Source organism: Streptomyces sp. PA03-5A (assembly GCF_033792725.1).
Lineage (GTDB): Bacteria > Actinomycetota > Actinomycetes > Streptomycetales > Streptomycetaceae > Actinacidiphila.
In genome coordinates this window covers 57,672-115,342 of the sequence record NZ_JARAVL010000029.1, presented here as the reverse complement: position 1 = coordinate 115,342, position 57,671 = coordinate 57,672, and the positions used below count along the sequence as shown (strand labels likewise).

Here is a 57,671-nt window from a genome sequence, read left to right as displayed (position 1 = left end):
GCGCCGCGAGGAGCGGCCGGAACTGCCCGATCTCAGGCCCAGCGACGGACTGGACGCGGTCGACCTCGCCTACGGCGTGGCCGCCGACCTCGACGGCGCCCTCGCCTACGGCGTGCCCGGCTCCTCCGTCGTCGCGGACCTCGTCAGCCACTCCCTGCCGCAGGCCCGGGACACCGGGGAAGCCGCCGCCGAGGACTCCGCCGACCGGTCCGTGCCCGACCTCACCAAGCGCGCGGCGCCCGAGCAGGGCCCGCCGCTGCCGCCGCGCGCCGAGCAGCTCCAGTTGTCCGGCGACGTCACCTACGGCCTGCCGTCCCTGGACCTGTTGGAGCGCGGCGGTCCAGGACGCACCCGCAGCGCCGCCAACGACGCCGTGGTCGAGTCGCTGACGAGCGTCTTCTCGCAGTTCAAGGTGGACGCACGGGTCACCGGCTTCACGCGAGGTCCGACGGTGACCCGTTACGAGGTGGAACTCGGCCAGGCCGTCAAGGTCGAGCGGATCACCGCCCTCGCCAAGAACATCGCGTACGCCGTGGCCAGTCCGGACGTGCGGATCATCAGCCCGATCCCCGGCAAGTCGGCGGTGGGCATCGAGATCCCCAACAGCGACCGGGAGATGGTCAACCTCGGCGACGTGCTGCGCTCGGCGGAGGCCGCCGGCGAGGAGCACCCGATGACGGTGGGCCTCGGCAAGGACGTCGAGGGCGGCTACGTCATGGCCAACCTCGCGCGCATGCCGCACATCCTCGTCGCGGGTGCCACCGGATCCGGCAAGTCCTCCTGCATCAACTGCCTGATCACCTCGATCCTGGCGCGCGCCACGCCCGACGAGGTGCGGATGGTGCTGGTCGACCCCAAGCGCGTCGAGCTGACCGCGTACGAGGGCGTCCCGCACCTCATCACCCCGATCATCACCAACCCCAAGCGGGCCGCCGAGGCGCTGCAGTGGGTCGTGCGCGAGATGGACCTGCGCTACGACGACCTCGCCGCCTACGGCTTCCGGCACATCGACGACTTCAACGCGGCTGTGCGCTCGGGCAAGGTGAAGCCGCCGGAGGGCAGCGAGCGGGAGCTCGCGCCCTACCCCTACCTGCTGGTGATCGTGGACGAGCTGGCCGACCTGATGATGGTCGCGCCGCGGGACGTCGAGGACGCGATCGTCCGCATCACCCAGCTCGCCCGGGCCGCCGGCATCCACCTCGTGCTGGCCACCCAGCGGCCCAGCGTCGACGTCGTCACGGGTCTCATCAAGGCCAACGTGCCCTCCAGGCTGGCCTTCGCGACCTCGTCGCTCGCCGACAGCCGGGTCATCCTCGACCAGGCCGGCGCCGAGAAGCTGATCGGAAAGGGTGACGGGCTGTTCCTGCCGATGGGCGCGAACAAGCCGGTCCGCATGCAGGGCGCCTTCGTCACCGAGGACGAGATCCACGCCGTCGTCGCCCACTGCAAGGCGCAGTTGACCCCCGCCTACCGTGACGACGTGGTCGTCGGCTCGGGCCCGAAGAAGGAGATCGACGAGGAGATCGGCGACGACCTGGACCTGTTGTGCCAGGCCGCGGAACTGGTCGTCTCCACGCAGTTCGGCTCGACTTCGATGCTCCAGCGGAAACTGCGTGTCGGCTTCGCGAAAGCGGGCAGGCTCATGGACCTGATGGAATCGCGCGGGATCGTCGGACCCAGCGAGGGGTCGAAGGCCCGTGACGTACTGGTCAAGCCGGACGAGATGGACGGAGTGCTCGCCCTGCTCCGGGGCGAGGCCGGTTCGTAGCCATTCCGTGGCTCACTCGTAAGTGGGTTGGACGCAACCGTTGCTCCCGCCCGTACGTCAAGTTAGTGCAGGGGGAAGGCGTATGGCCGACTGTCATCGGCGCCGGGAAAGACGGCAATCCTGATGGCGGACAAACAACGCCCGCCCGCTTGCCCGTCCTTTTGCACACCCCCCTAGACTGAGTCTCCAGCAGGTGGCTGCACGCTCGAAAGGCGCCCCCGTGTCCATCGGCAACCCGCCCCCCGACGACCGGCTCTCGGTCGGTCGCGCCCTCGCCCAGGCCCGCATCGCCGCGGGTCTGACCGTCGACGAGGTCAGTACCACAACGCGTGTGCGCCCGCCCATCGTGCACGCGATCGAGCAGGACGATTTCTCCCGCTGTGGCGGCGACGTGTACGCCCGCGGCCACATCCGGGCGCTCGCGCGCGCCGTGGGCCTCGATCCCGAGGCCCTGATCCAGCAGTTCTCGGCGGAGCACGGCAGTGCGCCCGCCCCCACCCCGGTGGCGCCGCTGTACGAGGCGGAGCGGATGAGGTCCGAGCCGCGCCGCCCCAATTGGACCGCCGCCATGGTCGCGGCGATCGTCGCCGTCATCGGTTTCGTCGGGTTCACCCTGTTCAGCGGTGGCGAGGACGGCGGCAAGGAACCGGTGGCGGGCAAGCCCAGTGCGGCGAGCCCGGCGGCCGAGCCGTCCGGCAACCCCACGAGCTCCGCGCCGAGGCCCGAGGAGTCCGACAGCGCGATCGCCGCGGCGCCGGCCGACAAGGTCACGGTCAAGCTCACCGCCCAGAACGACAAGAGCTGGATCCAGGCGGTGGACAGCAACGGAAAGCAGCTCTACCAGGGCAGTCTGGAGCCGGGCGACTCCAAGACCTTCACCGACAAGAGCAAGATCAACCTCATCATCGGCAACGCGGGCGCGGTCCACCTCTTCGTCAACGGCAAGGACCTCGGGCCCGCGGGCGACCCCGGTCAGGTCCAGCGCCTCACCTTCACCCCCGGCGACCCGGAAGCAGGGTGACGCCCGGTTCCACGGGCGCGCACGGACACCGCGGCGCCCGGCGCGGGACACCCGTCCCGGCGCCGGGCGCCGCTGCGCGTCGGAGCCCCGTCGGGGACAAAGTAGGCTGAGCCTATGTCCGAACCCCGTACCGTCGCTCTTGTCACGCTCGGCTGCGCCCGTAACGAGGTGGATTCCGAGGAGCTCGCCGGCCGGCTGGCGGCGGACGGGTGGCAGCTCGTCGAGGACGCCGCCGCCGCCGACGTGGCCGTCGTGAACACCTGTGGCTTCGTCGAGGCCGCCAAGAAGGACTCCGTCGACGCCCTGCTGGAGGCCAACGACCTCAAGGGCCACGGCCGCACCCAGGCCGTCGTCGCGGTCGGCTGCATGGCCGAGCGCTACGGGAAGGAGCTGGCCGAGGCCCTGCCCGAGGCGGACGGCGTGCTCGGCTTCGACGATTACGCGAACATCTCCGACCGCCTGCAGACGATCCTCTCCGGCGGTGTCCACGCCTCCCACACCCCGCGCGACCGCCGCAAGCTGCTCCCGGTCAGCCCGGCCGCCCGGCAGGCCGTGAGCGAGGTCGCGCTGCCCGGCCACGCGCAGAGCGCCACGGAGCCGGTCCCCGCCCCCGCGGACCTGCCCGAGGGCGTCGCGCCCGCCTCCGGGCCGCGCGCACCGCTCCGCCGCCGCCTGGACAGCAGCCCGGTGGCCTCCGTGAAGCTGGCCTCCGGCTGCGACCGCCGCTGCTCCTTCTGCGCCATCCCGTCCTTCCGGGGCTCCTTCATCTCCCGCCGCCCCTCGGACGTGCTCGGCGAGACGCGCTGGCTGGCCGAGCAGGGCGTCAAGGAGGTCATGCTGGTCAGCGAGAACAACACCTCGTACGGCAAGGACCTCGGCGACATCCGGCTGCTGGAGACGCTGCTGCCGGAACTGGCCGCCGTCGACGGCATCGAGCGGATCCGGGTCAGCTACCTGCAGCCCGCCGAGATGCGCCCGGGCCTGATCGACGTGCTGACCTCGACGCCCAAGGTCGCGCCGTACTTCGACCTGTCCTTCCAGCACTCCGCCCCCGGGGTGCTGCGCGCGATGCGCCGCTTCGGCGACACCGAGCGCTTCCTGGAGCTGCTCGACACCATCCGCTCCAAGGCGCCGGAGGCCGGGGTCCGCTCCAACTTCATCGTCGGCTTCCCGGGCGAGTCGGCGGCGGACCTGGAGGAGCTGGAGCGCTTCCTGGGCGCCGCCCGGCTCGACGCCATCGGCGTCTTCGGCTACTCCGACGAGGAGGGCACCGAGGCGGCCGGCTACGACGGCAAGCTCGACGAGGACGTCGTCGCCGAGCGGCTGGCCCGGGTCTCGCGGCTGGCCGAGGAGCTGACCGCGCAGCGTGCCGAGGAGCGGCTGGGCTCGACGGTGCAGGTGCTGGTCGACTCCGTCGACGAGGAGGAGGGGGCGGTCGGCCGCGGTGCCCACCAGGCGCCGGAGACCGACGGCCAGGTCGTCCTGACCTCCCGCGCGGGCCTGGTGCCCGGATCGTTCGTCGCGGCGAAGGTGGTGGACACCGAAGGCGTCGACCTCGTCGCGGAGCCGCTTGGCACGACGCAGGAGGCGCGCAGATGACGGGAGTCCCGGCGTCCGCCGCCGGCAACCACCGGTCCGCACCCGCCGCCCCGGCGGCCGCGGTCCGGCGGCCTTCGTTGTGGAACATCGCCAACGTCCTGACGATGGTGCGGTTGCTGCTGGTGCCGGGCTTCGTCGTGCTGCTCGTGCACGACGACGGGCACGACCCGGCGTGGCGCTCCTTCGCGTGGGCGGCGTTCGCCATCGCGATGATCACCGATCTCTTCGACGGCGAGCTGGCCCGGCGCTACGGGCTGGTCACCGACTTCGGCAAGATCGCCGACCCGATCGCCGACAAGGCGATCATGGGCGCGGCGCTGATCGGGCTCTCGGCCCTCGGGGACCTGCCCTGGTGGGTCACCGCGGTGATCCTCTTCCGCGAGCTGGGCATCACGCTGATGCGGTTCTGGGTGATCCGCTGGGGGGTGATCCCGGCCAGCCGGGGCGGCAAGCTGAAGACGCTCACCCAGGGCGTCGCCGTCGGCATGTACATCCTGATCCTCACCGGGCCGCTGGCGACGCTGCGGGCGGTGCTGATGGGCGCCGCGGTGGTGCTGACCGTGGTGACGGGCCTGGACTACGTGCGCCAGGCCGTCGTCATGCGCCGGGCCGGACTGGCCGCGCAGCGCGCGGCCGCCGTGCGCCGGGCGCACGAGGGCGCGGACGAGGAGGAGGGGGCGCTCGCGGAGGACGTCCCGCTGGAGTTCCCGGAGGAGCAGGGACAGGGCGCGTGAACGTCGCCGCCGAGGTGCTGGGGCTGCTGGAGGGGCGGCAGCAGTGGCTCGCCGTCGCCGAGTCGCTGACCGGTGGCCTGGTCGCCGCCGAGCTGACCTCGGTGCCCGGCGCCTCCAGGTCCTTCCGCGGTTCGGTCACCGCGTACGCCACCGAACTGAAGCGGGACGTGCTGGGCGTGGACGGCGCGCTGCTGGCCGAACGCGGGGCCGTCGACCCCGACGTCGCGCGGGGGATGGCGGAGGGCGTGCGGCGCGTGCTGCGCGCCGACTGGGGGCTGTCCACCACCGGAGTCGCCGGCCCGGACCCGCAGGACGGACAGCAGGTCGGGACGGTCTTCGTGGCGGTCGCCGGGCCGACCGGCTCGTGGTGCGAGAGACTGCAGTTGAACGGCGACCGTGCCGAAATCCGTACCACCACCGTGAACGCCGTTCTGACCCTCTTGCAGCAGACGCTCCTGACGGGCGGGGGAACACCCGACGAATCCCCGACGGCGAAGGGTAGGGAAGACAGCGGGGGGAAGGGATGTTTGCAGCCCTGAGTGAACACGTCATCGCTCCCCGCACGGCCGGTGTCGGAGGCGGTACGGTGGGGCAAGAAGGTTGCGAATTCGCGGTCCGAGGAGGGAGCCACCGATGATTCTGCTCCGTCGCCTGCTCGGTGACGTGCTGCGTCGGCAGCGCCAGCGTCAGGGCCGCACCCTGCGTGAGGTCTCCTCATCCGCCCGGGTCTCCCTGGGCTATCTGTCGGAGGTCGAACGAGGGCAGAAGGAGGCTTCCTCCGAACTGCTCTCCGCGATCTGTGACGCCTTGGACGTCCCGATGTCCGAGGTGATGCGGGAGGTCAGCGACGATCTGGCGCTTGCCGAACTCGCCGAGTCGGCTGCTGTCGGGTCGGCAGCCGCGCCTATGCGGCCGCTGCTGGGCGCGGTTCCGTCCGTACCGTCCGGTCCGGACGAGCGGGTCACCATCAAGGCGCCGAAGGCGCCCACCGAGGCCGTGGACGTCGTCGCGGCCTGAGCGACACCAAGCAGTTCCGAACCGTGGCCCCGGCCGGTGGGCAACCGGCCGGGGCCACGGCGTGTCCGCGTGTGGTCCGCGGATCCGGGGAAGGCGCTCATGAGGCGGGGCCGCCGTGGAGGTGGTCCTACGACGCCAGGCAATTCCCGAGGAGGAGCAGCATGACCGTCGTGAAGAGCACGCTGCCCGAGGCCGACCGCAAGACCGTCGGTGAGGCCCTGCAGCACACCCTCAGCGATCTCATCGACCTGTCGCTCGTCGCCAAGCAGGTGCACTGGAACGTGGTCGGGGCGCGGTTCCGGTCGGTCCACCTCCAGCTCGACGACGTGGTGACCACCGCGCGGACCTACGCCGACACGGTCGCGGAGCGGGCGGCCGCGATCGGGGTGACGCCGGACGGGCGCGCGGGGACGGTCTCCAAGAGCAGCAGGATCGACGAGGTGCCGGACGGCTGGATCAAGGACGAGAAGGTGGTCTCGGTCATGATCGTGGCGCTGGACGCCGTGATCAGGCGGGTGCGCCAGGGGATCGAGGCGACGGAGAAGCCCGATCCGGTGAGCCAGGACATCCTGATCGGGCTCGCCGCCGAGCTCGAGAAGCACCACTGGATGTTCCAGGCCGAGAACGTCTAGGCCGGCGGGGCGTCGTCGGCGGGAGCATCGGGGCCGGTCGCCCTGGGTTGCGCTCGGGCGGCGGAATGTCGCAGGTAGTAGCCGTACGTGTCCTCCTTCCGGGTGAACGTCGTGCGGGGTGGGGCGGCAGAGGTCTAGAGATCTTGCCGGAAGGGGATCGCACCTGTGTACGGGGAAAGCCCGGGATTGGGTCCCTGGTGATACCCGCCGCAACCTCGGGGCTCCGAAGGAGGCGGCCATGCACGTTCTCCGCCTGTTTCACGAGCTGTGGGCCCGGCGGCCGGTCCGCTGGGCGATCGCTTTCGTCGCGGGAGTGGTGTGGTGGTGGGCCCTGCTGAGGCTCATCGCCCAGCCCGCGCAGGCAGGCTCCTTCGAGGGCCTGGTCGTCGCCGGTGGCTGGGGGCTCAGCATCGTCCCCCTGCACACGGCGAGGTGGTCACGGGGATCATCAGCCGCCGCTCCGGCGGCCGTCCGTGAGGTTGAGGGCCCGGCGCCGGGAGGGCTGCCGGGAAGACTTCCGGGTCCGCGAAGTCAGTCACTACCAGGGCATGACGACGCCCCCGTTGGGGCGCAGGATCTGGCCGGTCGTGAAGGCTGAGGCGTCGGAGGCCAGGAAGAGCACGGTGTGCGCCACGTCCTGCGGGTCGCCCACACGGCCCAGGGGCGCGGCGCGCACCAGCGCCTCCTCGGCGCGCGCCTGGGCCCGCTCGTCGAAGAGGCCGTCCGGGCCGGTGCCGTGGTGGCTCGTCATCGGCGTGCGGATGAAGCCGGGCGCCACGGCATTGGCCCGCACGCCGCGGGGTCCCAGCTCCGTGGCGAGGGTCCGGGTCAGCTGGACGACGGCGGCCTTCGAGACGCTGTAGCAGAGCAGCCCGCGGGCGCCGGTGTCGATGGCTCCGGAGGCCATGGTGACGATGCTGCCGGCACCGCGCTCGGCCATCGGGCGGGCGGCCTCGCGGGCGCAGTGCAGCACCCCCTTGAAGTTCACCGACAGCACCCGGTCCAGGTCGGCCTCGTCGGTGTCCAGGACGGAACTGGAGTGCATGACGCCCGCGATGGCGGCCAGGACGTCCAGCCGTCCGTGGGTGGCCACGATCGCCGCGACCGCCTCGGCCACCTGGGCGCGGTCGGTGACGTCCACGGCACGCGCCTCCGCCGCGCCGCCGGCCTTCACGGCGAGCCCGGCGGTGTGCCGGGCGCCCGGCTCGTCCACGTCCGCGCACGTCACGGTGGCCCCGGCCTGGGCGAGCAGCAGCGCCGAGGCCCGGCCGATGCCGCTGGCGGCGCCGGTGACCAGAGCGGTGCGCCCGGTGAGGTCGTACGCCGGTACGGTCATGCGGCGACGGTACGACCGGATCTGACGGTCCGTCAATTGGTGTGCCGCGGCGCCGGTGCGGACGCGGGCGCGGGGCCGCGCTGGCATTGCGGGCACCAGTACGTCGCACGGGTCTGGCCGGGCGGGCCCAGCTCGGCGACGCGGATCGCCGTCCCGCAGCGCAGGCAGCCGTGCCGGTCCCGGCGGTACACCCAGTGCGTCCGGCCGCGCCGGGTGTCGCCGGTGGTGATGTGGCCGTGCCGGGTCTTGTTGGCCTGCAGCAGCTTCCTGGCGAGCTCGACGACCCGTTCGGGCTCGGGGACCTCCCCGACCGGCATCCAGGGCGTGACGCCGCGCAGGAAGCACACCTCGCACTTGTAGACGTTGCCGATGCCCGCCAGATTGCGCTGGTCCAGCAGCGCCTCCCCGACCGGCCGGGCCGGGTCGGCGGTCAGCCGGCGCAGCGCCTCGGCCGGATCCCAGTCCGGGCCCAGCAGATCGGGACCGAGGTGGCCGACGGCCCGGTCCTCCTCGGCGGTGCGCAGCAGCTCCAGCACGGGCAGCCGGTAGCCGACCGCGACCCGCTCGGCGTTGGCGAGGACCGCCCGGACCTGGTGGTCGGGACCGCCCCGCCAGCGCTCACCGGGTGCGTACAACTGCCAGGAACCGTCCATGCGCAGATGCGAGTGGAGGGTCAGCCCGCCCTCGACCCGGATCAGCAGGTGCTTGCCGCGGGCCACGACCTCCTCCACGCGGCGTCCCGACAGGTCGGTCGTCGCCAGCCGCGGCACACGCAGGTCCGCACGGAGCAGTACGTGCCCCGCCAGCGCCCAGTGCAGCCGGTGCGCGGCCAGCCAGATCGTGTCGCCCTCGGGCACGGATCCCCCTGTCCCGTTCAGGCCCGCAGCCGCAGGCCGCGGGGTGTCGCATGGAAGCCGGCCGCCTCCAGGGCCCGGCCGAGCACCGAGGTGAGGGCGGACTCGCCGTTCGTGCGTTCCACCGTGAGCCGGCCGAGCGCACCGTCACGCACGGCCAGGGCGAGCGCGTCGGCGGCCGCCTGCAACCGCTCCTCGTCCGCGCCGGCGCCTCCCCGGCCGTCGCCCTCCGCCGCGGAGGTGCCGGGCCAGGCCAGCAGGGTCTTGCCGCCGCGCTCCACGTACAGCGTGAGCTCGCCGTCGACCAGGACGACCAGGGCCCCCGCCTTGCGTCCCGGCCGGTGGGTCACCCCGGCGGGCTGCTCGGGCCAGGGCAGGGCGGCGCCGTAGGCGTTGGCCGGGTCGGCCGCGGCCAGCACCACGGTGCGGGCCTTGTCGTGCCGGGCGTCCTCGCGGTCCCGGGCGTTGCTGATGGCCCGCAGGCGGTCCACCGCGCCGTCCATGGCGAACTGGGCCGCGCCCAGCCCCTCCACGACGTAGCCTCGGCGCGCCTGGCCGGTCTCCTCGAAGGCCGACAGGACGCGGTACGCGGCGGAGAAGCCGCCCTCCACACCCTCGGCGGCCACCGCCCCCCGGGTGACCACGCCGTGCCGGTCCAGCAGCGCGTGGGTGAGGGCGTGCGCCCGGTGCGTCGCGTCGGGCTCCGCCTCCGGTACCAGGGACCAGCGGCCCGCGGTCGTCGGCGGCCCGCCCCGTGACGCCGTCACGCGGGGCGCGGGCCGGCCGGTGCGGGCCGTGAAGGCGCCGTAGCGGCCACGGGGCACCGCGCGCGGCGCCCGGTGCGCGGTGGAGCCCGCCGTACGGCCGGAGCCGAGCAGGGCGCGCAGCGGCGCGAGCGTGTCGTTGGTCAGCCGGCCCGACCAGGCCAGCTCCCAGACCACCTCGGCCAGTTCCGGATCGGACAGCTCGTGCCCGGCGGCGCGGACCTGTTCGGAGATCTGCCGGAAGAACAGTCCGTAGCCGCCCGAGAGCCCGTCCAGGACCGCGTGGTGCACCGGGGAGAGCTCCAGCGGCTGGGGCTGCGGCAGCAACAGGGGCGCGGTGTCCGCGAGATACAGCGACAGCCAGCCGTCCTTGCCCTGCAGGGCGCCGGCCCCCGCCCACACGATCTCGCCCGCCGACGTCAGCTCGTCCAGCATTGCCGGGGTGTAGTCCGCCACACGGGCGGGCAGGACCAGCTTCTCCAGGGCCGAGGCGGGGACGGCGGCGCCCTGCAACTGCTCGACGGCCCGCACCAGACCGTCGAGGCCGCGCAGGCCGTGCGTGCCCACGTGCTGCCACTGCGGCAGGAAGGTGGCCAGCGTGGCCGGCGGCACGGGTTCCAGTTCGTGCCGCAGCGCCGCCAGCGAGCGCCGCCGCAGCCGCCGCAGCACACCGGCGTCGCACCACTCGTGGCCCGCGCCGCCGGGCCTGAACTCGCCCTGCACGACCCGGCCGGACGCGGCGAGCCGGTGCAGGGTGCCGTCGGCGACGGCGGTGCCCAGGCCGAAGCGCTGGGCGGCCTCGGCCGAGGTGAACGGCCCGTGCGTACGGGCGTAGCGGGCCAGCAGATCCGCCAGCGGGTCCTTGACGGGCTCGGTGAAGGCCTCCGGCACACCGACCGGCAGGGCGGTGCCCAGGGCGTCCCGCAGCCGCCCGGCGTCCTCCACGGCGGCCCAGCGGTCCACGCCCGCGACGCGGACCCGGATCGCCCGGCGCGCGCCCTCCAGCCCGGCCGCCCAGCCCGGTTCCGCTCCGCGCGCGGCCAGCTCGGCGTCGTCCAGCGGGCCCAGCAGGCGCAGTACGTCGGCGACCCCCTCGGGACCCTTGATCCGCCGGTCCTCGGTAAGCCACTGCAGCTCTTGCTCCAGTTCCACCATCTCGTCGGCGTCGAGCAGCTCGCGCAGCTCGGCCTGGCCCAGCAGCTCCGCCAGCAGCCGGGAGTCCAGCGAGAGCGCCGCGGCGCGCCGCTCGGCCAGCGGCGAGTCGCCCTCGTAGAGGAACTGCGCCACGTAGCCGAAGAGCAGCGACTTGGCGAACGGCGACGGTTCGGGCGTCGTCACCTCGACCAGCCGCACCTTGCGGGACTCGATGTCGCCCATCAGCTCGACCAGCCCGGGGACGTCGAAGACGTCCTGCAGGCACTCGCGGACCGCCTCCAGCACGATCGGGAACGAACCGAACTCCGAGGCCACCTGGAGCAATTGGGCGGCCCGCTGGCGCTGCTGCCACAGCGGCGTGCGCTTGCCGGGGTCCCGGCGGGGCAGCAGCAGCGCACGGGCCGCGCACTCCCGGAACCGGGACGCGAACAGCGCGGAACCGCCGATCTGGTCGGTGACGAGCTGCTCGACCTCGCCCTTGTCGAAGGCGACGTCTGCGGCGCCGACCGGGGACTGGTCGGCGTCGTACTCGGTGCCCTGCCGCGCCGGGTCCACGTCCAGCAGGTCCAGGCCCATCAGATCCGCGTCCGGCAGACGCAGCACGATGCCGTCGTCGGCGTGCATCACCTGCGCGTCGAAGCCGTACCGCTCACCGAGCCGGGCACCCAGCGCGAGCGCCCATGGGGCGTGGACCTGGGCGCCGAAGGGGGAGTGGACGACCACCCGCCAGTCGCCCAGCTCGTCCCGGAAGCGCTCCACCACGATGGTGCGGTCGTCGGGCACATGGCCGCAGGCCTTGCGCTGCTCCTCCAGGTAGGCCAGCACATTGTCGACCGCCCACGGGTCCAGCCCCGCCGCGGCCAGCCGGGCCCGGCCCTTGCGCGGGTCCAGGGCGGCGACCTCGCGCAGGAACGCGCCGAGGGCGCGGCCCAGCTCGAGCGGGCGGCCGAGCTGGTCGCCCTTCCAGAACGGCAGCCGCCCGGGCACGCCCGGGGCGGGGGAGACCAGCACCCGGTCGCGGGTGATGTCCTCGATCCGCCACGAGGTCGTGCCCAGGGTGAAGACGTCTCCCACCCGGGACTCGTAGACCATCTCCTCGTCGAGCTCGCCGACCCGGCCGCCGCCCTTCTTCGGGTCGGCGCCGGCCAGGAACACCCCGAACAGCCCGCGGTCGGGGATCGTGCCGCCCGAGGTCACCGCCAGGCGCTGCGCGCCGGGCCGGGCCGCCACCGTGTTCGCCACCCGGTCCCACACCACGCGCGGCCGGAGCTCCGCGAAGGCGTCCGACGGATAGCGCCCGGCCAGCATGTCCAGCACCGCGGTGAACGCCGAGTGCGGCAGCGCGGCGAAGGGCGCGGCCCGGCGTACCATCGCCAGCAGTTCGTCGACGTCCCAGGTGTCCAGCGCCGTCATCGCGACCAGTTGCTGCGCCAGGACGTCCAGCGGGTTGGCCGGGATGCGCAACGCCTCGATCGCGCCCTCCCGCATCCGCTCGGTGACCACCGCCGACTGCACGAGGTCGCCGCGGTACTTGGGGAAGACCACCCCGGTCGAGACCGCCCCCACCTGGTGTCCTGCCCGGCCCACGCGCTGCAGCCCGGACGCCACCGAGGGCGGCGACTCCACCTGGACGACCAGGTCCACCGCGCCCATGTCGATGCCCAGCTCCAGGCTGGACGTGGCGACGACGGCCGGCAGCCGCCCGGCCTTGAGGTCCTCCTCCACCAGGGCGCGCTGCTCCTTGGAGACCGAGCCGTGGTGCGCCCTGGCCAGCAGCGGCGGCGCCCCGCGCGCCGCGCCGGACTGCGCCATGATCTCCGCGGGCGGCGCGCCCTCGGGCAGGGGCTCGCCCATGGCCCGTTCGTAGGCGATCTCGTTGAGCCGGTTGCACAGCCGCTCGGCCAGGCGGCGCGAGTTGGCGAAGACGATCGTGGAGCGGTGGTCCTGCACCAGGTCGGCGATGCGCTCCTCGACGTGCGGCCAGATCGAAGGCCGCGGGTCGTCGCCCTCGGTGGCGGGGGAGCCGCCGAGCTCGCCCAGGTCCTCGACGGGGACGACCACCGACAGGTCGAACTCCTTCTGCGACGGGGGCTGGACGACCGTCACCTTGCGCTGCGGCGACAGGAAGCGCGCCACCTCGTCCACCGGGCGGACCGTCGCCGACAGGCCGATGCGCCGTGCGGGGCGCTCCAGCAGCTCGTCCAGCCGCTCCAGCGACAGCGCCAGGTGCGCACCGCGCTTCGTCCCGGCGACGGCGTGCACCTCGTCGAGGATCACCGTCTCGACGCCGCGCAGCGACTCCCGGGTCGAGGAGGTCAGCATCAGGAACAGCGACTCGGGGGTCGTGATCAGGATGTCCGGCGGCCGGGTGGCGAGCGCGCGCCGCTCGGCCGCCGGGGTGTCGCCCGAGCGGATGCCCACCCGCACCTCAGGCTCCGGCAGCCCCAGCCGCACGGACTCGTGCCGCAGGCCGGTCAGCGGACTGCGCAGGTTGCGCTCCACGTCGACGGCGAGCGCCTTCAGGGGGGACACGTACAGCACGCGGCATCGGCGCTTGGCCTCGGCCGGCGGCGGCGTCGACGCCAGCCGGTCCAGGGCGGCAAGGAACGCCGCCAGCGTCTTCCCGGAGCCCGTGGGGGCCACCACGAGCACGTCGGACCCCCCGGCGATCGCGCGCCAGGCCCCCGCCTGCGCGGCGGTGGGCGCGCTGAAGGCCCCCGTGAACCACGCGCGCGTGGCGGGGGCGAACGCGTCGAGGGCCCCCGCCGGATCCCGCTCCTCCGGGGTGGCCCCAGTGCTCCGTCGCGACATGCCATCCATCCTGCCTCGCCCCACTGACAAACCGCCCCCCTCCGTGCGCGCACGCGGTCCTTCCCGGGCAGGACGGGCGGGCGGAGGGCGGGTACGGCGCAGAATGGGGGGATGGGGTCGGACGAGCGGGCGCGGTTCTGGAGGCATCCGGGCCTGCCGGACGTCGATCTCCTGCGGGCACGGTACGTGCGCAAGACGTTCGTCCGGCACACGCACGAGTCGTTCGTGATCGCCGGCATCACCCACGGAGTCGAGGCCTTCCACCACCACGGCACGATCGAGCGGGCGGGGCCGGGGGCGGTGGCGCTGATCAACCCCGACACCGCGCACACCGGGCACGCGGGCGTGCCCGAGGGGTGGACGTACAGCGTGCTCTACCCCGGGACGGACGTCGTGGCCTCCGTCGCGGCGGAGACGACGGCGATCCGCGGGACGGCGGGCTTCACCGTCGCCGTCGCAGAGGACCCGTACGCCGTGCACCTGGTCACCCAGGTGCTGCGGGCGGCCGACCAGGGCAACGCGCTCGCCGCCGACACCATGATGCGGCTCGCCGTCGCCCGGCTGCTGCGCGCCCACGGGGGCACGCTGCCCGAGCGCGCCCTTCTCACCGCGGGCGCCCGCAAGGCCGAGCGGGCCCGGCAGATCCTGGAGGCGCGCCTCACCGATCCGCCGCCGCTGGCGGAGCTCGCGGCCGGGCTGGGCACGAGTCCCTTCGCGCTGCTGCGCGGCTTCCGCGACCTGTACGGCATGCCCCCGCACGCCTGGCTCACCGACGCCCGGGTCCGGCGCGCGAGGCGGCTGCTGGACGACGGGACGGCACCGGCCGATGCCGCGGTCGCCGTGGGCTTCACCGACCAGCCCCATCTGAACCGCCACTTCACGCGGATCGTGGGGGTGCCGCCGGGCGCGTACCAGCGGGAGCGCAAGAACGTACAAGACGGCCCCAAGGGCGCGGCCTAGCGTCGGGCAGGTGACCGCAGCACCCATGGAAGCCGGCCGGCACCGGCCGCACCCACCGCCGTCCCTCAAGCCGCGTTCCGCGGTGGTCCGCGACGCCCTGGGAGTGGGTGTCGCCGTCGGCCTGTCCGGCTTCGCCTTCGGAGTGACCTCGGCCGGGGCCGGCCTGAGCCTGCTGCAGACCTGCGCGCTCAGCCTGCTGGTGTTCACCGGCGCCTCGCAGTTCGCGCTCGTCGGCGCCCTGGGCCCGGGCGGCGCTCCCCTGGCGGCCGCCGCCGGGGCGCTCTTCCTCGGGGTGCGCAACGCCTTCTACGGGCTGCGGCTGTCCGAACTGCTGCGCGTCCCGCGCGCACTGCGCCCCTTCGCGGCGCAGTGGGTGATCGACGAGACGTCCGCCGTCGCCCTGGCGCAGCCCGACCGGGCGAGCGCCCGGCTGGGTTTCACGGTCACCGGCGCCACCCTCTACGCGCTGTGGAACCTGACCACGTTCCTCGGCGCGTTCGGCGCCGCCGCGCTCGGCGACCCGGCCGACTGGGGCCTGGACGCCGCCGGTCCGGCGGTCTTCCTCGCGCTGCTCGCACCCATGCTGCGGGGCCGCCGCGAGCGGGCCACGGCGGCGGTCGCCGTACCGCTCGCCCTGGTGTGCCTGCCGCTGCTCCCCGCCGGGGTGCCCGTCCTGGTCGCGGCGCTGGCCGCACCGCTCGTCCTGGCCGCGACCCGCCGCAAGGAGGCCGACCGATGAGCACGTGGATCGCCGTGGGCGTCACCGCCTTCGGCTGCTACGCCGTGAAACTGCTGGGCCTGTCCGTTCCCGCGGGCTTCCTGGAACGCCCCGTCGTGCGGCGGCTGGCCGCGCTGCTGCCCATCGCCCTGCTGGCGGCCCTCACCGCACTGCAGACCTTCGGGGACGGGCGCGGCCTGGTGATCGACGCGCGCGCCGCGGGTCTGGCGGCGGCCGGCGTCGCCCTCCTGCTGCGCGCTCCCTTCCTTGTGGTCGTCGCCGTCGCGGTGGTGGTGACCGGAGCGCTGCGGGCCGTCACCGGGTGACGGGTTAATGTGACCCGTCACAACGGATGCGCAAGTGAGGGTGGGACGATGGCGGTCGACTCCCTGCCGGTCCTCTCCGACGCGGCCCGCGCCCTCGCGGCGCGCTGCGAGCACAGGGTGAACGAGATCGCCCGCTCCATGACGACGCGCGCCTTCGCCGACCTCCCCGGCTATGCCGAGCTGCCCGCGGACGTCAAGGACGGGGAGCTCGCCGCCACCGCGCGCCACGGCCTGCGGCTCTTCCTGCGCCGGGTCGTCCACGGCACTCCCGCCGAGCGGCCGGAGCGGGGCGACTTCGACCGCTTCAGGGAACGCGCCGCCCAGCGGGCCGAGGAGGGGCTGCCCCTGCACCTGGTGCTGCGCGGCCATCTGCGCGGCACCGCCGTGCTGTGGCGGGCGCTGCGGGAGGCGGCGCGGCCGGGCGAGGAGGCCGCGCTCGCCGAACTCGCCGACGTCCTCATCGGCATCCAGGAGGGCATCGTCGGCGCCGTCTCCGAGACGTACCTGGACGAGCAGAGCACGCTCGCCGCCGAACGCCGTGAGGAGCGCCGCGCCCTGGTGCGGGCGCTGCTGGACGGCTCCCTGGCGCCGGAACGGTTCCCCGCCGGGCGGCTGGGCCTGGCGGGCGGCGCCCTCGTGCTCGCCCTCCACCTCCCGCCCGAGGACGCCGCCGGCCGCCCCCCGGCGGCCGCGCACCGCAGGTCGCGCCGGGCCCAGGCCGCGCTGGACCGCGCTTTCGGCACCGAGGTGCCGGCCCTGCTCGACGACACCGGCGGCCACGCCGTCGTCCCCGGCCGCCCGGTGCTGCCGGGCGGCGACGACGCGCTGCTCGCACCGCTGCGCCGCGCCTGCTCCGCGGACGTGCGGCTGGCCGCCGTCACGGCCGCAGGCCCCGCGGACATCCCCGGTGCCGCCCGCACGGCGACGGAGGTGCTGAGGGTGGCGCGCGCCGGAGGGCTGCCGCCGGGGCTGCACCGGCTCGACGACGTGCTGCTGGAGTACCACCTGTCGCGGCGCGACGAGAGCAGCGACCGCATAGCGGCCCTGCTCGACCCGATCGCGGGCCGCCAGGACCTGGTCGAGACGCTGCGGACCTACCTCGGCAGCCGGCAGGAACGCCGCAGCACCGCGCGGCAGTTGGGGCTGCACCCCAATACCGTCGACAACCGGCTGGCCCGGATCTGCGAACTCACCGGGCTCGACCTCGCCGCGCCGCACGGCACGGCCCTGGCACTGGCCGCGCTGCTGCTGCGCGACGCCGCCGGGTGAGCCGTCCTCAGGCGAGGCGTCCGTACGCCCGCAGGGTGAGCAGCGCGTCGAGGGTGACCAGCGGCCGCCACTCCAGCAGGGTCCCGGGGGCCCACGCGGCCCGGCGCGCGGGCCAGCCGCCGTCGTCCTGCTGGCCGGCCGCCAGGAAGTCCAGCGCGCGGTCCATCTCCGCGTCCGTGAACCACTCCCGCGCCGGGGAGTCCGGCGTGCGCGCGTAGTCGAACGCGAAACGGTGCTCGCCGTCCGGGGATCCGGACGGCGGCGCGGCCTCCGGGTGCCGCCTGGGGTCCAGTACGACGAGCCGCTGCTCGCGCACGATCCGTCCCAGCCGCGCCGCCGCCGCCCGGGCCCGCGCCCGGTCGGGCGCGTGGTCCAGGAACGCCATCGCGGCCACGACCTCGGCGGGGTGGGTCTTGTCGAGGGTCTCGATCGCCTCCCAGCAGAAGTCCGTGGCCCGGAACAGCCAGGCGTGCCAGACCTCGTTGCGGTGGAGCGTGCCCACCACCGGCCCGGTGGCCAGCAGGCCGCCCGGCGGGCTGTCGACCAGGGGCAGCCAGGGAGCGACGGGGAAGCCGCGCAGCGAGGGGTGGAGCGCGGGCAGCGCGCCCTCCGGGGTCGACACGGCCGTCACGTAGCGGCAGATCCGCTCGGCGCGCTGGCCGGCGCACCTGCCGATCTCGTCGAGCACGCGCAGCGCGTGGGCCACGTGCAGCGGCTGGCTGACCGTGCCGCGCAGATCGGGCTCGAGGGCGTGGCCGTAGCCGTCGTCGCCGTTGCGGTAGGCGGTCAGCGCGGTCTCCACCGCGTCCGCCGGGCCGTTCCGGAAGTGGTACGCGAACCTGCGCTGCTCGAGCACGCGTGCGGTCAGCCACACGAAATGCTCGGCGCGTTCTAGCGGGGTTGCTGGCATGTGCGCACAGTAGGCCTCCGTAAGCGCTCTGCACACAGAAGTGCGCAGGGAGCACCCTGGCGTGCGACCACGCGCCCCCCAGTACGGGTCATCCGCCGCCGGGAGTTGACGGCCCTGGCACACCCTGGACTTAATGTGCCGTAAAACTCGGGGGAGGGGGCGCGGTGGACGATCCACTGCTGTGGCGGGCCGGTTCCGGGGAACTGGCCGACTGGCTCGACGGTGTGCGGCGCAAGCTGCTCGGGGACACGGTCGCCGGGTACGACGTGTGGAGCGGTCCGGTCTTCCCCGACTACGGGAGCGTGATCCACCGGGCCGGTGACACCGGCGCCCTCGCCCGGTTCCTCACCGCCGCGGGCGCCGACGCGCTGCGCGCCATCACGCACCGCGGTGCCCGGCAGGGGGAGACCTCGGTCGAGCTCCGCGTCGAGGGCCGCACCGGCGCGGACGCCCTGCGCGTCGTGCCGTCGGGCGAGCGCGCGGGCACGGTACGCCTCACGGCCCCGGTCGCCGATCCGGCCGCGCTCGCCGCATGGCTGCACCAGCTGTCGCCGCTGCTCCCCGTACCGGTCCCGCGCCGGGAGGCGCCGGCCCACCCGCTGCCCGAGGCGCTCGCCGTCACCCTGTACCACCGCTCCGGCGACGTCCTGATCGGCCTGGAGGCACGCGACGGGCGTCCGGCCGGTTCCGGGCCGCGCCCCGCGGACGGCCGGGTGCTCGTCCGTACGCGACCGGACACCCTCGCACACCAGTCCGGGCTCCTCCTGCACCCGGCCGTCCTCGAACGCAGGCCGGTCACCACGGCCGGCGAACTGGCTCGGTGGCTCGGCGAACTGGACGCGGCGTGGGGGGAGCGGCCGGCGCTCTCCGCGCTCACCGGCCGCGCCACCCGGGCCGTCCTGCCGTACGGCGATCTCCGCGCGGAGGTGCGGAAGATCGAGCACGGGACGCCGTTGCTCATGGTCGGCCGGCCCTTCGGCCCCGAGCTGACCGCTTCCGGGCCCCCGGAGCGGCTCGCGCGGTGGGCCGGGCCGCTGCTCGGGGTGGTCGTCCACCAGCGGGCCGCCTCCTCGTCGCGCCGTGCCCTGGTGAGATGGCTGCGCGGCGTGGAGGAGTCGGTGTTCGCCGGGGCCGCATTGTGGACGGTCACGGCGTCCGCCGCCCCGCCCGGCGTGCTGCCCGGGACCCCCGTCACCACCGCCGAGCTGGCCGCCCTCCTGTCCGGCACCCCGGACGGCGGCGTCCCGGGGGTGGACCACCTCGCCCCCGGCGAAGTCTCCCTGAGGGGCGCCGGCGCGGCGTTCGGCCGGGTCGACGTCACCGGCCGCCCCGCGCCCTGAGCCGCCGGCGGCGACGGCGCCCGACCGGGCCCGGTGGCGATGCGCGTGCGGGCTCCCGGGGGTTTGAATGGGAGGGGGAACCACGACATCGGACGACCGGGTGACTACACACACCGACCTGGACAACCTCGGCTCGCCGCATGACGGCAGCGGCGCCCTGTTCGTCGTCGACGGGCACGGCGACGTGCTCATGTGCACCGGATCGGTGCACGAGCTGACCGGACGGCCCCCCGGGGCGGTGTGCGGACACCCGGTCGCCGAACTCCTGACGGCCCCGGAGGTGTGGGCACGCCTCCTCCCCGCGGCCGGCGCCGCCGAAGCGGAGGAGGACGCCGAGCTGCGGCACAGCGACGGCACCACGGTCCCGGTGCGGCTGCGGGTGCAGCCGACGGCCGCGGGCGGCGGCCCGACCGGGGGGATGGTCGTGACCGTCACACCTCGCGCGGTGGCCGAACGCCGCAGGGAGGACGAGGCACTGCTCAGGGCCCTCTTCCAGCAGCGGCACGTCGGCCTCGCGATCCACGACATGGCGCTGGAGACCACCCGGTTCAACCTCGTCTCCGGCATCGACCTCCCGCCGGAAGCAGGCGTCCGCGTGGATCCGACGGACTGGACCGTCGAGGACGTGCTGCTCCCCAAGGACGCGGCGGCGCTCCGGGAGCAGCTGAGGCACGTGGCCGAGACCGGGGAGCCGCTGGTCGCCTGGGTGCACAGCGCCCGGCGCCAGGGGACACCGGACGTCAAAAGGGTGGCGTCGTTCTCCGCCTTCCGGCTGCACGGCGCGAACGACCGCCCCGTCGGGGTCGCCGTCATCTTCACCGACGTCACCCAGGAGTACGCCGCCCGCCAGCGCATGGAGTTGATGCACGCCGCCGCGGAGGGCATCGGCCGCAGCCTGGACGTCGCCAGGGTCGCCCAGGAACTCGTGGACGTGCTCGTCTCCCACCGCTTCGCCGACCTGGCCGCGGTGGACCTCACCCACACCGTGCTGATCGGCCAGGAACCCGGCGAGTTCCGGCTCGGTGCCCCCTTCCGCAGGGTAGCCGTGGCCTCCTCGGACGGCTCCTGGCCCCCCGAGATCCACCCCCGGGGCGCCGGCTTCCGCCTGCGCAGCCTGGAGAGCGACCACCTGCGCGGTGGTGCCGCCGTCTTCAGGTCGGACCTGACCTCCTGGCGCGAGGGCCTGGCCGGGGACCTCGAACGCAGCCGGCTGCTGCTGCCCGATACGGCGGTGTCCTTCCTGAGCGTGCCGCTGATCGCCCGCGGCCTGGTGCTCGGCGTCCTGGTGATGTGGCGGACCGCCGCCCTCCCGCCGTACGGCCCGGGCGACGCCGGCCTCGCGGAGGAGCTTGCCTCACGGGCCTCCCTGGGCCTGGACAACGCCCGCCGCTACACGCGCGAGCACCGTACCGTCGAGGCGCTCCAGCGCAGCCTGCTCCCGCCGTCGATCACCGAGACCACCGGGGTGCTGACTGCCGGCAGCTACGTACCGGCGGGCACGACGGAAGCGGTCGGCGGCGCCTGGTTCGACGTGATCCCGCTGTCCTCCAGCCGGCTGGCGCTGGTCAGCGGGGACGTCACCGGCCACGGCCTGAACGCGGCGGCCACCATGGGCAGGCTCCGCACGGCGGTGCAGACCCTGGCCGACCTCGACCTGCCGCCCGGTGAGCTCCTGGCCCACATGGACGACCTCGTCGTCAGGCTCGGCGACGTCGCCCCGCCGCACGGCGAGGACCAGGACGGCACGGCGGGCGGCAGCGCGGTCGGCGCCACCTGCCTGTACTGCGTCTACGACCCCGTCGAGGGCCGCTGCGAGATGGCGAGCGCCGGGCATCCCGCGCCGGTGTACGCCGCGCCGGGCGCCCCCGCCCAGGTGATCGGCCTCAAGCCCGGTCCGGCGCTGGGCGTGGACAGCCTGCCCTTCGAGCCGGTCGGCTTCGAGGTCCCCCCGGGCGGTCTGCTCGCGTTCTTCAACGAGCCGCTCCTGTCCCACCCCGACGGCTCCGCGCAGGAGCGGCTCGGGCGTCTGTGCTCGGTGCTCGCCACGGACCCCGGCGGGACCCGCACCCCCACCCAGACCGGCCGCGCGATCCTCGACGAACTCCTCGCCGAACCGCCCGGGGACGACGTCACGCTGCTCGTCGCTCGCATGCGCCCCCTGCCGCCCGGCTCCGTCGCCACCTGGGAGTTCCCCGCCGATCCCGCGATCGTGGCGCGGGCCAGGACCGCGGTGGAGAGCCAGCTGCAGCTGTGGGACCTCAAGCACCTGGCGTTCACGACCGAACTCATCACCAGTGAGCTGGTCACCAACGCGATCCGCTACGGCGGCGACCCCGTCGGGCTGCGCCTGATCCGCGACGACACCCTGGTCTGCGAGGTGTCCGACCCGAGCCAGACCCAGCCCCGGCTGCGCCGGGCCCGGCTGTCCGACGAGGGCGGCCGCGGGCTGTTCCTCGTCGCCCAGCTCTCCAGCCGCTGGGGCAGCCGCTACACGGCGGGCGGGAAGACCATCTGGGCGGAGCAGCCGCTGTCCGAGTCCTGAGGCGGGCGGGGCGGCGTGTCCTGGCGGTGTCAGGCATCCGGGCCGCCCGGGTCGCCGGTTGCGGTGGTTCGCACTAAACCTGGGGAGGACGGCCGTAGGCGGCGCCCATCCCGTGTCCACCGGGCGGGCGCCGACGGAGGTGGTTCCAGTGGCGCACGGCAGCCCGCCCGCTCCCATGGGTGACGCGGAGGCGGCGATCCTGCGCGCCCTGTTCACCCAGTCGCCGGTCGGCCTGCACGTCCTCGACCCGGACCTGCGGGTGGTCCGCGTCAACATGGGCACCCCTGCCATGCGCGGGGTGCGCTCGGAGGACCTCCTCGGGCGGTACTTCCGCGACGCCTATCCCGTCGTCTCGCCCGACGACGTGGAGGTGCGCCTGCGCCAGGTGCTGGAGACCGGCGTCCCGTTGATCGAGGACCTCGTGCGGACGTACCCGCTGACCGGGGACGGCGAGTCGCACTCCTACTCGCTCTCCGTCTTCCGGCTGGAGGACCCGGACGGGACGGTCCTGGGCGTCGCGCTCGCCGTGGTCGACGTGACCGAGCGGGAGAAGGGGCGTGCCCGGCTGCGCGTCCTCAACGCGGTGCGCGATCGCGTGGGCCGCACCCTGGACGTGGTGGTGACCTGCGAGGAACTCGTCGACGCCGTGGTGCCCGCCTTCGCCGACGTCGTCGTGGTGGAGGTCGTCGACGACGTGGTCCGCGGCGACGACCCGCCGCTGTCGCCGCTGCCCCCGGGGACCCCGCTGCGGCGGGCCGCGTTCGGGAGCAGCGCCGGCCTCGGGCAGCCCCAGGCGTACCCGGTGGGCGACGTGCGGAGCCTGCCCGACCCGACCCCGTACACCCAGGCGCTGTCCGACCTGCGTCCCCGCGTGGTGCGGCTGCACTCCGGGCTGCCGTGGCTGGCCACCGACCCCGCCCGCGCCGAGGCGATCCGTGCCTCGGGGATGCAGACGCTGCTCACGGTGCCGCTGGCACTGCGCGGGACGGTGCTCGGGCTGATCAGCCTCTACCGCACGGAACGCCTGGAGCCCTTCACGGAGGAGGACGTGGAGATCGCGCTGCAGCTGGCCGACCACACCGCCCTGTGCATCGACAACGCCCGCCGCTACACCCGGGAGCACAGCGTCGCCGCCACGGTGCGGCGGCAGCTGCTGCCCCGTCGCCCCGTCTCGCACACCGCGCTGGAGACCGCCTACTTGTCGGCGGCGAGGGAGGGCGCGGCGGGGTCCTGGTACGACACGATCCCGCTGTCCAGCGCCCGCACCGCGCTGGTCGTCGGGGACGTGGCGGGACAGGGCATCCACGCCACCGCCGGCATGGGCCAGTTGCGTACCGTCATCCGCTCGCTGAGCGCGTTCGACCTGGGGCCCGACGAGCTGCTGGCCCGGCTCAACGACATCACGACGCACCTGGCGGCCGAGCGCGCCTCACTGCCGCCCGCCGACCCACTGCACCGGGAGACCCTCACCGCCGCCTGCGTGTACGCCGTGTACGACCCGCTGACCCGCAGATGCACGATGGCCCGCGCCGGTCATCTCGCGCCGGTGCTCGTACGGCCGGACGGCAGCGCGCAGATCCCGGAGATCCCGGACGGGCCGCGGCTGGGCACCGCAGGGGGGACGCCCTTCGCCGCCGCCGAGCTCGACATCCCGGAGGGCAGCGTCCTGGCCTTCACCAGCTCGCCGGTGCTGTCCCTGCACCTGGCGGGCGGTTCCACACCGCTCAAGGGCGGCCGGCCGGGGCCGGACCGTCCGCTCCAGGACATCTGCGACGAGATCATGTACACGCTTCCCGGTGGCGTCGACCAGGGTCTGCCGATGCTCCTGCTGGCCCGCACACGCCCCTTCCCGGCCGACCGCGTCGCCGCCTGGCCGCTCGCGGACGACCGCACGGCGGTCGCCACCGCGCGGGCCCTGGTCCGCGACCGGCTCGCCGAGTGGGGAGCGGACGAGGACACCGTCTTCAACGCCGAGCTGATCGTCAGCGAACTGGTCACCAACGCGATCCGCTACGGGAGCCCCCCGATGCGGCTGCGCCTCATCAACGACCGGATGCTGACCTGCGAGGTCCGGGACACCAGCCCCGCCGCCCCGCACCTGCTGCACGCGCGCACCGTGGACGAGGGCGGCCGTGGGCTGTTCATCGTCGCCCAGCTCGCCGACCTGTGGGGCACGCGGTACGCGGAGGACGGCAAGACGATCTGGACCGAGCAGGCCCTCCCCGCGCCTGCGGGCTGACCGGCCCGCCCGCCGGCGGCGAGGTCCACGAAGGCCGGGCCGGGTGCCGTGCTAGGTTGCCGACTCCGCCGCGTGCCCGGCCCGGCGTGACGGTGGGCCCGTCATTCTCGGACGGAGAGGGGGTGTGCGCCGTTGCGGCCCCTGGTCCGTACCGCCGCGCTCAGCGGATACGCCGAGCTGAGCCGCTCCCTCGGCATCGACCCGCGGACGCTGATGAGGCGCGTGGGCCTGGACGTCGCGACGCTCGCCGTCCCGGAGCGGTGGATTTCCGGCGCGGCCGTGGCCCAGGTACTGGAACTCTCGGCGGAGGCCTCCGGGCACGAGGACTTCGGGCTGCTCCTCGCGGAGTTCCGCCGCTTCCGCGACCTGGGCCCGATCGGCCTGGTCGTCCGTCAGGAGCCCGACGTCCGCGGTGTGCTCGGCGTCCTGATCCGGCACCAGCGCGTGTACAACGAGGTGCTGGACGCCCGGCTGTCCGAGGCGGACGGACTCGCCGCCCTCAGGGTGGGCGTACGGCTCGGCGTGCCGATGGAGGCCCGGCAGGCCACGGAACTGGCCGTCGCCGCCTACCACCGGACCCTGCGCGAGGTGCTGCACCCCCACTGGCAGCCGCTCTCGGTGTGGTTCGCCCACCCCGCACCGGCGGACACGGTGACCCACCGGCGGCTGTTCGGCCCGGTCGTGGAGTTCGACCGGGAGTTCGACGGCATCCTCCTGCGGGACGACGACCTCGACGCCCGCAACGCCACTGCGGACCGCCCGCCCGGGTACGCGGGCGGGCGGCCGCAGGTGCTCGCGGGTCCCCGGGACGCCGCCGTCGTGGACCGGGTGCGGGAACTGATCGAGGTGCTGCTGCCCTCCGGCCGCTGCTCGATCGAGCAGGTGGCCCGCAGCCTCGGCGTCGACCGGCGCACCCTCCACCGGCACCTGGCCCGCTCGGGCGAGACGTTCTCCTCGCTGCTCAACGCCACCCGCATGGACCTGGCGCGGAAGTTCGTGGCCGGCCCGTGCCGGTCGCTCACGGAGGTCTCCCGTCTGCTGGGCTTCTCGTCGCTGAGCGCGTTCTCCCGCTGGTTCCACGACCGGTTCGGCTGCAGCCCGCGGGAGTGGCGCAGGTGCGGGCAGGCCGGGCCGCCGATCCGGTCCGCGGCCGGCGCCGCCCGTTCAGGCGAACGGACCCGGTCCGTTTGACGCACCGTCCGGGGCGGCGGACCGTGGCGGGTATCCCCGCTCGTAGAAAGGCCGGACGGCGATGGCGGACACTCAGGCCAGGCGCATAGCCGCGTTCATCGAGCCGCTGCGCGTGGAGCCCGGGTTCACCGTGGACCTGGCCAGGGACTTCGACCCCCGGTACAAGGGCAGCCTGAAGAAGCGGGACGGCGTCGGACTGCTGAGCACGGGTGTGTCGCTGCTGGCCGAGTACCAGGCGCGGCTGGCCGCCCAGGACACCTACGGGGTGCTGCTCTGCCTCCAGGCACTCGACGCCGGGGGCAAGGACGGCACCATCCGTCACGTCATGAGCGGGGTGAACCCGCAGGGCGTGCGGGTCAGCAGCTTCAAGGTGCCCTCCGCGGAGGAGCTCGACCACGACTACCTGTGGCGCTACGCGCAGCGGCTGCCCGCGCGGGGCGAGATCGCGATCTTCAACCGCTCCCACTACGAGGAGGTCCTCGTCGTCCGGGTGCACCACGAGGTCCTCCAGCGGCAGAAGCTGCCGGAGCAGCCCAAGGGCGCGGGCATCTGGGAGCGGCGCTACCAGGAGATCAACAACTGGGAGCGCTACCTGACCGACAACGGCTTCAAGGTCGTCAAGGTCTTCCTCAACCTCTCCAAGGAGGAGCAGCGCGCCCGCTTCCTGAAGCGGATCGACCTCCCCGAGAAGAACTGGAAGTTCTCCGCCGCCGACGTGCGGGAGCGCCGCCACTGGGACGAGTACCAGAGGGCCTTCTCCGAGATGCTGTCGGCGACGAGCACCAAGCACGCCCCCTGGTACGTCGTCCCGGCGGACCGGAAGTGGTTCGCGCGGATCTGCGCCGCGGCGGTGCTCGCCCACACGCTGATGGAGATCGACCCCCAGTACCCCACGGTCGGCGAGGAGGCCCGGCGCGACCTGCTCGCCGCCCGGCGGGAGTTGGAGGCCGAGGCCCCGCAAGGGGCGCCGGCCGACCCGTACGCGGCCCGGCGGCGGACGAAGGACGCGCGGCGCCACTAGGCCGTGTCGTCAAATGCCCGCCTGCTCGGCGACGCCTGGTACGGCACTCCCCCAGCCTTCGGCCGGGGGTGCCCCCACGCTGCGTTGTCGAATCGTCCGAGTAACCCACTACGAGGACGACTCTCCGCCTTGCGATGCACCGCACCAGACGCCGCCGAGCCCGCCCTCCGGGCGGCCGGCGCTCATTTGACGACACGGCCTAGGGCCGGGACCGCCGGACCGCCGGGCCGCCGGACGGCCCGACGCAGCGACCGGATCGGAGGCAGGACGATGACGGTGCAGCCCACCCGGAGGGGGAACGGCCCGCGTCACCGGAAGGCTGGTACGCCCGGTCCCCGCAGGACGTCGCCATGGCGTTCGAGGTCGACCCGGACGCCGGCCTGCCGGCGGCGCGGGTGACCGAACTGCTGGCCGCGCACGGCCCGAACGCGCTGCCCGAGGAGAAACCGCCGCCGGCGTGGCGGCGCTTCCTCGACCAGTACCGCAGCTACATGCAGATCATCCTGGTCGCCGCGGCCGTCGTCTCGTTCCTGATCGCCCAGTGGAGCACCGGCATCCTCCTGGTCCTGCTGACCCTGCTCAACGCGGTCGTCGGGCTGCGCCAGGAGGGCAAGGCCGAGAGCGCGATGAACGCCCTGAAGTCGATGATGAAGGCGACCGCGCGGGTGCGGCGGGACGGCACCGAGTCGGAGATCCCGGCCGAGGGAGTCGTGGCGGGCGACATCGTGCTCATCGCCGCCGGCGACCAGGTGCCGGCCGACGGGCGGATCGTCCGGGCCAACGCCCTGCAGATCGACGAGTCCGCGCTGACCGGCGAGAGCGTCCCCGCCGTCAAGGACACCGGCGCCCTGCCCGCGGGCGCCACCCCCCTCGGGCCCGGCGACCAGACCAACATGGCCTTCATGAACACCCCCGTCACGCACGGGAGCGGCGTCCTGATCGTCACCGGCACGGGCTCGGGCACGGAGCTGGGGAAGATCTCCGGGATGCTGTCGGCCACCGCAAGGAACAGTCGCCGCTGACCAAGGAGCTCGACGACCTCACCCTGTGGATCGCCGCGGCCGCGGGCCTGACGATGGTCGTGATGTTCGCCCTCGGCCGTGCCCGCGGCCAGGAGTGGGACGCGCTGTTCGTCAGCGCGGTGTCCCTGGCCATCGCCGCGATCCCCGAGGCGCTGCCCACGGTGACCCAGGTGATCCTCTCGGTCGGCAGCCTCAACCTCGCCCGGCGCAACGCGATCGTGAAGGAACTGCCCTCGGTCGAGACCCTCGGCTTCACCTCCGCCATCAACTCAGACAAGACCGGCACCCTGACGATGAACCAGATGACCGCCGTCGAGGTGGTCAGCCCCACCGACCGCTACACCGTCTCCGGCACCGGCTACGGCCTGGAGGGCAGGATCCACCACGCCGCATCGAGGACGCGATCCTGCCGTACGTGCTGGCCAGCGACGCCAAACTGGTGGACGGCACGGTGGTGGGCGACCCCACCGAGGGCGCGCTGCTCGTCCTCGGCCACAAGGCCGGGCTGGACATCGAGGCCACCCGCGAACGGCTGCCCCGGCTGGCCACCCTGCCGTTCGACCCCGGCTACAAGCTGATGGCCACCTTCCACTCGGCCACCGACGCCTCGGGCCGCCCGGTCGTACGGTGCTTCGTCAAGGGCGCGGCGCCGGCCGTGATGGCACGGGCCGCGACCGCGCTGTCCGCCGGTACGACCGTGCCCTGGGACGACGACCTCAGCCGGCGCGCCCAGGGGGCCACCGAGCGGATGGGCGGCGAGGGACGCCGCGTCATGGCCGCCGCCACCCGCGACCTGGACCCCGCCGGCTTCGACCCCGCCGGCGACCTCCTCGCCCTCGTCACCGACCTGCGGATGACCAGCCTCGTCGGCATGATCGACCCGCCCCGCGAGGAGTCCCGGGACGCGGTCGCGGACGCCCAGGCCGCCCACATCAGGGTCCGCATGGTCACCGGCGACGACGTCACCACCGGCGCCGCCATCGCGCGGCAGCTCGGCATCCCCGGCGAGGCGATGCTCGGCGCGGACTTCGCCGCGCTGCCGGAGGAGGAACGCCTCGCCCGCATCGACGACATCGGCGTGGTAGGACGGGTCGCCCCCGAGCACAAGGTCCTGCTCGCCGACACCCTCAAGAAGAAGGGCGAGGTGGTGGCGATGACCGGCGACGGCGTCAACGACGCCCCCGCCATCAAGGCCTCGGACATCGGCATCGCCATGGGCAGCGGCACCGACGTCGCCAAGAACGCCGGCCGCATGATCCTGTCCGACGACAACTTCGCCACGATCATCCACGCGGTGGAGGAGGGCCGGAAGCTCTACGACAACCTCACCAAGTACATCCGCTTCGTCCTCCTGCTGCTGGTCACCTTCGTCCTGACCTTCCTCGGCGCGACCCTGCTCAACATCGCCGCCGGTGAACCCTTCACCCCCGCCCAGGTCCTGTGGGTGCACTTCGTCGTCAACGCCCCCTTCGGCTTCGACCAGGAGAGCCCCGGCCTGATGCGCCGCACGCCCCGGCCCCGCGGGCAGTCCGTGCTCACCAGGCCCGTGCTGATCACCGTGGGGCTGAGCGGGCTGGCGGTCACCGTCATCCTGCTGGCCCTGATCAAGGTGGGGGAGAGCCACTTCCACAGCGCCGCCGTCGGCAACTCGATGGCCTTCACCGCCTTCGCGCTCTGCCTGATCGTGGCCGCGTTCGAGTGCCGCAGCGAAACCGCCTCCGTCCTCACGACCACCACCTTCGACAGCAAGCAGATGAACTGGGCGGCCCTGGGCGAGTTCGTCCTCGCCGTCCTGGTGACCCAGATGGACGGCTTCCGGCGCATCCTGGGCACCACCGGGATCAACCTGCGGCAGTTCGGCTGGGCCCTGCTGTCCGCCGTCGTCCTGCTGCTCCTGTGGGAGCTCGGCAAACTCCTGGCACGCCGGGTGCATGCGGCGGCCGCGGAGCGGGGCCGGGCGGCGCCGCTTCAGGTGCCCGCGGCGGGCAGTTCCAGCCTGAGCTCGTAGCCGCCGTCGGCCGTCGGGCCCGAGGTGACGGTGCCGCCGAGCAGCGCGGCGCGTTGCCGCAGGCCCACGAGGCCGTAGTGGGCGCTGGGCAGGGGGAGTGCGGGCCGGGTGGGGGCGGTGTTGGTGACCGTGACCCGGACGGTGCCGCCCTGGCGGTGGATCCGGACCCGTGCGGAGGCCCCGGGCGCGTGCTTGCGCACATTGGTCAGAGCCTCCTGGACGGTGCGGTACACCGCGCGCTGCACCGTCGGCGGCAGCCCGTCCGGCAGGTCCGGCTGCAGCTCGGCCTCGATGCCGCTGCCGCTCACCAGCCGTTCCAGGTCCGCGAGGGAGGGCTGCGGGGTCAGTTCCGTGGGCCGGCCGCCGGCCGCGCGCAGCACGCTCACCATGTGCCGCAGCTCGTCCAGGGTCTGCACGCTCAGCCGCCGGATCGTCGCCGCGGCCTCCTTGACCTCGGCGTCCTGCGTGCCGACCTGGAGCGCCCCGGCCCGTACAGCGATCAGGCTGACCTGGTGGGAGACCACGTCGTGCATCTCCCGCGCGAGCTGGGCGCGTTCCTTGGCCAGTACGGTCTGCGCGGTGAGCAGCCGCTCGTGGTCACGGGCCTCCGAGATCTCGGTGAGCCGCAGCGACAGGTCCCTCCGGGCCTGCACGAGCTGGCCCAGGAAGACCGGTGCGGCGGCCGTCGCGGCGGTGTAGCTCAGGGTGATCAGGGTCGAGGGCTCGGACAGGTCGAACTTCGGCGCGGGCCACGGCGCCATGTCGGCGATCGTGAAGGCCAGCGCGCAGCCGGCCAGCAGCCACCGGCGCTGGGAGAGCGAGGCGAGGGTGTAGAGCGCGGCCAGCGTGGCGAAGGCGGCGTCCGAGACCAGCACGGCAGGCAGCGCCAGGACGAAGGTGATCAGCGGCAGACGCCGGCGCAGCATCAGGGCGACGGCGCCGCCGAGGGCGCACCCGAGGCGCACCGGCTCCTCCGGGTCGACGTTGACCCAGATGTCGAACAGCGCGACCGCGACGACGACGAGGTCCACCACCACGGGTGTCGGACGCCGGAACCTCATCCGCCCTCACCGTCCTGCGGCCGCTTGAGCAGCCCCGCGCGCTCCGCGAGCAGCGCGGCCTGCACCCGGCTGCCCACCTGCAGCTTGGTCAGGATGGCGCTCACATGGTCCTTCACCGTGCCCGTCCCCAGGTGCATCCGCCCGGCGATGTCCGCGTTCGACAGGCCCTCGGCGACCAGGAGCAGGACGGCGCGCTCGCGCTCGGTCAGCCGGGCCACGCCGCGGGCCGCCGACTCCTGCGGGCCCGCGCCCAGGTAGCCGTCCACGACCGTCCGGGTGACCTTGGACGACAGCACGGCGCCGCCGTCGGCCAGGGTTCGCACCAGGAAGGGCAGTTCCTCGGGGTCGGTGTCCTTCAGCAGGAAACCGGCCGCGCCCGAGCGGAGCGCCGTGGTCACGTACTCGTCCATGTCGAAGGTCGTCAGCATCGCCACCACCGGAGGCTGCGGCAGCCGACGGAGCCCGGCCAGGACGGTGAGCCCGTCCACGTCGGGCATCCTGATGTCCAGCAGGACGACGTCGGGCTGGGCGTCCTGCGCCGTACGGATCGCCTGCCCGCCGGGCACCGCACCCACGACCTCGATGTCGTCCGCCGCGTCGAGGATGCGCTGGAAGCCCGTACGGATCAGGGCCTCGTCGTCGACCACCAATACCCGGATCACGCGTGCTCCACTCGCCACCGGACCCCTGCCCGATTCCTACCACGCCGCGCGCCGTCCGGCAGGTCACCGGGCCGCGTCCGGCCAGGTGACGGGGAGCGCCGGTCGGGGGCGGGCGCGGTTCCGGACGACTGCCCGACGGGGTGCCGCGGGCGGTTTCCACAACCCTGGAGCACTGACCAACGTAACACCGGGTGCGCCGCGGGCCACGGCGCGCGCGGTCCGGCGGTGCCCGGCAGGTTCGTGTTCCCCCGTGCGCCGCCCCGGCCCTCCGGCCCGGCTGATCAACCGGCGTCGTCCCGGGCGGGGAACCGGGCGAGTGCGACGGGCACCCAGGAACGGACCCTGACGTCGGGGTCGTCCGCGAGCCCGTGGATCGCCGGCAGGGTCCGCGGGCACCGTGCGGAACCGAGGCTGCTCAGCCCAGAGATCCGCACGCCCGGCGATACGTCGCAGAGCAGCCCGATCAGGACGTCGGCGGCCCGCGGATCGGTCCCGCAATGCCCGGTCAGCGCCCCCGCCACCGCGCGGCGGACGCCCTCGTCCGGGTCCGCGGCGGCCCGCGCGAGCCGTTCGACGTCGGACGCGTGCCGGACATAGCCGAGCAGCCAGAACGCCGTCCGCCGCAGTTCCGGGTCCGGATCGAGGGTCCAGGGGAGCAGCAGCGCGCGGGCGGAGGCGGGGTCCTCCTCGGCGAGGCGGGTCAGCTGCGCCGTGAGGGAGTCCTGGTCGTCCCCGAGGTCCGGGGCGTGGGCGCGCAGCAGTGCCGGCAGCGAGGCACGGCCCGCCGTGTGCACGAGGATCCCGGCGAGTACGGCGCGTGCGTACCAGCCCCGCGCCTCCACCACGGCCGCGAGGTGGGCCTCCAGCGCCGGGACGAGGGCCGCGTCGCGGGCGGCGAGCACCCGCCCCTCCAGCACGTGGAGGGCGTCGAGGTCCGCGTCGGGGTCCGCCAGTCCGGTGGCGAGGGCCTCGAGGTCGGCGACCGCCGTCTCGTCCATGGGGCCCCCTCCCGGTTCGTGCTTGCGGTACCGGGAGCCTACGGGCCCGGTACGACAGTGCCCGCGGGGCGTCAGTGGTGGAGGGCCGCCTTCGCGCGCTCCAGCGCGCCGCGGACCCCGGCCGAGAGGCTCTCGATGTCGTACGCGCGGTAGTGACGGCGGCCGTTGATGAAGAACGTCGGGGTCCCCGACACATTGCTCAGGTCCGCGGACTCGGCGTCCTCGGCGACCCGGACCGCGACGGAGCGGGTCTCGACGTCGCGCCGGAAGCGCTCGATGTCGAGCCCGATCGCCGTGGCCAGCCGTTCGAGTCCCCGCGAGTCGAGCGACTGGGGGTGGGCGAAGATCTGGTCGTGCATCTCCCAGAAGCGGTCCTGCTCGGCGGCGGCCTCCGTGGCGCGGGCGGCCTGGACGGCGTGGGGGTGCACGTCGGCGAGCGGCAGGTGGCGCCACACGTAACGGACATCGCCGAAGTCGGCGAGCAGGTCGCGGATGACGGGCTCCGCCTCGCCGCAGTAGGGGCACTCGAAGTCGCCGTACTCGACGACGGTGACCAGGGCGTCGTGCGGGCCGCGGACGTGGTCGCGCTCCGGGTCCACGGGGACGGCCAGGTCCTCCAGTTGCTGCGACTTGCCGAGCAGCGCCCGCCGGCGCACCGCCCGGGGCAGCCGGTTCAGGACGAGCGTGACGCACCAGGTGAGCAGGAAGGAGAGGACCACCGCGGCGAGGATGCCGACCTTCGCCTCGGCGAGCCGTCCGCCCTGGAACGCGCGGTCCGCGATGAGGAGGGCGATGGTGAAGCCGATGCCGGAGATGGTGCCGCCGGCCGTCACCGCTCCCCAGCCGACCGCCGGGCGCAGCCGGCCGCGGCTGAGCCGGGTGGTCAGCGCGGAGGCGCCCACGATCCCGAGCGGTTTGCCCACCACGTACGCGACGACGATGCCGAGGGTGACGGGGGAGGTGAACGCGGCCGCCAACTGCCGTGCGTCGATGGTGATGCCGGCGTTGGCCAGGGCGAAGGCGGGGACGATGAGATAGCTGGTCCAGGGCCGGAAGAGCTCCTGCAGCCGGGAGTTGAGCGAGACCGACAGCGCCAGACCCCGCCGGGCGCTGCGCTCCAGCGCGGGTGTGGGCTGCTCCCTGAAACGCAGGTAGAGCGTGCTGGCCCGGCGCAGGTCGGCGCCGCGCGCCGGGTGGTCGCAGGCCATGAGACCGAGCGCCAGCCCGGTCACGACCGGGTCCACCCCGGAGCCGAGCAGGGCGAACCACACCGCCACGCCGGTCAGCGCGTAGGCGGCGCCGCGGAACTCGCCGCAGGTCCGCACGATGGAGTTGGCCGCCCCGATCCCGACGGCGAAGAGGCCGATGGCGACGAACAGTTCGGGCCACGAGATGCCGCTGGTGTACGCGAACGCGATCACGGCGAGCGCGATGAAGTCGTCGACGACGGACGCGGTCAGGATGAACGCCCGGGTGGCCGCGGGGAGTCTGCGGCCCAGCAGGGCGTACATCCCGAGGGCGAACGCGGTGTCGGTGGAGATCACGGTGCCCCAGCCGCGCGCTTCGGGGGTGCCGTGGGTGAAGGCGAGGTAGAGGCCGAGCGGTACGAGCATCCCGGCGAGTCCGGCCATGGTCGGCAGGGTGATCCGGGTCCGCTCGCGGAACTCGCCGAGGTCGAACTCCCGGCGGGCCTCCAGGCCCACGATGAAGAAGAACAGCGTCATCAGCCCGCTGTTGATCCACTCCCGCAGGTCGAGCGACACCCCCCGTGAACCCAGCGTGAGCGACAGATGGGTGTGCCACACCGACTCGTAGTTGCCCGGCGCCAGGTTGGCCCAGGCCAGGGCGACGACCGTGGCGGCCAGCAGGAAACCGGCGCCCGCCGTCTCGGTGCGCAGGAACCGCAGGCGCGGAGTGGTCACGCCGGGGCGGCGCGGAGTCTGCCCCGTTGCCCGCAGTGACGAGAACGCGCTCACCCGCACATCGTGGCACGCGCCCGCGACGGTGGCCTGTCGCACGGGCCACGGGTCAGGACCGCGGCCCGGGCGGGGGTTCCGCGGCGCGCGCCCGCCCTACGCACGGTGACCGCTCCGGCGGCCGCGGGCCCGGCGGTTGGCGCCCCGGCGCCGGACGTTCGAGACTGCAAGGAGACGACTTCTTCCCGTACGGCCGGACAGGCGCCCACGACCCCTCGTGGCAGCGGGCCGCTGGGACGCGGATGGTCGTAGACCCTCAGGGGATCACATGGTGGACAAATCAGCCGAAGCCGGTCGGCGCGACCAGGATGAAGCTTCAGCCGCCGGAGGTGATCGTGCCGGTCCGCGGACCGGCACGGAAAGGATCCTCGCGGAGACCCTGGCCGGCGTCGTCCACGTCGAGCAGGTCCGCGTCGACAGCAACTTCTTCGAGGACCTGGGCGCCGACTCCCTGGTGATGGCCCACTTCTGCGCACGGCTGAGGAAACGGCCGGACGCGCCGTCGGTGTCGATGAAGGAGATCTACCGCCACCCCACCGTCCGCAGCCTGGCGGCCGCCCTCGAGGAGGCCGCACCGGCCGCCCCCGCCGCTTCCGCCGCGGCGCCCGCCCCCTCCGCGCCCGGTGTGAACGGGTACACCGGCGCCGACCCGTCGCGCGCCGCGGTGCCTCGGCCGGCGGTGGGCCCGCCGTCCGGCACCCCCCACTACGTGCTGTGCGCGACGCTGCAGTTGGCCTTCTTCGTGGCGTACTCCTTCGGGGCCGCGCTCGTCCTCACCAAGGGCGTGGACTGGATCGCCGGAGCCTCCGGCCTGGTCGACACCTACCTGCGGGCGATCGCCTTCGGCAGCATGACCTTCGTCGCGGTGTGCGTGCTCCCGATCGTCGCCAAGTGGGTGCTCGTCGGCCGGTGGCGGCCCCGGCAGATCCGCATCTGGAGCCTGTCCTACCTGCGCTTCTGGTGCGTCAAGACCCTCATCCGGTCGGATCCGCTGGTGTTCTTCCACGGGTCGCCGCTGTACACGCTCTACCTTCGGGCACTCGGCGCGAAGATCGGACGCCGGGTCACCGTCCTGTCACGGCGCGTGCCGGTCTGCACCGACCTGCTCACCATCGGCGACGACACGGTGATCCGCAAGGACGTGTTCTTCTCCTGTTACCGCGCCGAGTCCGGGGTGATCCGGAGCGGCCCCGTTACGCTCGGCAAGGACGTGCTGGTCGGCGAGGTGACGGTGATCGACATCGACACGGTCATGGGCGACGGCACCCAGCTCGGGCACGCCTCCTCGCTCCACGCCGGCCAGCGCGTCCCCGACGGCGAGCACTGGCACGGCTCCCCCGCCCAGCCCGCCGAGGTCGACTACCGGGCCGTCGGCCCGGCCCGCTGCGGCACCGCGCGCAGGGCGGGCTACTCCCTCTCGCAGCTGCTGGGAGCGGTCCTGGTCTACGTGCCGCTGGCCGTCGCCGGCTCGGTGCTGCTGTTCGCCGCCGTGCCGCAGTTCGCCTCGCTCCTGGAGCCGGACCCCAGGGCGCTGACGACCTGGTCGTTCTACTCCGACGCCCTGGTCACCTCGGTCGCCCTGTTCTTCGGCGCGGTGGTGCTCGGCCTGCTGTTCACGGTGACGGTCCCGCGCGTGCTGAACCGCGCCGTCCGGCCGGACACGGTCTACCCCCTGTTCGGCTTCCGGTACGGGATGCACCGGACCATCGGCTTCCTGACCAACCGGCGTTTCTTCAAGACCCTGTTCGGCGACAGCTCGGCCATCGTCCACTACCTCGGCGGCCTGGGCTACCGGCTCTCCCACGTGGAGCAGACCGGGTCGAACTTCGGCACGATCATGAAGCAGGACAACCCGTTCCTCAGCGCCGTCGGCCGGGGGACGATGGTGGCCGACGGGCTGTCGATCATCAACGCCGACTTCTCCAGTTCGTCCTTCTGCGTCTCGCGCGTCACCATCGGGCCGCACAACTTCGTCGGCAACTACGTCGCCTACCCGTCGCAGGGCAGGACGGGGGACAATTGCCTCCTGGCGACCAAGGTCATGGTCCCGGTGGACGGGAAGGTGCGGGAGGGCGTCGGCCTGCTGGGCTCGCCCAGCTTCGAGATCCCGCGGTCCGTCCTGCGCGACAGCAAGTTCGACCACCTCAAGGACGGCGAGACCTTCCGGCGGCGCCTGGCGGCCAAGAACAAGCACAACGTCTCCACCATGGCGCTGCACCTGCTCGCGCGGTGGGTGTTCTTCTTCTGGGTGGCGCTCGTGGTGTCGGTGGCCGCGGACCTCTACGACGCGCTCGGGGTGTCGGTGATCGCGCTCGCCAACATCCTCACGCTCGCCTTCACGGTCGCCGACATGGTGCTGTCCGAACGCATCGCCACCGGCTTCCGCGGGCTGCGGCCGCTGTACTGCTCGATCTACGAACGCCCCTTCTGGCAGCACGAGCGGTACTGGAAGGTCACGAGCGTGAGCGAGGCGATCATGGTATTCAACGGCACGCCCTTCAAGAGCGTCATCTGGCGCTGGCTCGGCGTCCGGGTGGGCCGGCGGGTCTTCGACGACGGCTGCTACTTCCCGGAGCGTTCCCTGGTCGCCGTCGGGGACGAGTGCGTCCTCAACGAGGGCAGCCGCATCCAGTGCCACTCCCAGGAGGACGGCACCTTCAAGTCCGACCACAGCGTCCTCGGGGCCGGCTGCACGCTCGGCGTCGGCGCCCTCGTGCACTACGGGGTGACGATGGGCGACGAGGCGGTCCTCGCGCCGGACTCCTTCCTGATGAAGGGCGAGGAGATGCCGCCGGGGGCCCACTGGGCCGGCAACCCCGCCCGGGAGATGCCGGACGTGCTGCCGGTGCCCCCGGCGCACCGCGACGCCGCGACCGCGGCCCGGACCGGCTGAGCGGCGGCGCCGCGCCGCGTCCGGTGACCGGCCGGGACCCCCGGTGGCACGCGCGTCCGATCGGGCCAACACTGGTGGAGTACGGGCAAATCGACTACGGCGGGCGCCACTCAGCCGTTGTGGGCCCGCCGGACGGGTGGGCAAGGTGACGACTTCCCCCTTCGGGTCCGGCGACCCGTTCTCCGACCTCTTCAACCGCTTCTTCGGGATGAGTCCCGCGGCATCGCCGCCCGCGGTCCAGCGCGTCCCCATCGGGCGCCTGCTCAGCGACTCCTCGAACGAACTGCTGGCGGCCGCCGCGAGCCGGGCGGCCGCCGACGGCGCCGACCTCGACACCGAGCACCTGCTGTGGGCGGCCACCCGCGTACCTGCGGGCAGGCAGCTGCTGGAGCAGGCGGGTGTGGACCCCGACCGGCTGGCCGAGGACGTGGGCGCGATCCTGCCCTCGGGCACCGGCAGCGGGGAGCCGGCGCTGACCCCGGCGGCGAAACGCGCCCTGCTCGCCGCCCATGCGCGCTCCCAGGCCTCCGGCGCCTCCTACATCGGCCCGGAGCACATCCTCGCCGCGCTCGCGGACGACCCCCGCTCCGGCCTCGAGATGCGCTCCGAGGGCGCCGATCCCACGGCCCTGGCCGGAAAGGGCGGCGGCCCCCGGTCCGCGCCGACCGACACCCCGACCCTGGACGAGTACGGCCGGGACCTCACCGAGGAGGCGCGCGCCGGACGGCTGGACCCGGTGATCGGCCGGGGCGAGGAGATCGAGCAGACCGTCGAGGTGCTGTCCCGGCGGACGAAGAACAACCCCGTGCTCATCGGTGAACCCGGCGTCGGCAAGACCGCCATCGTCGAGGGCCTCGCGCAGCGCGTCGTGGCCGGCGAGGTGCCCAGGACGCTCCGGGACCGCAGGGTGGTCGGCCTCGACCTGGCCGGACTCGTGGCCGGCTCCAAGTACCGGGGCGAGTTCGAGGAACGCCTGAAGAAGGTGATCGGCGAGGTCACCGCGGCGAAGAGCAGCGTCATCCTGTTCATCGACGAACTCCACACCGTCGTCGGCGCCGGGGCGGGCGGCGAGGGCGCCATGGACGCGGGGAACATCCTCAAACCCGCCCTGGCCCGCGGCGACCTGAGCGTGGTCGGCGCCACCACCATCGACGAGTACCGCAGGTACATCGAGAAGGACGCCGCCCTCGAGCGCCGCTTCCAGCCCGTGATGGTCCCCGAGCCCTCCGTCGACGAGACGGTCGAGATTCTGCGCGGGCTGCGCGACTCCTACGAGGCGCACCACCAGGTGCGTTACACCGACGAGGCACTGGACGCCGCGGCCGCCCTGTCCGACCGGTACGTCAGCGACCGCTTCCTGCCCGACAAGGCGATCGACCTCATGGACCAGGCCGGCGCCCGCGTGGGCCTGCGCTCCCTGGACGGCCCGGGCCCGTCCGACGAGCTGGAGGAGCGCCTCACCAAGCTCCGCCGCGAGAAGGACGAGGCCGTCAGCACCGAGGACTTCGAACGCGCCGGCGGCCTCAAGGAGCGGATCCGGGAGCTGGAGAACGAACGCGCCGCGGTCACCGCGGAACGGGAACAGCCCCCCGGCGTCACGGCCGAGGACATCGCCGAGGTGCTGTCCGCGCGCACCGGCATCCCCGTCTCCCAGCTGAACGAGACCGAACGCGAGCGGCTGATGAAGCTGGAGGAGGACCTCCACCGGCGGGTGATCGGCCAGGACGAGGCGGTCGACGCCGTCGCCCAGGCCGTGCGCCGCGGCCGCGCCGGCATGGGCGACCCCGACCGGCCCACCGGCAGCTTCCTCTTCCTCGGACCGACCGGCGTCGGCAAGACGGAACTCGCCAAGGCGCTCGCCGAGCTCCTCTTCGGCGACCCCGAACGCATGATCCGCTTCGACATGAGCGAGTTCCAGGAGAAGCACACCGTCTCCCGGCTCGTCGGCTCCCCGCCCGGCTACGTCGGGTACGAGGAGGCCGGGCAGCTCACCGAGGCGGTGCGCCGCAAGCCGTACAGCGTCGTGCTGTTCGACGAGGTCGAGAAGGCCCACCCGGACGTCTTCAACCTGCTGCTGCAGGTGCTGGACGACGGGCGCCTCACCGACGCCCAGGGCCGCACGGTGGACTTCCGGAACACCGTGGTCATCATGACCAGCAACATCGCCTCCAAGCACATCCTCGACCACGAAGGGGCCGTCGACGACATCAGGGACGACCTGATGGCCGAGCTCCAGGCGCATTTCCGGCCCGAGTTCCTCAACCGCATCGACGAGATCATCGTCTTCCACGCGCTGACCCGGTCGGACCTCGTGCAGATCGTCGACCTCCTGCTGGAGCGCAGCCGCCGCAGGCTCCACGCCCAGCAGGTCGGCCTCGAGGTCACCCAGGCCGCCAAGGAGTGGCTGGCCGACCGGGGCTACCAACCGGAGTTCGGGGCGCGGCCGTTGCGCCGCACCATCCAGACCGAACTCGACAACAGGCTCTCCAACATGCTGCTCGACGGCACCATCAACCCCGGGGACACGGTCGTCGCCGACGTCAAGGACGGGCAGCTGTCCCTCGGCCTCAAGGAGGGCGAACCGCGGGAGCCGGCCAAGGAGGCGGCGGCGTCGGACGGTTGACCCCGGCCCACCGCGCAGCTTCACGGGCGGGCATCCGCCACGGGCCCGCGCCCTCCCCGGAACCGCACGGGGCGGGCGCCAGGAGGAGACGGAAATGACCGGTCACATGTACCTGGCCTACGACTACCCGGTCCTGGGCGCGTTCTGGACGATGATGTGGATCTTCCTGTGGGTGATCTGGATCTTCCTCATCGTCCGCGTCGTGATGGACGTCTTCCGCGACGACACCATGAACGGATGGGCCAAGGCGGCCTGGCTGCTCTTCGTGCTCGTCCTCCCCTTCATCGGGATCCTCGCCTACCTCCTCTTCCGCGGCTCGGGTATGGGCAAGCGCGAGGCGGAGCAGGCGCGCACCCGCCAGAAGGCGTTCGACGACTACATCCGCGAGACCGCGGGCGGCGCCGGCACGGCGACGGTCGGGGTCGACGCGCTCGCCAAGCTCTCGGAGCTCAAGGCCAGGGGCGACCTGACCGAGGAGGAGTTCCAGCGCTTCAAGGAGAAGGTCCTGCACTGAGCCGTCCCAGCCCTTCGTCCCGCGGCGGCGTCCGCCGCCGCGGGCACCGCCGGGAGACACGATGAACGCACCGTACGGACACGCCACGACGCAAGGGCCGGCCGACCCCGACGAGGTGCTCGGCAAGCTGGGGGGCTCCTGGGGATGGTCCCTGGGCTTCGGCCTCGCGACGCTCGTGGCGGGGGTGACCGTGCTCGTCTGGCCGGACGAGACGCTGCACGTGCTGGCGGTCGTCATCGGCCTGTACCTGCTGGTCACGGGGGTCTTCCACTTCGTCACGGCGTTCTCCCGCCGGGACGGCGGCAGCAGGGTGACGGCGGTGATCGTCGCGGTGGTCGCCGTGCTCGCGGGGGTGCTGTGCCTGCGGCACCCGCTGCAGACCGCCGCCGTGCTCTCCCTCGTCCTCGGCGCCTACTGGCTGGTGTCCGGCCTGCTCGTGGGCTTCATCGCCGTCGCGGGACGGGACATGCCGCACCGGGGCATGGCCTTCGCCGTGGCCGCGCTCGGCGTCGTCGCGGGGATCGTCGTGCTCGCCTTCCCCGTGCAGTCGGCGGTCGCACTGGCCCGGCTGGTCGGGCTGTGGCTCGTGCTGCTCGGCCTGGCCGAGGTGGCGGCGGCGCTCGCCTTGCGCTCCCTCGCGAAACGGTCGGCGCCCGCACCTCCGCACGTGTGATCAGGGCCCCGCGCCGTCGTAGGCGGCCCGTAGGGGCGGGACCGGGGTCTGCAGGGACTGTTCGGCCCAGATGGTCTTGCCCTCGCCGTGGTAGCGGGTGCCCCACTGGTCGGCGCAGCGGGAGACGATGAACAGGCCGCGCCCGCTCTCGTCCAGGGTGCGGGCGTGCTTCAAGTGAGGCGCGCTGGCTCCCGCGTCGCTGACCTCGCAGGTCAGCGTGGCGTCCAGCACGAGCCGCAGTTGCAGGGGAGGGGCCCCGTACCGCACCGCGTTGCCGACCAGTTCGCTGACGATCAGCTCCGTGGTGAAGGCCGTCTCCTCGTCGACCCCCCACTGCGCCAGCCGGCGCCGCGCCAACGACCGCGCGATGGGCGCCGCCTCCGCGTCGCTGGGCAGCGGGCAGGTCAGCACCCGGTCGCCGGGGAACCCCCGGGTGCGGGCGAACAGCATGAGCAGGTCCCCGGGCTGGCTGCCGTTCCTGATGGCGTACGCGAAGGCGTCGCTCAGCTCCTGCAGCGGGCCCCGGCCGTACCGCTCCAGCAGGCCGTGCAGCGTTCCCGAGCCCGGGTGGAGCAGGTCCGTCAGCGGGGAGGTGCCGAACAGCAGGGTGGTGTGCTCGGGGAGCGCGACCGTGGCGGCGGAGAACGGGGTGTTGCTCGTCTCCGCCAGCAGCGGACCGGCAGAGACGGACAGCGACTCGATCGCGCCGTCGGGGAAGACGGCGATCGGCTGCGGGTGGCCCGCGAGGGCGATCGTGCAGGTGAGGTCGAGCGGGTCGTAGACGGCGATGACGCACTCCGCGGTCAGCGGCTCGCGGTGCAGGGGGTCCCCGGCCGGCAGCGCCGCCCGCTCCTCGGCCAGCCGGGTCGCCGTGTCGCTCAGCCGGGCCAGCAGTTCCTCGGGCTGCAGGTCGAGCGCGGCCAGGGAGTGGATCACCGTACGCAACTGCCCCATGGTGGTGGCGGCCTCGACGCCCCGCCCCTTGACGTCACCGGCGACCAGCGCCGTCCGTGCCCCGGGCAGCGGGATCACGTCGAACCACGCCCCTCCGCCCTCCACGCCCGGCAGGTGGAGGTGGGACGTCTCCAGCGCGATCCGCGGCGCCGGCCGCTGCGGCAGCAGCCGGCGCTGCACGGTCGCGGCGATGGTGCGCTCGCGGGTGAAGCGCCGGGCGTTCTCGATGCACAGCGCCGCGTGGGTGCACACGTCCAGCGCCAGCCTGACGTCCTCCTCGTCGAAGAGGTCCTCGTCCTCGTGCCGGTAGAAGCTGACCAGGCCCAGCGCCTCACCGCGCACCGCCAGCGGCGCCACGATCAGGGAGTGCACGTTCTGCCGGCGGATCGCGTCGGCCCGGGCGGGGTCCGCCGCCAGCCACATGCTGTTCTCGTCCACGTGGATGAGCCGCGGCTGCAGATCGGCCAGCACGCGGGCGAACGGGGTGCCGTAGGGCAGGTGCCGGACGTCCCCCACGGGGTACGCCGAGATCTTCCCGCGGTAGGCGGCCCTGCGCAGCGGCACGTCGCGGTCGACGGGGACCAGCGGCGGCACCTCGCCGCGCACGACGTCCTCCACCACCTCCACCACCACGATCCCGGCGAACGCCGGGACCACCGTCTCCGCGAGCTCCTCGCAGACCGCGACGACGTCCAGCCGCTGCCCCACCCGCTCGCGCACCGCGTCCAGGACGGCCATCCGCCGGCGGCTCGTCTGCCGCTCGGTGACGTCGGAGGCCGCGGCCACCAGCCCCAGCACCTCGCCATGCGGGCCCTCCAGACGGAAGACGGACGTGAGGTACATGCGCCGGTGCGGCCGGCCCTCGCCCAGTGCGCCGCGCACCAGGCGGTTCACCACCGGCTCGCCGGTCTCCAGCACCCGCCGGGCGACCTCCTCCTCCGTCACCGGGTCGTCCAGCTGGAACACCTCGCTGAAGTGCCGCCCGGGGCTGAGCGCGGCATCGTGCAGCGCCCGCGTCGCGCTGTTCATCCGCACCAGGCGCAACTGGTCGTCGAGGACGTGCAGACCCACCGGGGCCTGCGAGAACATCACCTTCAGCAGCGCCATGTCCCGCACCCCGAGGGCGTCGCCGCCCGCGCGCACCTCCCACATCACGCAGGCACCGCGCAGGAGCGGCCTGACCAGCAGCTCGCTCTGGCCCAGGGCTGATCCGGGCGCGCGGACGAGGTCGGCGACGGGCCGTCCCACGGCCCGGTCGGCGGGCAGGCCGAACAGCTCCTCGGCCTTGGGCCGCCACTCGGCCACCCGCCCGTCCTCGTCGACGAGCAGGAGCACGTCACCGCCACCCGCCATCCGCACGCACCTCCCACCTCACCCTCTCCCACCCCACCAGCCCCCGCACCCTGGCGTTTCCCCCGGCGGAGGGTCCGCCGCCGCGACCGTGTCAGGAGGTGAGGAGCCGCTCGTCGGACGGTGCGGGGGAGGGCGAGGGGAACCCGTCGCGGTACTGCACCGCGATCATGGCGATGTCGTCGTCGAGCGTGATGGCGCCGCCGCCCACGTGCAGGGAGAGCCCGTCGAGCACGTGCTGGAGCAGTTCCTCCGGACGGGAGCCCGGCCAGTCGGCCACGTGGGCGCCCAGGTCGTAGAACTGGCCGTCGTCGTTGCGGGCCTCGATGGCGCCGTCGGTGTAGAGCAGCAGCGTCGCCTCACGGCCGAAGGGGAAGGTGTCGACGACGTAGTCCTCGGCGTTCAGGCTCCCCAGGCCGAGCGGGGGAGAGGGCACGGCCGGGGCCAGCAGCATGGTGTCGGACCGCTGCGCCATGTAGGGCGGGGGGTGCCCGCAGGTGACCATGTGGATCTCGGCGCAGCCGTCGGGGACCTCCAGGACCAGCGCGGTGATGAACCGTTCCACGGCGTCGCTGTCGGTGCGGCCGGTCTCCTCGAAGTGGCCGCGCACCGCGTGCTCCAGGTCGGCCACCAGCTCCGGGAGCGAGCCGAACCTGCGGGCGGCCCCCCGGAACGCCCCGAGCAGGGCCTCCGCGTCCTCGACCGCCGGCAGCCCCTTGCCCTTGACGTCCCCGATCAGGAAACGGACCCCCGCCGCGCTCCGGGCCACCGCGTACAGGTCCCCGCCGATCTGCGCGTACGGATGGGAGGCGTGGTACGTGGCCCGCACGAGCAACGGCCCGATGCGCGGGGGCAGCGGGCGCAGCAGGACGCGCTGGATGGTGTCGGACACGATCCGCACCTCCATCAGCTCCCGGACGCTGCGGTCCCGGATGCTGCGGGAGGCGATGACGAAGGCCGAGACGAGGAGGATCTCCAGCTGGTGGACGGCGGGGATGGAGGTGCCCAGCAGGTTGTCGTGGACGTCCAGCACGAAGGCGGCGACGCAGGACAGGGCGGCGCTCAAGGTCGTCGTCCCCGGTCCCGCCAGCACGGCCGTGGTGGCGGGGACCACCACCATCAGCGAGGCCAGGTGCTCGGTGGGCGGCAGTACGAAGCCGGTGACGACGATCGCGCCGATCATGAACAGGGCCAGCGCCAGTGGCCCGTGGCCCTGGGTCACCTGCGTCACCCAGGAGGGGCCGGGCCCTGAGCCCGGCGCGGCCGCCCGCCGCCCGGGCAGCCGCCACAGGCGGTGCGTGAGACTGCCCTTCATCGCGGCTCCGGGTCCCTGACGGGGCCGGGGGCCGCGGCGCGAAGGTCGTCCTCCACCGCTGGCGCTCCCATACACCGAATGTACGCCCGGCAAACATCTCCGGTCATCGCACCGCTTAATGGCAGCATTCGGAAAAAGCGGACGGAGCGAGGGAGGGCGGCGGTGCGCCCTCCCCGGAGGCCGGGGACCGTCAGCCTGTGAACGCCTCGACCAGGGTCCAGACGGCCAGGCCCGCCATGCAGGCGCCGCCGATGCGCTGGACGGTCTTCAGAGGCACCTTCTTGGCGATGAACCGGCCCACCACCAGGGCCAGGGCGGAAACCGACATCAGGGCCGCGGCCGAGCCGACGGCTGTGGGCAGCCAGCCGTTGGTGGCGGCGAGGTTGGCGGTGGTGATCTGCGTGAGGTCGCCCCACTCGCCGATGAAGACGGCCATGAAGGCGGTGGAGTACACCGGCCAGAAACCGGTCACGGTCCTGCCGGCCTCGTCGTGGTCGTCGTCGCCCCCGCTCCGCAGAAGCATCACGGCGCCGAAGGCGAACAAGGCGGCGGAGACCAGCTTCACGGCCATGTTCGGCAGCATGCTGATCAGGCTGCCGGCGCCCACCGCGATGGCCACGTGCACGATGAAGGCGGTCGAGGTGCCGAACCAGACGTACAGCGGGCGCATGCGCGTGCCCATCGCCAGTGAGGCGAACATCGTCTTGTCCGGGAGCTCGGCGAGGAAGATCAGCCCGAAGGCGGTGACGAGCGCCAGGGGGTCGAAGGTCATTCCGGTGCTTTCTGCTGGGGCCGGACCGCGGACTCGACGGCACCCAGGGGGCGACGGGAAGCGCCAACGGCCCGGCACGACGGTGCGGCCCGCACGTCGGTGCGGACCACGTCTTGCCTTGGCCGAAGGTCTCGTCCACCCCCGCACCCGGTGCGGCGGCCCGGTGGCCGGGACGTCCAGGACGTCCAGTGTGTCGACCAGCCGGTATTGCGGGACTACTCCCCTTCGCTGCGGCCCAGTGTACCCAACGCGCGGATCGTCCCCGCCGGCCCGGCGGCGGACGTGCGCGCCCTTGTGCGACGCCCGCCCGTTCGGTCGGCGGCGCGGGATACTGGCCGCATGAAGCTGACGGTGTTCTGGGAACGGATGCGCACGCACTTCGGCGAGACGTACGCCGATTCCTTCGCGCGCGACCACGTGATGTCCGAGCTCGGCGGCCGGACCGTGCACCAGGCACTGGACGAGGGCTGGGAGACCAAGGACGTGTGGCGGGCGGTCTGCGCGGCCGTCGACGTTCCGGCCTCGCGCCGCTGATCACGGGGTGGGACTGGGGTCGTGGCGGGAAGCGACGAGACGATAGCCGGGGCGGCCGCGGGTCCGCGGACGCCGGGGGAGCCCGGGGAGGGCGCGGGGGGTTCCGCGATGCCGCGGTGGCTGCCGAAGGCGATGCTGCTGGCGATCGCGCTGCTGGCCGCCTTCCAACTGGCGAACTGGGCGTTCCACCAGGTCATCGGGTTGCTGGTGAACATCCTGCTGGCCTTTTTCGGCGCCCTGGCGATCGAGCCGGCGGTGGACTGGATGGCCGCGCGCGGCATGCGCAGGGGGTGGGCGACCGGGCTGGTGTTCCTGGTCGTGCTCGCCGCGGGCGGGATCTTCGTGGTGCTGCTCGGTTCCCTGCTGGTGGACCAGATCACCTCGATCGGGCGAAATCTGCCGGAGTACGTCGACGACGTGGTCGTGTGGGTCAACCACACCTTCGGCACCGACCTGTCCGTCGGCAAGGTGCAGGAGAACGTGCTGCACTCCGACTGGCTGCGCACCTACGTGCAGCGGCAGGCGGGCAACGTGTGGGGGCTGTCGGCGACGGTCCTCGGCGGGGTCTTCCAGGTGCTGACGATCAGCCTGTTCACCTTCTACTTCGCCGCCGACGGGCCCCGGATGCGCCGTGCCGTGTGCTCGGTGCTGCCGCCCGCCCGGCAGGCCGAGGTGCTGCGGGCCTGGGAGATCGCGGTGGCCAAGACCGGCGGCTACCTGTACTCGCGGGCGCTGATGGCGCTGATCTCGGCCGTCTCCCACTACGTGCTGTTCGTGGTCATCGGGGTGCCGTACGCGCCGGCGCTGGCGGTCTGGGTCGGCGTGGTCTCGCAGTTCGTGCCGACGGTCGGCACGTACCTGGCGGGGGCGCTGCCGATGCTGATCGCGTTCACGCAGGACCCGTGGGACGCGGTGTGGGTGCTCGGCTTCGTCGTGGTCTACCAGCAGTTCGAGAACTACGTGCTGCAGCCGCGGATCACCGCGCGCACCGTCGACATCCACCCCGCGGTGGCCTTCGGGTCGGTGATCGCCGGCACGGCGCTGCTGGGGGCGGTGGGCGCGCTGGTGGCGATCCCGGCGACGGCGACGCTGCAGGGCTTCCTCGGGGCGTACGTGAAGCGGTACGCCGTCACGGACCCGCGGGCGCACGGGCCGCAGCGGCGGCCGCTGTTCCGGTTCCGGTCGCGCCGGACCGGCCGGGGGAGCGGCCCGGGCGACGGGCAGGGCACCGGTCCGGGCGGTGACGGGCCGGGCGACGGACCGGAGGGGCCCGCGGGGGCGTGAGGGACCGGCGGGACGGCCGGAACGGGGCGGACGGGGCGGGCGGCGGGGGCGACCGAGGTCCGGGAGTCGCTTGACACGAAAATCGAACATCCATTCTCATGGATGTCCCGGACCCGGTTTCCCAAGGGTTTTCACGGACTCCCGTGGGTTGTCCACAGGCCGGGGGCGGCGTCGGGACGCGTTGTCAGTGGCAGGCAGTAGCGTCATGGACGTGAAGCGAACGACTCAGACACCCAGGGTGGAACCCATGGCAGGAACCGACCGCGAGAAGGCGCTCGACGCCGCGCTCGCACAGATTGAACGGCAGTTCGGCAAGGGCGCCGTCATGCGTCTCGGCGACCGGCCGAACGAGCCCATCGAGGTCATCTCGACGGGATCCACCGCCCTGGACGTCGCCCTCGGCGTCGGCGGTCTCCCGCGCGGCCGCGTGGTGGAGGTCTACGGCCCGGAGTCCTCCGGCAAGACGACCCTGACCCTGCACGCGGTGGCCAACGCCCAGCGGGCCGGCGGCAAGGTCGCCTTCGTGGACGCCGAGCACGCCCTCGACCCCGACTACGCCAAGCGCCTCGGTGTGGACGTGGACTCCCTGCTGCTGTCCCAGCCGGACAACGGTGAGCAGGCCCTCGAGATCACCGACATGCTGATCCGTTCCGGCGCGCTGGACCTCATCGTGATCGACTCCGTGGCGGCCCTCGTGCCGCGGGCCGAGATCGAGGGCGAGATGGGTGACTCGCACGTGGGTCTGCAGGCCCGTCTGATGAGCCAGGCGCTGCGCAAGATCACCGGCGCGCTCAGCCAGTCCAAGACCACCGCGATCTTCATCAACCAGCTCCGCGAGAAGGTCGGCGTGATGTTCGGCTCGCCGGAGACCACCACCGGTGGCCGCGCGCTGAAGTTCTACGCCTCCGTGCGGCTGGACATCCGCCGCATCGAGACCCTCAAGGACGGCACCGACGCGGTCGGCAACCGCACCCGCGTCAAGGTCGTCAAGAACAAGGTCGCGCCGCCCTTCAAGCAGGCCGAGTTCGACATCCTCTACGGCCAGGGCATCAGCCGCGAGGGCGGCCTGATCGACATGGGCGTGGACCACGGCTTCATCCGCAAGTCCGGTGCCTGGTACACCTACGAGGGCGACCAGCTCGGCCAGGGCAAGGAGAACGCGCGCAACTTCCTGCGCGACAACCCCGACCTCGCCGACGAGATCGAGAAGAAGATCAAGGAGAAGCTCGGCATCGGCGTCCGGCCCGAGGCCTCGGGCGAGCAGCCCGGTGAGGACGCGGCCGCTCCCGCGGCGGTGGCCGACCCGGCGAAGGCGGACGCCGGCGCGACGGTCCCGGCGCCCAAGGCCGTCAAGGCGACCAAGGCCGCGGCCGCCAAGGCCTGACGGTGGTATCCGGGCACAAGGATCGTGGCGGCTCTTTCTCTCCCTCCTCGCCCGCCGTAGGGCAGGAGGGGCCCAGGGCGGAGCAAGAGCGCCCGCTCGACCCCGTGGAGCAGGCGCGGGCGCTCTGCCTGCGCCTGCTCACCGGGACCCCGCGCACCCGCAAGCAGCTCGCCGACGCCATGCGCCGCCGGGACATCCCGGAGGACGCGGCGGAGCACGTGCTGGAGCGGTTCGAGGACGTCGGGCTCATCGACGACCAGGCGTTCGCCAACGCCTGGGTGGAGTCCCGGCACCACGGCCGGGGCCTCGCCCGGCGTGCCCTGGCCCAGGAGCTGCGCACCCGGGGGGTGGACGCCGAGGCGATCGGCCAGGCCGTGGGGCGGCTCGACGCGGGGCAGGAGGAGGAGACCGCCCGCGCCCTCGTCGACCGCAAGCTCCGGGCCACCCGCGGCCTGGAGAAGGAGAAGCGGATCCGCCGGCTCGCCGGGATGCTCGCCCGCAAGGGGTATGCGGAAGGGCTCGCCCTGAGGGTGGTCCGCCGTGCTCTGGAGGAGGAGGGTGAGGACCCGGAGTCGCTGGAGCACTACCTGCCCGACTGAACCTCCGTTGAGGTTCCTTGACCGTTCCTCTGAGTCGACTTAGCCTCACAACCGGTGAGGGATCGCATCCTCAGAGATACGGGAGTTGGTGCCATGGGCATCGCGCTGGGGACCGAATCCGTGTTCACGGCCGTGGCCGTGGCCGTCACCGTGGTCGTCGCGGTCACCGCGGGGGTGCTGCTCCGACGGCTCCGCGCGGAACGCGAACAGCTCAGGGCGGCGGCCGAGCGTGAGGCCCGGGAGATCCGGGCCACCGCCAAGGAGGAAGTCCGCGAGATCCGGGCCGACTTGGAGCGGCGTGAGCAGCGGCTCGCCGACCGGGAGGCCCGCATCGACGCCGAGTCGGAGCAACTGCACCGGCGTCGCCGTGAACTGGCCGAGGAACGCGAGGAGCTGGAGCGCCGCCGTGCCGAGCTCAACCGGCTGGAGGAGGAGCGGCGCGATGTCCTGGAGCGCGTCGCCGCTTACACCGCAGCCGAGGCCCGTGCCGACCTCGTGCGCTCCGCCGAGCAACAGGCCAAGCGTGAGGCGGCGGTGATCGCCCGCGACATCGAGCGCGCGGCCCGCGACCGCGGCGAGGAACGCGCCCGGCGGATCGTGGCCGGGGCCATCCAGCGCGTGGCCACCGAGCAGACCGCCGAGTCCGTGGTCTCGGTGCTCCAACTGCCGGGCGACGAGATGAAGGGCCGGATCATCGGCCGCGAGGGTCGCAACATCCGTGCCTTCGAGGCCGTCACCGGGGTCAACCTCATCATCGACGACACCCCCGAGGCGGTGCTGCTGTCCTGCTTCGACCCGGTGCGCCGCGAGGTCGCCCGGCTCACCCTCGACGCGCTCGTCACCGACGGCCGCATCCACCCGCACCGCATCGAGGAGGTCTACGAGCGCAAGCAGGTCGAGGTCGAGCAGCTCTGCGTGCGCCACGGCGAGGACGCGCTCACCGAGATCGGCATCACCGACATGCACCCCGAACTGGTCACGCTGCTCGGGCGGCTGCGCTACCGCACCTCCTACGGCCAGAACGTGCTCGGCCACCTCCTGGAGTCCGCGCACATCGCGGGCATGATGGCCGCCGAACTCGGCATCGACCCGGCCGTGACGAAGCGCGGCACGCTGCTGCACGACATCGGCAAGGCCCTCACCCACGAGGTCGAGGGCAGCCACGCCCTCATCGGCGCGGACCTGGCGCGGCGGCACGGCGAGTCCGAGGACGTCGTCCACTCCATCGAGGCCCACCACAACGAGGTCGACCCCCGCACCGTCGAGGCCGTCCTCACCCAGGCCGCCGACGGCATCTCCGGGGGCCGTCCCGGCGCGCGGCGCGAGTCCCTGGAGAGCTACGTCCGCCGGCTCAAGCGACTGGAGCAGATCGCCGCCGCGCACACGGGCGTCGCCAAGGTCTTCGCCATGCAGGCCGGACGCGAGGTCCGGGTCATGGTGCGCCCGGAGGACGTGGACGACATCCAGGCGCAGGTCATCGCCCGTGACGTGGCCAAGCAGATCGAGGAGGAGCTCACCTACCCCGGCCAGATCCGCATCACCGTCGTCCGTGAGTCCCGCGCCACCGAGTTCGCCCGCTGACCGGACCGGACCGGACCGGACCGGACCGGATCGGCCCGGATCGGCCCGGACCGGATCGGCCCGGACGAACGGACCGGCCCGGCGGTTCACCCCGGCTCCGCCGGAGGTCCAGCGGGCGGAGCCGGGGACCGGCCTCCCCGGGCCCGGGCCCGCGCCCCGCCCCGTCAGTGGGGGACGCGGTCCTGGACGGGGCTCGGGGGGCCGCCGCGGGCGAGGTCGGCGTAGGCGTACAGCTCGGTCGGGCGGCAGCCGGTCATCACGGTCACCAGGTGGCCGTCCGGGCGGATCAGCAGCACGCTGTGCGCCGTCGACCCCGGGTACGCCTCCGTGACGAGCAGCTCCGCCCGGGTGGGCAGGGCCGCCACCGCCTTGGCCAGCCGAGGCATCAGGCCCGCGGTGAGCCAGTGCCGGCTCTCCCACACACCGGTGCCCGGCGCGACGAGGACGACCAGCAGGTCACGCCCGAGGCGCTCGTACAGGCGCGCTCCGGAGCCGTCGAGCGCCGTGACCGGGACGTCGACGACCGCACCGCCCGGGGGAGTGGCACAGGACCCCAGCAGCGGCGACGGCGCGGCAGCCGAGGAGGCCGAGGCCGCGGCGCCCGCCCCGCGGGGAGCGGGCAGCGCGAGCGGCGAGCGGGCGTAGACCGGCGGCGCGCCGAGCGGGCCCCGGCCGAGGTGGCCGTCGGTGAGCAGTTCGGCGTACCGCCGGGCGGAGCCGGAGAGCACGGAGCGTCGCACCGTGTGCCAGACACCGCTGGCCCGCAGCAGCGGCAGCACCTGGTCGGTGGCCCGCAGCCGGGCGCCCACCGCGCCGCGCCGCTCGGCCTGGTAGCTGTCGAGCAGCGTGTCCGAGGCGCCGTGGTGCCAGGCCAGGGAGAGCTTCCAGGCGAGGTTGTCGGCGTCGCGCAGGCCCTCCTCCAGCCCCTGCGCGCCCAGCGCGCCCATGAGGTGCGCCGCGTCCCCGGCCAGGAAGACGCGTCCGGCGCGCCAGCGCCGGGCCAGCCGCTGGTGCACCGGGTACTCGGCGGAGCCCAGCAGCTCGTACGACGGAACGCTTCCGCACCAGGCCGAGAGGGTGCCGCGGATCCGCGAGACGAGCTCGTCGGAGGTGAGCGGCTCACCGCGCGCGGGCAGCAGCCAGTCCAGCCGCCACACCCCGTCCGGCAGCGGACGGGCCGTCACCTCCGGTCCCGCGCCGGGCCCCGGCGGCTCACGGTGCAGCAGCGCCACGCCCTCGTCGGGCAGCGCGACCCGCAGTGCGGCGACGGCGTGCCGGTCGACGGCCGTGCGGCCGGGGAAGCGCACGCCCAGCAGCTTGCGCACGGTGGACCGCGGGCCGTCGCAGCCGATCAGGTAACTCCCGCGCCACCAGGTGGCGTTGGCACCCTTGGTGCGGACGCTGACACCGCGGTCGTCCTGCTCGACGGAGTCGACGCGCGCCCCCGGGACGATCCGCACCAGCGCCTGCTCGGCGAGGGCCCCGCGCAACCCGTGCTCCAGGCGCTCCTGCCCGATGTGCAGCGGGGAGGGCCCCTGCCCGCCGGACGCGCGGTCGCCGAACTCCACCCGGACGGTCTCCTGCCGTCGGCGCAGCGTCCGCCACGCCTCCCAGGTGGCGCCGGACTCGTAGAGCCGTCGGTGGCCGAGCCGGACCAGCAGCCCGGCGGTCTCCGGGCTCAGTACGGCCGTGCGTTCCGCGGAGAGGGCGGGCGGGTGGTCGTGCTCGTCGAGGACGATGCTCGGCACGTCGTGCCGGGCCAGGCAGAGCGCGAGGGCGAGCCCGACCGGACCCGCCCCCGCGATGATCACCGGGTCCACGGTGCGGTCCCGGGAAGTTGTGCAGTCACATTGCGTATGCAACCTACTGCGCGTGCGTGCGTCAAGTGACCACACCTGTCGCGCGGTGGTGCGCCTGGCGCACCGTCACTCCGCGGCGGCCTCCACCGCCTTGATGTCACCGGACTTCGGCGGCGCGCCCTTGCGGCTGCGGCGGCCGCGACGCTCGATCCAGTTGGCCAGCGAGCTGAGCGCCAGGCACATCAGGATGTAGATCGGCGCCACGATGATGATCATCGGGATGAAGGGGAAGCCCGCGCTGTTCTTCGCGATGAGGTTGCCGATGTAGAGCAGCTCCTCGTACGTGATGATGTACCCGAGTGAGGTGTCCTTCAGGGTGACCACCAGCTGGCTGATGATCGACGGCAGCATGGCCCGGACCGCCTGCGGGATCAGTACGAAGACCATGACCTGCGTCTTGCGCAGGCCGATCGCGTACGCGGCCTCGCGCTGCCCCTTGGGTACGGCGTTGATGCCGGCCCGGAAGATCTCGGCCTGCACCGAGCCGTTGTAGAGGGTGAGGCCGATCACCAGCGCCCACAGCGGGGCGGCGGTAAAGAGGCCCACGTACAGCGCGAAGATCATGATGAGCAGCGGCATCGCGCGGAAGAACTCCACGACGACGGTCGCCACCCACCGCACCGGGGCGTGGTCCGACAGCCGGCCGGCCGCCAGCGCCGCGCCCAGCACCAGCGAGAAGACCGCGGCGAGCGCGAAGGCCTTCAGCGTGGAGACCAGACCGTCGACAAGGCGCTGCTGGATGTCGGTGTACTGGAAGGGCTCCCAGAGGTACGAGGCGAACTGCCCCGACTCGTCGAGCCGCCGGTAGACGAACCACAGCAGGGCGAGGATCGCCAGGGCGGCGACCGCGCCGACGACCCGGTTGCGGATCCTGGCCCGGGGGCCGGGGGCGTCGAAGAGGACGTTCGTGCTCATCGGGCCACCGCCAGCCGGTTCTCGAGCAGTCGGAAGACCGCGCTGATGAGGAGGGTGAGGACCAGGTAGGCGATCGCCACCCAGATGAAGGTCGCGAAGACGCTGTAGCCCTTCTCACCGAGCGCCTTCTGCACGCTGAACAGCTCGGTGACGCTGAAGGCACCGGCGATCGCGGAGTTCTTGGTGAGCGCGATCAGCAGGCTGCCGATGGGCGGCAGCACGGTCCGGGTGGCCTGCGGCAGGATGATCAGCCGCAGGGTCTGGGTGAAGGTCATCCCGAGGCTGCGGGCGGCCTCGGCCTGCCCGAGCGGGACGGTGTTGATGCCCGAGCGCACGGCCTCGCAGATGAAAGCCGAGGTGTAGCAGCTCAGGGCGAGCACCGCGAGCCGGAAGTAGCTCCAGGTGTTCAGCCCCAGCCGGGGCAGCACCAGCACCGCGATGAAGAAGAGCAGGGTCAGCGGGGTGTTGCGCAGCAGGGTCACCCACGCCGCGCCGAAGGCGCGCAGGGGCGGCACCGGGGACACCCGGAAGGCGGCCATGATCACCCCGAGCACCAGGGCGATCGCCCCGCTGAGCGCGGTCAGCTCGACCGTGCCGAGGAACCCCTCGCGGAAGAGCGCGAAGTTGTCCAGCAGTACGTTCATCGATTCTCCGAAGGGGGTGCGCCGACGGCCGCTCCTGGCCGCCGGCGCATCAGGCTCGGGCTGTGCCGGGGAGGGGGGACGGGACCCGGGTCAGGCCGGGTCCCGCCCGCTTCAGGACTGGAGCTGCGGGATCTCGGCGCTCACGCCGGACTTGCCGAGCGTGGCGTCGTACGCCTTCTTCCAGTCGCCGTTGTCCTCGTGGTTCTTCAGCGCGTTGGTGATCGCCTCCTGCAGGACCTTGTCGTCCTTGAGCAGGCCCACGCCGTAGGCCTCCTCGGAGAACGGCTTGCCGACGACCTCGAGGTTGGCCGGGTCCTGGGCCGCGTAGCCCTTGAGGATGGCGTCGTCGGTGGTCACCGCGTCGACCTGGCCCGAGGCCAGGTTCTGCACGCACAGCGAGTAGGAGTCGTACTCGACGGGCTCGGCGCCGTAGTTGCCCTCCTTGATGCGCTGGATGGAGGTCGAGCCGGTCGCGGAGCAGACCTTCTTGCCCTTGAGGTCGCTCGTGCTCTTGATGCCGCTGCCCTTCTTGACCAGCAGGTCCTGGCCCGCGACGAAGTACGGGCCGGCGAAGGAGACGGACTTCTTGCGCTCGTCGTTGATGGTGTACGTGCCGACGTAGTAGTCGACCTGGCCGCCGGAGAGGGCGGTCTCGCGGTTGGCCGACTGGATCGTCTTGTACTCGATCTTGCTCTCGTCGAAGCCGAGGTCGGCGGCGATCATCTTGGCGATCTCGATGTCGAAGCCGGAGTACTTCTTGCTGCCGGGGTCCTGGTAACCCAGGTTCGGCTGGTCGGCCTTGACGCCGATGACGAGCTTGCCGTTCTTCTTGATCCGGTCCCAGGTCTTGGAGCCGGCCAGGTCCACACCGGTCTTGACGGTGTAGGTGGGCAGTTCGGCGGCGGCCGCGCTGCTGGAGCCCTTGCCGGGGGTGCTCGAGGAGGAGGGCGAGCCCTCCTTGCCGCACGCGGTGGCGGTGGCGGTCAGCGCCAGGACGGCCAGAGCGGCGGCGGCAGTGGTACGGAACCTCATGGTGATCATCCTTAGGTCGGCGAACCGTCGGTGTCGCTCTCAGTGGTGAAGGATCTTCGAAAGGAAGTCCTTGGCCCGGTCGCTCCGGGGATTGCTGAAGAACTGGTCGGGCGTCGCCTGCTCGACGATCCGCCCGTCCGCCATGAAGACGACGCGGTTGGCGGCGGACCGGGCGAAGCCCATCTCGTGGGTGACGACTACCATCGTCATCCCGTCGCGTGCGAGCTGCTGCATGACCTCCAGCACCTCGTTGATCATCTCCGGGTCGAGCGCCGAGGTCGGCTCGTCGAAGAGCATGACCTTCGGCTCCATCGCCAGCGCCCGGGCGATCGCCACGCGCTGCTGCTGGCCCCCGGAGAGCTGTGCCGGGTACTTGTCCGCCTGGCTGCCCACGCCCACCCGGTCCAGCAGGGCACGGGCCCGCTCCTCGGCGGCCTTCTTGGCGGTCCTGCGCACCTTGACCTGGCCGAGCGTGACGTTCTCCAGGACCGTCTTGTGCGCGAAGAGGTTGAACGACTGGAAGACCATGCCGACGTCGGCGCGCAGCCGGGCCAGCTCCCTGCCCTCCTGGGGCAGCGGCTTCCCGTCGATCGTGATCGCGCCCGAATCGATCGTCTCCAGGCGGTTGACGGCCCGGCACAGCGTCGACTTGCCCGACCCCGAGGGGCCGATCACGACCACGACCTCGCCGCGGCCGATGCTGAGGTTGATGTCCTGGAGCACGTGCAGCGCGCCGAAGTGCTTGTTCACGTCCTTCAGTACGACCAGGTCGTCGGGCGCCGGAACGGCGTCCTCGGTCACCGGCACTTCGGTCATCGGCGTGTGCTCCATCCTCGTCGGTTGACCAGACCTTGGCGATCACCCTATTGACGCTCGGCGAACCGAGTCAGCACATCTGAGGGGAACTTGAGCATCACGATCCGGTCACTGGCTGGCACAAATCCGGCACTGTGGGTGAGCCCGGCCGGTTGTGCAGCGTACCGGCTCCGTAACAGTCGCCCCGCGGGAGCGGGCTGCGCTTGACGCGCACGTGGCCCATCGGCGTGTATTCGGTGGTAGAGCATGATTGCGGGGGCGTGAAGGGCCGGACCGCGGGAGGTGAACGGATGAGACTGCTGCTCGTGGAGGACGACCACCGGGTCGCCGCCGCGCTGTCGGCCGTGCTGGCCAAGCACGGGCTGCAGGTCACCCACGCCCGCAGCGGCGAGGAGGCGCTGCACGCGCTGCTGCCCGACCACGGGCCCGGCTTCGACGTGGTCCTGCTCGACCTCGGCCTGCCCGACCAGGACGGGTTCGAGGTGTGCAGCCGCATCCGGCTGCGCACCGCCATCCCCGTGATCATGGTGACCGCGAGGGCCGACGTGCGGTCCCGCATCCACGGCCTCAACCTCGGCGCCGACGACTACGTGGTGAAGCCGTACGACACCGGTGAGCTGCTCGCCCGCATCCACGCCGTCTGCCGCCGCAAGGCGCAGGAGGCGCCCGCCGGGCCCGAGGCGGAGGGCGCGGAGGCTCCCGACGTCATCGGGCTGGGCCCGGTCCGCGTGGAGCTGGCCACCCGCAAGGTCACCGTCGACGACGAGCCGGTCGCGCTCACCCGCAAGGAGTTCGACCTGCTCGCGATGCTCGCGCAGCGGCCCGGTGTGGTCTTCCGCCGCGAGCAGATCATCAGCGAGGTGTGGCGGACGAGTTGGGAGGGGACCGGACGCACCCTTGAGGTGCACGTGGCGTCCCTGCGCTCCAAGCTGCGTCTGCCCTCCCTGATCGAGACCGTGCGCGGGGTCGGCTACCGCCTCGTCGTGCCCGCCGGCTAGGAGGCCGTCCTCCCGTGCATGCCCGGCTGCTGCCGCTGCTCATCGTGCTGATGGCCGGTGTGCTGCTGGCCCTCGGCTTCCCGCTCGCCGCCAGCCTGGCCGCCGCCCAGCAGCAGCGGGTCGTCGTGGACCGCATCGACGACACCGCGCGCTTCGCCGCGCTCGCGCAGTACGTCAGCACCGACGGCGGCGGCGAGCGGGAGAGTACGCTGCGGGCCGAACTGCTGCAGTACCAGGAGGTGTACCGCATCAGGGCCGGCGTCTTCGACCGTGACGGCAAGCCGATCTCCTCGGCCCCGGCCGGCTGGAAGCTGCCCACCGGCGGCGAGGCCTTCACCGCGTACAGCGAGGCCCTGGCCGGGCGGCGCAGCCACGACCCCACGCAGATCTGGCCCTGGCAGCGCCGCTCGCTGCCGGTCGCCTCCCCGGTCGTCCGGGACGGCGACGTCGTCGCGGTGGTGCTCACCGACTCGCCGACCGGTGCCATGCGCTCGCGCATCCTGCGCGGCTGGCTGCTGCTCGCGGCCGGTGAACTGGCCGCCATGATCGTGGCCGTCATGGCGGCCTTCCGGCTCACCGGCTGGGTGCTGCGCCCGGTCCGGGTGCTGGACCGGGTCACCCACGACATCGCCACCGGCCGGATGAAGTCCCGCGTGGCGGTGTCCGGGGGGCCGCCGGAACTGCGGCGCCTGGCACGCTCGTTCAACGAGATGGCCGACAACGTCGAGGAGGTCCTCGACCAGCAGCGGGCCTTCGTCGCCGACGCCTCCCACCAGTTGCGCAACCCGCTGTCCGCGCTGCTGCTGCGGATCGAGCTGCTGGGCCTGGAACTGCCCGACGGGCACGAGGAGATCGCCTCGGTCCGGGAGGAGGGCAAGCGCCTCGCCTCGGTCCTGGACGACCTGCTGGGCCTGGCCACCGCCGAGCACGCGGAGGCCAACCTCGCCCTCACCGACATCGCCGCCCTCGCCGCGGAACGCGTGGAGGCGTGGCGGCC

44 protein-coding genes and 2 pseudogenes (2 of these 46 cut by a window edge) are annotated in these 57,671 nt (G+C 73.2%); 30 read left to right on the top strand and 16 right to left on the bottom strand.

Features of this window, described 5'->3' with window-relative positions; all coding sequences use genetic code 11:
- The 7 genes from PV410_RS31140 to PV410_RS31110 form a co-directional block, all read left to right on the top strand.
- Positions 1-1,768, top strand: the 3' portion of a protein-coding gene (locus PV410_RS31140) for a DNA translocase FtsK (RefSeq protein WP_500329087.1). It extends 866 nt beyond the left edge of the window; the window shows 1,768 of its 2,634 coding nt (coding positions 867-2,634); its start codon lies off the left edge, out of view; its stop codon occupies positions 1,766-1,768.
- Positions 1,769-1,988: 220 nt separating this feature from the next.
- Positions 1,989-2,789, top strand: a complete 801-nt coding sequence (locus tag PV410_RS31135) for a helix-turn-helix domain-containing protein (RefSeq protein ID WP_500329086.1) — start codon at positions 1,989-1,991, stop codon at positions 2,787-2,789.
- A gap of 114 nt (positions 2,790-2,903) precedes the next feature.
- Positions 2,904-4,388, top strand: a complete 1,485-nt coding sequence (gene rimO / locus PV410_RS31130; protein WP_500329085.1) for a 30S ribosomal protein S12 methylthiotransferase RimO — start codon at positions 2,904-2,906, stop codon at positions 4,386-4,388.
- Complete coding sequence (gene pgsA / locus PV410_RS31125) at positions 4,385-5,122, top strand: CDP-diacylglycerol--glycerol-3-phosphate 3-phosphatidyltransferase (RefSeq protein WP_500329084.1); 738 nt, start codon at positions 4,385-4,387, stop codon at positions 5,120-5,122. The genes rimO and pgsA overlap by 4 nt, the downstream gene beginning before the upstream one ends.
- Entirely contained in the window at positions 5,119-5,661 is a 543-nt protein-coding gene (locus tag PV410_RS31120; RefSeq protein ID WP_500329083.1) for a CinA family protein, read from the top strand. Before pgsA ends, PV410_RS31120 begins: the two co-directional genes overlap by 4 nt.
- 94 nt (positions 5,662-5,755) lie before the next feature.
- On the top strand, positions 5,756-6,139 hold the full coding sequence (locus tag PV410_RS31115) for a helix-turn-helix domain-containing protein (protein ID WP_018561778.1): 384 nt from the start codon (positions 5,756-5,758) through the stop codon (positions 6,137-6,139).
- A gap of 161 nt (positions 6,140-6,300) precedes the next feature.
- Positions 6,301-6,771: a Dps family protein gene (locus tag PV410_RS31110; RefSeq protein ID WP_500329082.1), complete on the top strand. Its 471-nt coding sequence runs from the start codon at positions 6,301-6,303 to the stop codon at positions 6,769-6,771.
- A 538-nt stretch (positions 6,772-7,309) separates the two neighbouring features.
- On the opposite strand, the gene PV410_RS31105 is transcribed toward PV410_RS31110, so the two are convergent.
- Genes PV410_RS31105 through PV410_RS31095 form a run of 3 tightly spaced genes read right to left on the bottom strand, consistent with a single transcriptional unit; the run spans position 7,310 to position 13,691 of the window.
- Positions 7,310-8,107 carry an SDR family NAD(P)-dependent oxidoreductase gene (locus PV410_RS31105; protein WP_500329081.1) on the bottom strand — a complete coding sequence of 266 codons (798 nt, stop codon included), beginning with the start codon at positions 8,105-8,107 and terminating at the stop codon, positions 7,310-7,312.
- Positions 8,108-8,139: 32 nt separating this feature from the next.
- Positions 8,140-8,964: a DNA-formamidopyrimidine glycosylase family protein gene (locus PV410_RS31100; protein WP_499514364.1), complete on the bottom strand. Its 825-nt coding sequence runs from the start codon at positions 8,962-8,964 to the stop codon at positions 8,140-8,142.
- Between the two features lie 17 nt (positions 8,965-8,981).
- On the bottom strand, positions 8,982-13,691 hold the full coding sequence (locus PV410_RS31095) for an ATP-dependent helicase (RefSeq protein ID WP_500329080.1): 4,710 nt from the start codon (positions 13,689-13,691) through the stop codon (positions 8,982-8,984).
- A 111-nt stretch (positions 13,692-13,802) separates the two neighbouring features.
- Here PV410_RS31095 and PV410_RS31090 point away from each other — a divergent pair, with 111 nt between their 5' ends.
- From PV410_RS31090 to PV410_RS31075, 4 genes are read left to right on the top strand one after another with little or no spacing between them, the layout of a single operon-like run.
- Positions 13,803-14,651, top strand: a complete 849-nt coding sequence (locus PV410_RS31090) for an AraC family transcriptional regulator (protein WP_500329079.1) — start codon at positions 13,803-13,805, stop codon at positions 14,649-14,651.
- A gap of 25 nt (positions 14,652-14,676) precedes the next feature.
- On the top strand, positions 14,677-15,390 hold the full coding sequence (locus PV410_RS31085; protein WP_500329093.1) for an AzlC family ABC transporter permease: 714 nt from the start codon (positions 14,677-14,679) through the stop codon (positions 15,388-15,390).
- On the top strand, positions 15,387-15,695 hold the full coding sequence (locus PV410_RS31080; RefSeq protein ID WP_500329078.1) for an AzlD domain-containing protein: 309 nt from the start codon (positions 15,387-15,389) through the stop codon (positions 15,693-15,695). The genes PV410_RS31085 and PV410_RS31080 overlap by 4 nt, the downstream gene beginning before the upstream one ends.
- Positions 15,696-15,743: 48 nt before the next feature.
- Positions 15,744-16,964 carry a PucR family transcriptional regulator gene (locus PV410_RS31075; protein ID WP_500329077.1) on the top strand — a complete coding sequence of 407 codons (1,221 nt, stop codon included), beginning with the start codon at positions 15,744-15,746 and terminating at the stop codon, positions 16,962-16,964.
- A gap of 7 nt (positions 16,965-16,971) precedes the next feature.
- Here PV410_RS31075 and PV410_RS31070 read toward each other — a convergent pair whose 3' ends face one another.
- Complete coding sequence (locus PV410_RS31070; protein WP_500329076.1) at positions 16,972-17,874, bottom strand: hypothetical protein; 903 nt, start codon at positions 17,872-17,874, stop codon at positions 16,972-16,974.
- 164 nt (positions 17,875-18,038) lie between these two features.
- Here PV410_RS31070 and PV410_RS31065 point away from each other — a divergent pair, with 164 nt between their 5' ends.
- The 8 genes and pseudogenes from PV410_RS31065 (at position 18,039) to PV410_RS31030 (ending at position 29,237) form a co-directional block, all read left to right on the top strand.
- Entirely contained in the window at positions 18,039-19,214 is a 1,176-nt protein-coding gene (locus PV410_RS31065; RefSeq protein WP_500329075.1) for a hypothetical protein, read from the top strand.
- Positions 19,215-19,314: 100 nt separating this feature from the next.
- Entirely contained in the window at positions 19,315-21,756 is a 2,442-nt protein-coding gene (locus PV410_RS31060) for an ATP-binding SpoIIE family protein phosphatase (RefSeq protein WP_500329074.1), read from the top strand.
- A gap of 148 nt (positions 21,757-21,904) precedes the next feature.
- Positions 21,905-23,995 (top strand): SpoIIE family protein phosphatase, encoded by a 2,091-nt coding sequence (locus PV410_RS31055; protein ID WP_500329073.1) that lies wholly within the window; start codon positions 21,905-21,907, stop codon positions 23,993-23,995.
- Between the two features lie 132 nt (positions 23,996-24,127).
- Positions 24,128-25,186 (top strand): AraC family transcriptional regulator ligand-binding domain-containing protein, encoded by a 1,059-nt coding sequence (locus tag PV410_RS31050; RefSeq protein WP_500329072.1) that lies wholly within the window; start codon positions 24,128-24,130, stop codon positions 25,184-25,186.
- 61 nt (positions 25,187-25,247) lie between these two features.
- A complete protein-coding gene (locus tag PV410_RS31045; protein ID WP_500329071.1) occupies positions 25,248-26,207 on the top strand; it encodes a polyphosphate kinase 2 family protein in 960 nt (319 codons plus the stop codon).
- A gap of 350 nt (positions 26,208-26,557) precedes the next feature.
- Positions 26,558-27,229 carry an HAD-IC family P-type ATPase gene (locus PV410_RS31040; protein ID WP_500329070.1) on the top strand — a complete coding sequence of 224 codons (672 nt, stop codon included), beginning with the start codon at positions 26,558-26,560 and terminating at the stop codon, positions 27,227-27,229.
- Positions 27,226-27,495: pseudogene (locus PV410_RS31035) on the top strand (cation-transporting P-type ATPase); the annotation flags it as partial. The gene PV410_RS31040 and the pseudogene PV410_RS31035, both read left to right, overlap by 4 nt.
- Positions 27,496-27,644: 149 nt before the next feature.
- Positions 27,645-29,237: an HAD-IC family P-type ATPase gene (locus tag PV410_RS31030; RefSeq protein WP_500329069.1), complete on the top strand. Its 1,593-nt coding sequence runs from the start codon at positions 27,645-27,647 to the stop codon at positions 29,235-29,237.
- On the opposite strand, the gene PV410_RS31025 is transcribed toward PV410_RS31030, so the two are convergent.
- From PV410_RS31025 to PV410_RS31010, 4 genes are all read right to left on the bottom strand, one after another.
- A complete protein-coding gene (locus PV410_RS31025) occupies positions 29,198-30,298 on the bottom strand; it encodes a sensor histidine kinase (RefSeq protein ID WP_500329068.1) in 1,101 nt (366 codons plus the stop codon). The two genes, PV410_RS31030 and PV410_RS31025, sit on opposite strands and share 40 nt — an antisense overlap.
- The gene (locus PV410_RS31020) at positions 30,295-30,960 is read right to left on the bottom strand and encodes a response regulator (RefSeq protein WP_499514378.1); all 666 of its coding nucleotides are present in this window, start codon (positions 30,958-30,960) and stop codon (positions 30,295-30,297) included. Before PV410_RS31020 ends, PV410_RS31025 begins: the two co-directional genes overlap by 4 nt.
- 281 nt (positions 30,961-31,241) lie before the next feature.
- Positions 31,242-31,958, bottom strand: a complete 717-nt coding sequence (locus tag PV410_RS31015) for a HEAT repeat domain-containing protein (protein ID WP_500329067.1) — start codon at positions 31,956-31,958, stop codon at positions 31,242-31,244.
- 71 nt (positions 31,959-32,029) lie between these two features.
- Entirely contained in the window at positions 32,030-33,880 is a 1,851-nt protein-coding gene (locus PV410_RS31010) for a Na+/H+ antiporter NhaA (protein ID WP_500329066.1), read from the bottom strand.
- Between the two features lie 322 nt (positions 33,881-34,202).
- Here PV410_RS31010 and PV410_RS31005 point away from each other — a divergent pair, with 322 nt between their 5' ends.
- From PV410_RS31005 to PV410_RS30990, 4 genes are all read left to right on the top strand, one after another.
- Complete coding sequence (locus PV410_RS31005) at positions 34,203-36,827, top strand: Pls/PosA family non-ribosomal peptide synthetase (RefSeq protein WP_500329065.1); 2,625 nt, start codon at positions 34,203-34,205, stop codon at positions 36,825-36,827.
- 145 nt (positions 36,828-36,972) lie between these two features.
- A complete protein-coding gene (locus PV410_RS31000; RefSeq protein ID WP_500329064.1) occupies positions 36,973-39,450 on the top strand; it encodes an ATP-dependent Clp protease ATP-binding subunit in 2,478 nt (825 codons plus the stop codon).
- A gap of 94 nt (positions 39,451-39,544) precedes the next feature.
- A complete protein-coding gene (locus tag PV410_RS30995; RefSeq protein WP_500329063.1) occupies positions 39,545-39,964 on the top strand; it encodes an SHOCT domain-containing protein in 420 nt (139 codons plus the stop codon).
- 61 nt (positions 39,965-40,025) lie between these two features.
- Positions 40,026-40,637: an HdeD family acid-resistance protein gene (locus PV410_RS30990; RefSeq protein WP_500329062.1), complete on the top strand. Its 612-nt coding sequence runs from the start codon at positions 40,026-40,028 to the stop codon at positions 40,635-40,637.
- On the opposite strand, the gene PV410_RS30985 is transcribed toward PV410_RS30990, so the two are convergent.
- The 3 genes from PV410_RS30985 to PV410_RS30975 form a co-directional block, all read right to left on the bottom strand.
- Positions 40,638-42,944: a SpoIIE family protein phosphatase gene (locus PV410_RS30985; protein WP_500329061.1), complete on the bottom strand. Its 2,307-nt coding sequence runs from the start codon at positions 42,942-42,944 to the stop codon at positions 40,638-40,640.
- A 91-nt stretch (positions 42,945-43,035) separates the two neighbouring features.
- The gene (locus tag PV410_RS30980) at positions 43,036-44,256 is read right to left on the bottom strand and encodes a PP2C family protein-serine/threonine phosphatase (protein ID WP_500329060.1); all 1,221 of its coding nucleotides are present in this window, start codon (positions 44,254-44,256) and stop codon (positions 43,036-43,038) included.
- 190 nt (positions 44,257-44,446) lie between these two features.
- On the bottom strand, positions 44,447-45,028 hold the full coding sequence (locus tag PV410_RS30975; protein ID WP_499514386.1) for a TMEM165/GDT1 family protein: 582 nt from the start codon (positions 45,026-45,028) through the stop codon (positions 44,447-44,449).
- 339 nt (positions 45,029-45,367) lie between these two features.
- Here PV410_RS30975 and PV410_RS30970 point away from each other — a divergent pair, with 339 nt between their 5' ends.
- From PV410_RS30970 to rny, 5 genes and pseudogenes are all read left to right on the top strand, one after another.
- Positions 45,368-45,562: a DUF3046 domain-containing protein gene (locus PV410_RS30970; protein ID WP_499514387.1), complete on the top strand. Its 195-nt coding sequence runs from the start codon at positions 45,368-45,370 to the stop codon at positions 45,560-45,562.
- A gap of 21 nt (positions 45,563-45,583) precedes the next feature.
- The gene (locus tag PV410_RS30965) at positions 45,584-46,846 is read left to right on the top strand and encodes an AI-2E family transporter (RefSeq protein WP_500329059.1); all 1,263 of its coding nucleotides are present in this window, start codon (positions 45,584-45,586) and stop codon (positions 46,844-46,846) included.
- Between the two features lie 247 nt (positions 46,847-47,093).
- Entirely contained in the window at positions 47,094-48,230 is a 1,137-nt protein-coding gene (gene recA, locus PV410_RS30960) for a recombinase RecA (protein ID WP_500329058.1), read from the top strand.
- Positions 48,128-48,829, top strand: a pseudogene (gene recX, locus PV410_RS30955) (recombination regulator RecX); the annotation flags it as partial. The gene recA and the pseudogene recX, both read left to right, overlap by 103 nt.
- A 93-nt stretch (positions 48,830-48,922) precedes the next feature.
- Positions 48,923-50,410, top strand: coding sequence for a ribonuclease Y (gene rny / locus PV410_RS30950; protein WP_500329057.1), 1,488 nt, complete (start codon positions 48,923-48,925; stop codon positions 50,408-50,410).
- Positions 50,411-50,574: 164 nt separating this feature from the next.
- On the opposite strand, the gene PV410_RS30945 is transcribed toward rny, so the two are convergent.
- From PV410_RS30945 to PV410_RS30925, 5 genes are all read right to left on the bottom strand, one after another.
- On the bottom strand, positions 50,575-52,230 hold the full coding sequence (locus PV410_RS30945; protein WP_500329056.1) for an FAD-dependent monooxygenase: 1,656 nt from the start codon (positions 52,228-52,230) through the stop codon (positions 50,575-50,577).
- 105 nt (positions 52,231-52,335) lie between these two features.
- The gene (locus tag PV410_RS30940) at positions 52,336-53,184 is read right to left on the bottom strand and encodes an amino acid ABC transporter permease (protein ID WP_018561803.1); all 849 of its coding nucleotides are present in this window, start codon (positions 53,182-53,184) and stop codon (positions 52,336-52,338) included.
- Positions 53,181-53,828 carry an amino acid ABC transporter permease gene (locus PV410_RS30935; RefSeq protein WP_500329055.1) on the bottom strand — a complete coding sequence of 216 codons (648 nt, stop codon included), beginning with the start codon at positions 53,826-53,828 and terminating at the stop codon, positions 53,181-53,183. Before PV410_RS30935 ends, PV410_RS30940 begins: the two co-directional genes overlap by 4 nt.
- 111 nt (positions 53,829-53,939) lie before the next feature.
- A complete protein-coding gene (locus PV410_RS30930; RefSeq protein ID WP_500329054.1) occupies positions 53,940-54,860 on the bottom strand; it encodes a glutamate ABC transporter substrate-binding protein in 921 nt (306 codons plus the stop codon).
- Positions 54,861-54,899: 39 nt separating this feature from the next.
- A complete protein-coding gene (locus tag PV410_RS30925) occupies positions 54,900-55,676 on the bottom strand; it encodes an amino acid ABC transporter ATP-binding protein (protein ID WP_500329053.1) in 777 nt (258 codons plus the stop codon).
- Between the two features lie 290 nt (positions 55,677-55,966).
- Here PV410_RS30925 and PV410_RS30920 point away from each other — a divergent pair, with 290 nt between their 5' ends.
- Both PV410_RS30920 and PV410_RS30915 read left to right on the top strand, forming a co-directional pair.
- Complete coding sequence (locus tag PV410_RS30920) at positions 55,967-56,674, top strand: response regulator transcription factor (protein ID WP_500329052.1); 708 nt, start codon at positions 55,967-55,969, stop codon at positions 56,672-56,674.
- A 14-nt stretch (positions 56,675-56,688) separates the two neighbouring features.
- Positions 56,689-57,671, top strand: the 5' portion of a protein-coding gene (locus tag PV410_RS30915; protein WP_500329051.1) for a sensor histidine kinase. 406 nt of this gene lie beyond the right edge of the window; 983 of the gene's 1,389 nt are visible here — the first part of the coding sequence; it begins with the start codon at positions 56,689-56,691; its stop codon lies off the right edge, out of view.

What these genes read in the sequence shown, in the direction of transcription:
- rimO (WP_500329085.1), top strand. Translation starts at nt 2,904, where the DNA reads ATGTCCGAACCCCGTACCGTCGCTCTTGTCACGCTCGGCTGCGCCCGT.
- pgsA (WP_500329084.1), top strand. Translation starts at nt 4,385, where the DNA reads ATGACGGGAGTCCCGGCGTCCGCCGCCGGCAACCACCGGTCCGCACCC.
- PV410_RS31115 (WP_018561778.1), top strand. Translation starts at nt 5,756, where the DNA reads ATGATTCTGCTCCGTCGCCTGCTCGGTGACGTGCTGCGTCGGCAGCGC.
- PV410_RS31110 (WP_500329082.1), top strand. Translation starts at nt 6,301, where the DNA reads ATGACCGTCGTGAAGAGCACGCTGCCCGAGGCCGACCGCAAGACCGTC.
- PV410_RS31105 (WP_500329081.1), bottom strand. Translation starts at nt 8,107, where the DNA reads ATGACCGTACCGGCGTACGACCTCACCGGGCGCACCGCTCTGGTCACC.
- PV410_RS31095 (WP_500329080.1), bottom strand. Translation starts at nt 13,691, where the DNA reads ATGTCGCGACGGAGCACTGGGGCCACCCCGGAGGAGCGGGATCCGGCG.
- PV410_RS31090 (WP_500329079.1), top strand. Translation starts at nt 13,803, where the DNA reads ATGGGGTCGGACGAGCGGGCGCGGTTCTGGAGGCATCCGGGCCTGCCG.
- PV410_RS31085 (WP_500329093.1), top strand. Translation starts at nt 14,677, where the DNA reads ATGGAAGCCGGCCGGCACCGGCCGCACCCACCGCCGTCCCTCAAGCCG.
- PV410_RS31080 (WP_500329078.1), top strand. Translation starts at nt 15,387, where the DNA reads ATGAGCACGTGGATCGCCGTGGGCGTCACCGCCTTCGGCTGCTACGCC.
- PV410_RS31075 (WP_500329077.1), top strand. Translation starts at nt 15,744, where the DNA reads ATGGCGGTCGACTCCCTGCCGGTCCTCTCCGACGCGGCCCGCGCCCTC.
- PV410_RS31070 (WP_500329076.1), bottom strand. Translation starts at nt 17,874, where the DNA reads ATGCCAGCAACCCCGCTAGAACGCGCCGAGCATTTCGTGTGGCTGACC.
- PV410_RS31045 (WP_500329071.1), top strand. Translation starts at nt 25,248, where the DNA reads ATGGCGGACACTCAGGCCAGGCGCATAGCCGCGTTCATCGAGCCGCTG.
- PV410_RS31040 (WP_500329070.1), top strand. Translation starts at nt 26,558, where the DNA reads ATGGCGTTCGAGGTCGACCCGGACGCCGGCCTGCCGGCGGCGCGGGTG.
- PV410_RS31025 (WP_500329068.1), bottom strand. Translation starts at nt 30,298, where the DNA reads ATGAGGTTCCGGCGTCCGACACCCGTGGTGGTGGACCTCGTCGTCGTC.
- PV410_RS31015 (WP_500329067.1), bottom strand. Translation starts at nt 31,958, where the DNA reads ATGGACGAGACGGCGGTCGCCGACCTCGAGGCCCTCGCCACCGGACTG.
- PV410_RS31005 (WP_500329065.1), top strand. Translation starts at nt 34,203, where the DNA reads ATGGTGGACAAATCAGCCGAAGCCGGTCGGCGCGACCAGGATGAAGCT.
- PV410_RS30995 (WP_500329063.1), top strand. Translation starts at nt 39,545, where the DNA reads ATGACCGGTCACATGTACCTGGCCTACGACTACCCGGTCCTGGGCGCG.
- PV410_RS30990 (WP_500329062.1), top strand. Translation starts at nt 40,026, where the DNA reads ATGAACGCACCGTACGGACACGCCACGACGCAAGGGCCGGCCGACCCC.
- PV410_RS30985 (WP_500329061.1), bottom strand. Translation starts at nt 42,944, where the DNA reads ATGGCGGGTGGCGGTGACGTGCTCCTGCTCGTCGACGAGGACGGGCGG.
- PV410_RS30980 (WP_500329060.1), bottom strand. Translation starts at nt 44,256, where the DNA reads ATGAAGGGCAGTCTCACGCACCGCCTGTGGCGGCTGCCCGGGCGGCGG.
- PV410_RS30975 (WP_499514386.1), bottom strand. Translation starts at nt 45,028, where the DNA reads ATGACCTTCGACCCCCTGGCGCTCGTCACCGCCTTCGGGCTGATCTTC.
- PV410_RS30970 (WP_499514387.1), top strand. Translation starts at nt 45,368, where the DNA reads ATGAAGCTGACGGTGTTCTGGGAACGGATGCGCACGCACTTCGGCGAG.
- recA (WP_500329058.1), top strand. Translation starts at nt 47,094, where the DNA reads ATGGCAGGAACCGACCGCGAGAAGGCGCTCGACGCCGCGCTCGCACAG.
- rny (WP_500329057.1), top strand. Translation starts at nt 48,923, where the DNA reads ATGGGCATCGCGCTGGGGACCGAATCCGTGTTCACGGCCGTGGCCGTG.
- PV410_RS30940 (WP_018561803.1), bottom strand. Translation starts at nt 53,184, where the DNA reads ATGAGCACGAACGTCCTCTTCGACGCCCCCGGCCCCCGGGCCAGGATC.
- PV410_RS30935 (WP_500329055.1), bottom strand. Translation starts at nt 53,828, where the DNA reads ATGAACGTACTGCTGGACAACTTCGCGCTCTTCCGCGAGGGGTTCCTC.
- PV410_RS30930 (WP_500329054.1), bottom strand. Translation starts at nt 54,860, where the DNA reads ATGAGGTTCCGTACCACTGCCGCCGCCGCTCTGGCCGTCCTGGCGCTG.
- PV410_RS30925 (WP_500329053.1), bottom strand. Translation starts at nt 55,676, where the DNA reads ATGACCGAAGTGCCGGTGACCGAGGACGCCGTTCCGGCGCCCGACGAC.
- PV410_RS30920 (WP_500329052.1), top strand. Translation starts at nt 55,967, where the DNA reads ATGAGACTGCTGCTCGTGGAGGACGACCACCGGGTCGCCGCCGCGCTG.